Genomic DNA, 55404 nt, shown 5'->3' on the forward strand with positions numbered 1-55404 from the left:
TGCCGACGGCGAGGGCGGGCCAGAAGCCGATGTCGTCGTGGAGGACGGCGGTGAAGTACCCGCCGGCGAGGAGCAGCGAGGCGTGGGCGAAGTTGACGACCTCGGTGGCGCGGAAGATCACCACGAAACCGAGGGCGATGAGGGCGTAGATCGAGCCCAACGAGACGCCGTTGAGCAGGAGTTCGGCGAAGGTGGTCACTCGGCGGTCTCCTCTCCGAGATAGGCGCGGACGACCGCCGGGTCGTTCTGTACGTCGCCGGGGGCGCCGTCGGCGATCCGGCGGCCGAAGTCGAGGACGGTGACGGCGTCGGCGAGCCGCATCACCACTCCCATGTCGTGCTCGACGAGGACGATGGAGATCCCGAGGCTGTCCCGGACACCCGCGATGACGGCGGCGGTACGGCGCCGCTCGTCGGCGGTCATGCCGGCCACGGGTTCGTCGAGGAGGAGCAGCTGGGGCTCCATGCAGAGGGCACGCGCGAGTTCGGCGAGCTTCTGCTGCCCGTACGGAAGCGAGCCCGCGGGCTGCCGGAGCTGCTTCTCCAGGCCGACGAAGGCGGCGATCTCGCGGACGCGGGCCCGGTGGCGGGCGTCCTCGCGGGCGGCGGACGGCAGCCGGAGCCCGGCGGCGACGAAGCCGGTCCGGGTGAGCCGGTGCCGGCCGAGCATCAGGCTGTCCTCGACGGTGGCGCGGGGCGGCAGCGCGAGGTTCTGGAAGATCCGGGCGACGCCGAGCTCGGCGATCTTGTGCGGGGGCAGGGCGGTCAGCTCGTGCGTGCCGAAGCGGACGCTGCCGGAGGTCGCCCGGTAGACCCCGGAGAGCACGTTGAAGCAGGTGGACTTGCCGGCGCCGTTGGGGCCGATGACGGCGTGGACGGTGCCGGGGCGGACGGTGAAGGAGACGGCGTCGAGGGCGGTGAGCCCGGCGAAGCGGACGGTGAGGTCGCGGACTTCGAGGGCTTCGGGGCTCTTGGAGTTCTTGGAGCTCTCGGGGTGCTCGGCTGTGGGGGTCATCGCTTCGTGGCCTCCTGCCAGCGGGAGAGCACCGGGTGGACGGTGGCGGCGGTCGCCGCGTCGGCGGCGGCGTCCTCGTCCACGACGCCCAGGTAGCGACGGCGGACCTCGTCGGAGGCGGCGAGTTCGGCGGCCGGTCCCGAGAGGGTGACCTCGCCGACCTCCAGGACGTACGCCCGGGTGGCGAGCCGCAGCGCGAGCGCCGCGTTCTGTTCGACGAGGAGCACGGCGGTGCCCTGGGCGTTGATCTCGCGGATCGTGTCGGCGATCCGGGCGGCCATCAGCGGGGCGAGGCCGAGCGAGGGCTCGTCCAGGAGCAGCAGCTTCGGCGAGGCCATCAGGGCCCGGCCGACGGCGAGCATCTGCTGCTCGCCGCCGGAGAGGAGCCCGGCGCGCTGGTGGGCGCGCTCGGCGAGGACGGGAAAGAGCTCGTGGACCCGTTTCAGGGCCGTCGCCTTCGCCGCGCGGTCGCCGCTCGCGCCGAGCGCCCCGGCGCGCAGATTGTCCTCGACGGTCATCCGCGCGAAGACCTGTCGCCCTTCCGGCACCTGGGAGACCCCGGCGGCGACGACCCGGTCGGGGGCGAGCCCGCCGATCGGGCGGCCGCCGAAGGTCACGGTGCCGGAGGTGACGGCTCCGCCGTGGAACGACAGTGTGCGCGAGACGGCTCGCAGCAGCGTGGACTTGCCCGCTCCGTTGCCGCCGAGGACGGTGACGACTCCGCCCTCCGGCACGGTGAGCGACACCTGCCTCAGCGCACGTACCGGTCCGTATCCCGCCGACAGGTCCGCTACCTCGAGGGCGAGTGCGGTCCCTCCCATGGTTCCCCTTCCGTGGCCCGTTCAGTGGCGCTCACCCCAGCACCGCGGTGCCCGCCCGTCCACGTGCGGCGGCCGAAACGCTGCCGGTGACCAGCGGGCGCGGCGGTGGGTTGTGCACGCGCACAACACCGCGTGTCAGGGGCCTGTCGGGAAGGGGGCGGGGGTGGCATCCTCCGGGCATGGGACGGCGCAGACCGCGGACCGGCGACGACTGGAAGCTGCTGTCGGAGGCGTGCACGGCGCTTCTGGAGCGGCTGCCGGAGCTGGTGGACGAGCATCTGAGGGAGCTGCACGAGTACGAGCCGGCGTACGGCCGGATCGTGCCGTACGACCAGCACTGGCGTGAGGCCCAGGAGGCCCTGCGGATCGGGATCGAGATGATCTCGGCGCCGCGGGACTCGCCCCGGCGGGACCTGGAGCACGCGGACGAGCTGGGGCGGCGGCGGGCGGAGCAGGGCATGCCGCTGGAGCTGGTCGTGCACGCGTACCGGCATGCGGGGCAGCTGGTGTGGGATGCGCTGATCGAGGACGCGTCGGGGTTTCCGTCCCGGCTCGCCGCGCTGACGCAGTCGGCGACGATCATGTGGTCGGCGGTGGACGCGCAGGCGGACACGGCGTCGGAGGCGTACCGGGCGACGGAGCTGGAGCTGCGGCGGCGTACGGACGAGCAGCTCCAGGCGCTCCTCGACGCGCTGCTCCACGGGCAGCGCTCGCCCGAGGTCACGTCACGGGCTGCGGCGGGCCTGGACCTGCCGGAGCACGGGCGGTACGCGGTGGTGGTGCTGCGGCACGACCGCCGGGAGGTGCCGGAGCCGTTCCACCGGCGGCTTCAGGGGGCCGGGGTGCGGTTCCTGTGGCGGATGGGCGCGGACTGCGAGTTCGGGGTCGTGTCGCTGACGGAGGGCACGGGCCTGGACGCGCTGTCGGAGCTCCTGGAGGGGCGGTGCCCGGGTCCGGGCGGGATCAGCCCGGTGGTGACGGGGCTGGCCGAACTGGGCCGGGCGCGGCGGCTCGCGGAGCTGGCGCTGCGGACGAGTCCGCCGGAGTCGCGGCAGATCGTCCGCCTCGACCGCCGGATGGCGGGGGCGCTGGTGGTGGGGCAGCCGGAACTGGCGGGCCTGCTGGTGGCGGACGTCCTGGGGGCGCTGCTGGAGCTGGACCCGGCGGATCGGGCGATCCTGCTGGAGACGCTGGACGTCTGGCTGGACTGCGAGGGCTCTGCGGGGCGGGCGGCGTCCCGCCTGTACTGCCACCGGAACACGGTCTTCAACCGCCTGCGCCGCTTGGAGCAACTGACCGCGAGGTCCTTGTCCCGCCCCCGGGACCTGACGGAGATGACCCTGGCGCTGGACGCGTTCCGCTTGACGGGGGTGGGGGCGGGGTGAGGCGGCCGGGGCGCGGCGCCCCCACCCCACCCCTTCCCGAACCCCGTCCGGGGGCTGGTGGGGGTGGGCGAGGGGCTGCGCCCCGCGCCCACCACAGAGGGCCCCGCCCAGGGGCTACGCCAAGTAGTCGCGGGCGATGGTTGCCGCTACCTCTTCCAGCAAGGGGCCCGCGTTCGGGATGGACTTGGACGGGTCCGGTTCCAGGGCCGAGAGGGGGTAGGCGCGGCTGATGCCTGCCGTCGTCAGGGCGGTCTCCGTCAGGGCCAGGCGGCCGCAGACCGCTACGACCTCCTTGCCCGCCGCGCGGGCCGCCGCCGCGACGCCCGCCGGGGCCTTGCCGTGGAGGGTCTGTTCGTCCAGGGAGCCCTCGCCCGTGATGACGAGCGTGGCCCGGTCGAGGGCCGGGGCGAAGCCCAGGACGTCCAGCATCAGCTCGATGCCCGGGCGGAAGCTCGCGTTCAGGCCGACGAGCGCGCCGTACCCGATGCCGCCCGCGCCGCCCGCGCCCGGCGCGACCGCGCACTCGGACGCCTTGGGGCCGATGGCCTTCTCCAGGACCGTCACGAAGTGCGTGAGCGCCGCGTCGAGGGTCTGCACGTCCTCCGGGGTCGCGCCCTTCTGCGGGCCGTAGACCGCCGGCGCGCCCTTGGGGCCCGTCAGGGGGTTGTCCACGTCGCTCGCCAGGATCAGGTCCACCGAGGTGAAGCGCTCGTCCAGGCCCGACAGGTCCGCCGTCGCCAGGGACGACAGGGCCGCTCCGCCCGGGCCCACCGGCTCGCCCGCCTCGTCCAGGAAGACCGCGCCCAGCGCGGCCAGCATCCCGGCGCCGCCGTCCGTCGTCGCGCTGCCGCCGACGCCGAACACGATCGTCGTCGCGCCCGCGTCCAGCGCAGCGCGCAGCAGCTCGCCCGAGCCGTACGTCGTCGACGTCAAAGGAGCGAACACGCCCGTCGGCAGGAGCTGGAGGCCCGAGGCCTCCGCCATCTCCACGACCGCCGTCGTGCCGCGCAGCGCGAACGCCGCCGTCACCGGGTCGCCGACCGGCCCGGTCACCCGTACCTCACGGCGTTCGAAACCGGCCGCCACCGCGGCCGCGACCGTACCGTCGCCGCCGTCCGCCACCGGCAGGGTCTCCACTTCCAGCTCCGGGACGACCCGTCGCAGACCTGCTGTGACCCGCTCCGCGACCTGTACGGCCGTGAGCGAGCCCTTGAACTTGTCGGCCGCGACGAGTACGCGTGCGACCTCAGTTACTGCTCCGTCCGTCACCTTGCATCCCTTGCTTTCGAACGTGCAGTCGCGCCGTGGCCGACCCTATCCGCACCCCCAGACGGCGTGCCACCCCCTGATAAGGCGATATTCCGCACCATAGTGGGGCCATATGAGCTCGGAATCGGATCCGATCGATCAAAAGTTCCCCAGCCCCGGCCTCGCCGACGGTGGGGCCGGGGCTAGGGCCCTCGTTCGAATCAGCTTGTTCGGCGGGCGGGACAGGGGTGCATTCGGTAGACCGGATGTATGGCGTTCAAGGAGAGCGAACTCGGCGACCGCATCCTCGGTGGCTGGACGGGGCGGATCGCCGGGAACATGCTCGGCAAGCCCGTCGAGCGCGGCGATCTGTGGACGCCCGAGCTGATCGACCGGTACCTGCGCGTCACGGACGCCCTCCCGCTCACCGAGTACCTGCCCCCACCGCCGCCCGACGCCCTGGCCCAGGGGTTCGAGCTGCGGCCCGAGTGGCCGCAATGCGTGCGCGGGCGGATCCAGGAGAGCTGCCGGGACGACGACGTCGACTACTCGATCCTCGGCCTGCACCTCCTGGAGACCCGGGGGTTCGCCTTCACGACCGAGCAGCTGGGCGAGGTCTGGCTGCTGCGGCTGCCGTACCTCCAGACGTTCACCGCCGAGCGGACCGCCTACCGCAACCTCGCCAACGGGCTGAAGCCGCCGCTCACCGCCACGTACGACAATCCGCACCAGGAGTGGATCGGCGCGCTGATCCGGGCCGACGTGTACGGCTGGACCTCGCCCGGCGACCCCCGCCGCGCCGCCTCGCTCGCCCGCAGGGACGCGGTGCTGTCGCACACGGGGAACGGGGTGTACGGAGCGATGTGGGCGGCTGCCCTGATCGCCGCCGCCTTCACCGCGCCGGACGTCCGCACCGCCCTGGAGACGGCGCTCGAACGGATCCCGGCGAGCAGCCGCCTGGCGCGCACGGTCCGGCACGCGATGGCGCTGCACGAGTCGGGCGTGGAGTGGTCCGACGCCCTCGCCGAACTCGCGGAGCGGACGGCAGGCCTGGGCTGGATCCACACCGTGCCGAACGCGGCGGTCCTCACGGCCGGACTGCTGTACGGCGGCGGCGACTTCACCGCCACGATCGCCCTGACCGTACGGGGCGGCCTGGACACCGACTCGAACGGGGCCACAGCCGGTTCGGTGGCGGGGGTGATGTGCGGGGCGACGGCGATCCCGCCGCAGTGGTCGGAGCCGCTGCGGGACCGGGTGCGCAGCGCGGTGTTCGGCTTCGACCGGGTGCGGATCAGCGAGCTGGCCGAGCGGACGCTGCGGCTGGCTACGCTGACCGTATGACGACGAACGACTACGCCTTGTACATCGCCGGCCTGCCCCGCGTCCTCGCCGGAGCCGCCGCGCTCTTCCGGGACGGCGAGGGGCGCGTCCTGATCGTCGAGCCGAACTACCGCGAGGGGTGGACGCTGCCCGGCGGCACGATCGAGTCGGACGCGGGTGAGACGCCCCGTCAGGCGGCGCGCCGCGAGACGGCGGAGGAGATCGGCCTGGATCTGGAACTGGGGGCGCTGCTCGCGGTCGACTGGGTGCACGGCACGGAGCGGCCGCCGATCGTGGCGTACATCTACGACGGCGGGGTGCTGCCGGACGAGCGGTTCGCCGCGATCCGGCTCCAGGAGGAGGAGTTGCTCTCCTGGAAGCTGATCGACCCCTCCGAGGCGCTCGCCCATCTCCCCGGCTCGCTCGGCCGGCGGGTGGTCGCGGCCCTCGACGCCCTGGCGCGCGGCGGCGGCCCGGTGGAGCTGGAGAACGGCCACCCGGTCCGCTGAGCCCGGAGCCAGGGCCCTAGAGGACGTCCGGCGGTACGCAGAGGACGGGTACGTGGGACATGTGCAGCAGCTTGTGCGGGGTCGAGCCCAGGAGCGCGCCGCGCATCGGGCTCTCGCCCCAGCTGCCGACCACGATGACGCGTGCGGCGTGCCGGTTCGCCGCGTCGATCAGGGCCTCCGGCGGCTTCTTGTCGATCACCTCGACGACGGTCGGCACGCCCACCCGGTCGGCCTCCGTGACCGCGTGCCGCAGGCCGCTGCGGCCCGCCTCCCGGATGGCCGCCTGCTGGGACCGGTACTCCTCGCCCATGGGACCGGGGACCGCGGCGCCGTAGACCAGGACGAGCGTCTCGTCGAAGGCGCGCGCCACCTCGACGGCGATCCGCAACGCGCGGGCGGCGCCGGGGGATTCGTCGTATCCGAGCACGACCGACATCTCAGCTCTCCTCGCCGGAGCCCGAGCCCGAGCCGGAACCGGAACCGGAGCCCGAGCCGGAACCAGCGCCGTGGCCGTGGCCGTGCACCAGGTCCGGGTCGGCCACGCTCGGGCGCTCGCTCCAGAACGCCGGGGCCATGAAGCGTCGGACGATCATGATGACCACCCCGGTGAGGGCGATGCAGATGCCGATGACGAGCGGGGGCCCGAGGCCGAACCACGAGGTGCCGCTGTAGGAGTTGGCCGGGTCGGACATGTCCGAGACCGACTTCACGAGCAGCCAGGTCAGCAGTCCGGCGCCGACCAGCGGCCCGAGGCCGATCAGCAGGAAGTTGTGCACGCTCTCGAAGAGATGGCGGCGGTAGTACACGACGCAGGCCAGGCCCGTGAGCGCGTAGTAGAAGGAGATCAGCAGCGAGAGCGCGGTCAGCGAGTCGTAGAGGGCGTTGCTGCTGATCTGGTTCACCACGAGGTACCAGCCGATGGCGATGGCGGCGACCCACCAGGTGCTGACGTCAGGGGTACGGAAGCGTGGGCTGATGTGGCCGTAGTGCTCGGGCAGCGCCCGGCGGCGGGCCATGGACAGCGCGGTGCGCGAGGCCGGGATGATGGTGGTCTGGGTGGAGGCGATCGCCGAGGTGGAGACGGCGATCAGCAGGATCCAGTCCCAGCCACCCAGGACGTCCCCGGCGAGCTGGGCGAAGATGAACTCCTCCTCGTCCGCGTTCTCGGCGAGGAACGCGGGACCGGCGTAGGCGACGACCGCGAAGCCGACGGACACGTAGGTGACGAGCAGGATGACGGTCGACCAGAGGCCCGCCCGGCCGGGCGCGCTCGCGGAGTCCCTGACCTCTTCGGTGAGGTTGACCGCCGACTCCCAGCCCCAGTAGATGAAGACGCCCAGGAGCAGCCCGCCGGTCAGCGCGGCGCCGCCGGCGCCGAAGGGGTTGAGCCAGCTCCAGGAGGGTTCGGCCGATTCGTAGACGCTGGTGTCGGCGTAGACGGCGTAGAGCGCCACGGCCACGAAGATCAGCAGACAGGCGACCTGCGCCAGGATGAGGACGTTCTGCACCTTGGCCGACAGCTCGGTGCCGATGACGCACACGGCCGTCATCACGAGGATGAGGAGCACGGTGAGCAGTTGGCGTACGAAGGCGTTGTCCACCCAGCTGTCGAGTCCGAAGGCGAGCAGCGCGAAGCTCACGGCCACGTCGGCGAGCGAGCCGACGACCAGGACGCCGGTCATGGCGATGGCCCAGCCGCCGAGCCAGCCGGCCCAGGGGCCCATGGCGCGGGTGACCCACGAGAAGGTCGTGCCGCAGTCCTGGTCGACCTTGTTCAGGTAGTAGAACGCCGAGGCGATGAGCAGCATCGGCACGAAGGACGCGAACATCACGCCGGGCGCGTAGATCCCGACCAGGGCGACGACGGGGCCGATGACGGCCGCGAGGGAGTAGGCGGGCGAGGTGGAGTTGAGTCCGATGACGAGGGCGTCGACGAACCCGATGGCATTCGCCTTCAGACCCGCGGGGCGCCCTGCGGGCGCGGCGTCCTCGGGGGCGGTGTCTTCGGTGGCCATAGGTCCCTCCGCCCCGGTCGTACCCGGACAGAACAGGGAGACTGCTGCCTTCATCGTAAGGAGGGCCGGTCCGCCCCGCATGTGCGGGAGGCCGCCCGACGGTCACTGTTCGCGCATGCCCCAGGGCGCGCCGTACTCCGTGAGCAGGTCGAGGAAGGGGGCCGGGGGCAGCGCCTCGGGGCCGAGGACGCCCCGGCCGTGCCAGGCCCCGGTCGCGAGGAGTTCGAGGGCGGCGACCGGGTTGACGGCGGTCTGCCACACGACGGCCTGGCTGCCGTACTCGCGCATCGACCACTGGTTGTCGACCACGTGGTACAGGTACACCTCCCTGGGCCGGCCGTCCTTGGTGCCCTTCACCCAAGTGCCCGCGCAGGTCTTGCCGTGCATGCGGTCGCCGAGGGTCGCGGGGTCGGGCAGACAGGCGGCGACGACGTCGCGCGGGGAGACGGCGGCCTCACCGTCGGCGCCGTGCACGGTGACCGGGTCCGTGCGGTCGAGGCCCAGCTTGTGGAGGGTGCGCAGGACGCCGATGAACTCCTCGCCGAGGCCGTACTTGAAGGTGACGCGGCGGGCCTTCACCCATCGGGGGACGAGGAGCACCTCCTCGTGTTCGACGTTCACGCACTCCACGGGCCCGATGCCCTCGGGGAAGTCGAAGACCTCCGGCTCGCTGAAGGGCTCGGTGGTGAACCAGCCGCGCCCCTCCTCGTAGACGACGGGCGGGTTCAGGCACTCCTCGATGGTCGTCCAGATGCTGAAGGACGGGGCGAAGTCGTAGCCGTCGACGACCAGGTTCGCGCCGTCGCGGACGCCGATCTCCTCGATCTCGTCGAAGAGCGTGTCGGCGGCGTGCCGGGCGAAGACGTCCGCGAGGCCGGGTTCCACGCCCATGCCCACCAGGGCGAGCCGGTCCGCCGCCTCCCACTCGGCGGCCCGGTCGAACTGCGCGTCCCCCAGCTTCACTCCGCACTCCTCGTACGGACGCGTGGGGTGCGGCCGGGACAGGGACATCGCCATGTCGAGGTAGTGGGCGCGTTCGGCGAGCGCGGCCTCGAAGAGCGGCAGGACGAAGCGGGGATCGGTGGCGTTGAGGAGGACGTCGCAGCGGTGCTCGGCGAGGGCCGCCCGTACCGCGGCCGTGTCCGAGGCGTCGAGCCGGGCGGCGGTGAAGCGGCGCTCGTCCGCGCCGAGGGCGGCGACGGCGGCCTCGGCCCGCCTCGGGTCGTAGTCGGCGACGACGACGTGCTCGAAGAACGAACGGCGGGCCGCGATCCTGGTGATCGCCGTGCCCACGCCGCCCGCCCCGACCATGAGGACGCGCATGAGACCGCACTCCTTCGTCGACCGGTGCGGCACCGCTCCGTTCGCAGAAGGGAGCCGGGACCGCCTCCCTCCCGATGATGCCGTCTCGCCCCCGGTTCAGCGCGGGGTGTGCTCGCCTCCGTCGCGGGTGGCCGCGCGGAAGCGGGCGAGGCGGTCGGCGAGGTCCGGTGGCCAGAGGGCCTCGTCGGCGGCCGCGAGCTCCTCGGGGCTCCACCAGCGCCCGTACTGGATGCGGTCGGCCGCGTGCGCGGCGGTCAGGTCCCCGGCCGGTTCGCGGCGCGGCCCGTACGCCACGTAGACGTGCTCGTGCTGTCGTACGCGCACGCCGACGCGGGTGAAGTCGTGCTCCCAGGTGAACAGCAGCTCGCCCGGTTCGATCCCCTCCCAACCCGTCTCCTCCCGCAGCTCGCGCACCGCACCCTCCCGGGGGCTCTCCCCCGGTTCGAGCCCGCCGCCGGGCATCGCCCAGTGCACGCCGTCCGCGTCGTTGTCGTAGCGGAAGAGGAAGACGGCCCCGTGGGGGTCGAGGACGGCGATCCGGGCGGCGCGGCGCGGGGTGGGGCGTGGGGTGGGCATGGCGGGAACGTAGCAGCCGGTAATCCGTTCGCGGGAGGCGTTCGGACCGGCCTACGCTCGGCCCCATGACCATGGTCGCGATTCTCAGCGGAGCCGGTATCTCCACGGACTCCGGCATCCCCGACTACCGGGGCCCCGACGGGGTCTGGACCCGCGACCCGGAGGCCGAGAAGCTCGCCACGTACGAGCACTACATGGCCGACGCCGACGTCCGGCGCCGTGCGTGGCGGATGCGGCTCGACGGGCCGGTGCTGCGGGCCGAGCCGAACGCGGCGCATCGGGCGATCGCCGGGTTCGAGCGGACCGGGAACCCGGTGCGGGTGATCACGCAGAACGTGGACGGGCTGCATCAGATCGCCGGCCTTTCGGAGCGCAAGGTCCTCGAACTGCACGGCTCCGCACGGTCGGTGGTGTGCACGGCGTGCCACGCCCGCTCCTCGATGGAGGAGGCGCTCGACCGGGTGCGGGCCGGTGAGGACGATCCGAAGTGCTCGGTGTGCGGCGGGATCCTGAAGTCGGCGACGGTGATGTTCGGGCAGCGGCTCGATCCGGTCGTGCTGGGCAACGCGATGTCCATCGCCAAGGGCACCGAGGTGTTCATCGCGGTCGGTACGAGCCTCCAGGTGCAGCCTGCCGCCTCGCTCGCGGGGATCGCCGCCGAGCACGGGGCGCGGCTGATCATTGTGAACGCCCAGCCCACCCCGTACGACGAACTCGCGGACGAGATCGTGCGCGAGCCGATCGGCACGGCGCTGCCGGCGCTCCTGGAGCGGCTCCGCTGAGCGGGATCTAGAACAGCGCGTCCTCGGGCGCCGCGGCTCCCGACTCGAAGGCCAGCAGCCGCCGTTTGCGGTCTAGGCCGCCGCCGTAGCCGGTCAGGGAGCCGCTCGCGCCGACGACGCGGTGGCACGGTACGACGATGCTGACCGGGTTCTTGCCGTTGGCGAGGCCGACGGCGCGCGAGGCCCCGGGGTTGCCGAGCTCCTCGGCCAACTCGCCGTAGCTGCGGGTCTCGCCGTACGGGATCGCGCACAGCAGCTCCCAGACGCGGAGCTGGAACGGGGTGCCGATCAGCTTCAACGGCAGCTCGAAACGGTTGAGTTCACCGGCGAAGTACGCGTCGAGCTGGCGGACCGTCTCGCCGAAGGGGCGCGGGTCCGGTGCGCCGAAGGTCTCCTCGGCGGGGCGGTGGCGCTGGCCGGTCATGTGGATACGGCTCAGGACGCCGTCGACGGCGACCAGGGTCAGCGCGTCGTACGGGCTGTCGATGACGGTGTGGCGGACGTCGGTCATGGCTTCCTCAGGACGGGAGGTGGTTGATCGGGTGGCTGTCGGTGGCCCACAGGTACTGGACGGCGTACGCGCGCCAGGGGCGCCAGCGGGCGGCGCGGGTGGTGAGCGCGGCGGGTGTGGAGGGCAGCCCTAGGCCTTCGGCGGCGCGGCGGACGCCCAGGTCGCCGGGGAGGAAGGCGTCGGGGTCGCCGAGGGCTCGCATGGCGATGACCTCCGTGGTCCAGGGGCCGAAGCCGGGCAGGGCGTGGAGCCGGGCGCGTGCCTCGTCCCAGTCGGTGGCCGGGCCGAGGCTCAGGGAGCCCTCGGCGAGGGCCCCGACGAGGGTGAGGAGGGTCGTGCGGCGGCTGCGGGGCAGCGCGAGGGAGTCGGGGTCGAGGCCGGCGAGCGCCTCGGGGGTCGGGAAGAGGTGGGTGAGGCCGCCCTCGGGGTCCTCGACGGGGACGCCGTGCGCGGTGACGAGCCGGGCGGCGTGGGTGCGGGCGGCGGCCGTGGAGACCTGCTGGCCGAGCACGGCCCGTACGGCGAACTCGGCCGCGTCGACGGTCCTCGGCACGCGCCGCCCGGGCGCCCGCTCGACCAGCGGGGCGAGCAGCGGGTCCGTGCAGAGCTGTTCGTCGACGGCGACCGGGTCGGCGTCGAGGTCGAGCATCCAGCGGCAGCGGCTGATGGCGAGGGTCAGGTCGCGGGGGTCGGTGAGGGAGAGCCGGCAGGCGATGTGGTCGGCCCTGGGGGTGAGGGCGACGATGCCGTGGCCGTGGGGCAGGGTCAGGGTCCGCCGGTACGCGCCGTCCCGCCACTCCTCCACGCCGGGGACGGCGGTCGCGGCGAGGTGGCCGAAGAGGTTGGAGGGGTTGAGCGGGGCGCGGAACGGCAGCCGGAGCGCGATGACGCCCGGGGTGCTCGGTGTGTCGGGGGTGACGGGTGACCTGGCCGCTCGGGTGCGCAGCTCCCCGGGGGTGAGCGCGAAGACCTCGCGGACGGTGTCGTTGAAGGTCCTGATGGAGGCGAACCCGGCCGCGAAGGCGATCTCGGCCATCGGCATCGGTGTCGTCTCGATGAGCAGCCGCGCGGTCTGGGCGCGCTGGGCGCGGGCCAGGGCGAGCGGTCCCGCGCCGAGTTCGGCGAGGAGCTGGCGTTCGATCTGGCGGGTGGAGTAGCCGAGCCGGGCGGCGAGCCCGGGCACGCCCTCGCGGTCCACGATGCCGTCCTGGATCAGCCGCATGGCCCGGGCGACGGCGTCGGCGCGGACGTTCCACTCCGGGGAGCCGGGGCTGGTGTCGGGGCGGCAGCGCTTGCACGCCCGGAACCCGGCGCGCTGGCAGGACGCGGCGCTCGGGTGGAACACCATGTTCTCGGCCTTCGGCGGGACGACCGGGCAGCTGGGACGGCAGTAGATCCGGGTGGTCAGGACGGCCGTGAAGAACACGCCGTCGAAGCGGGCGTCCTTCGACCTGACGGCCCGTACGCAGCGCTCGGTGTCGGTGTACATGGCTCCATGGTCGAGGACCGCGGACGCGTCCGCTGGCGAGAAAACGACATGGACCTCGCCCGAGCGGGCACGCGCCGGACCTCTCGGCTCGCCTCGGGTCCCGCCCGGTGGCCCGGTCCGCCTCGATATCCGACCGTGAGGGGAGCAGCATGGAAGCAGTGGATCCCCGAGGCCGCCGGCGGGCCGAGGAACCGAGGAAGTGGACGGGTGACTGCAGAAACCCTGACGACAGCCGAATCACCGAGAAGCACCCCATGAGCGGACGGCTTGGCCACCGGCCCAGGGGGCTGGGGCTGCGCAGTGTCGCGGGGCAGGTGTTCGCGCTCCAGGCGGTCATCGTCGTGGTGCTGGTCACCGTGGGCGCGCTCGCCCTGATCTTCCAGGCCAGGTACAACACGGAGACCGACGCGCGCAATCGCTCCCTCGCCGCGGCGGAGGCCTTCGCGCACGCCCCCGGGCTCCTCGAGGCCCTGCGGGCGCCCGACCCGAGCGCCGAGCTCCAGCCGCGGGCCGAGAGCGCCAGGACGGCCGCGGGGCTCGACTTCCTCGCCGTGATGACCCCGGACGGGATCCGCTACACCGACTCCCGGCCCGAGCTGATCGGGCAACGCACCACCGGTGACATCGCGCGGGCCCGTGGGGGCGAGTCGTTCACGGAGATCTTCCACGGTGAGCCGTCGGACGCGGTCCGGGCCATCGTGCCGGTGCGCACCGACGACGGTGACATCGTGGGCCTGGTCAGCACCGGCATCGAGGTCGAGAACGTCGGCAACGTCGTCGAGGGCCAGCTGCCGCTGCTGCTCGGTACGGCCGCGGGCGCGCTGCTGCTCGCGGTGGGCGGCGCGGCGCTGGTGAGCCGGCGGCTGCGCCGGCAGACCCACGGGCTCGGGCCGGTCGAGATGACCCGGATCAACGAGCACCACGAGGCCGTCCTGCACGCCGTGCGCGAGGGCGTGCTCATCATCGACGCGGACCGGCGGCTGCTGCTCGCCAACGACGAGGCCCGGCGGCTGCTCGACCTGGGGCCCGAGGCCGAGCAGCGGCACGTCACGGAGCTGGGTCTCGATCCCCGTACCGCCGCGCTGCTCTCCGCCGACCGGGTCGTCAACGACGAGGTGCACCTCGCGGGCGACCGGCTGATCGCCGTCAACGTACGCCCCACCAAGCCGTACCGGGGGCGCCCCACCGGCACCGTGATGACGCTGCGGGACTCGACCGAGCTCGCCAGCCTCTCCGGCCGCGCCGAGGTCGCCAGGGGGCGGCTGCAGCTGCTGTACGAGGCGGGGGTGCGGATCGGCACCACCCTGGACGTGGTGCGGACCGCCGAGGAGCTGTCGGAGGTGGCGGTGCCGCGCTTCGCCGACTTCGTCACGGTGGAGCTGCCGGAATCGGTGCTGCGGGGCGAGGAGCCGTCGCGGGCGCTCAGCGAGATGCGGCGGACCGCGCTGCGGGGCATCCGCGAGGAGCATCCGTTCCAGCCGGTGGGCGACCGGATCCGGTGCGTCGTGCCGACCACCCCGATGGCGCAGGCGCTCGACAGCGGTCACGCCGTCCTGGTGGCCGATCTGTCCCAGGCGGACGGCTGGCGTGCCCAGGACCCCGAGGGCGCCCAGGGGGCCCTCGACTACGGGCTGCACTCGCTCGTCGCGGTGCCCGTGGTCGCCCGGGGCGTGGTCCTGGGCATGGCGAACTTCTGGCGCTCGGAGACCGAGGAGCCGTTCGGGGAGGAGGACCTGAACTTCGCCGAGGAGCTGACGGCGCGCGCCGCGGTCTCCATCGACAACGCCCGCCGCTTCACCCGCGAGCACGAGATGGCGGTGACCCTCCAGCGCAGCCTGCTCCCCCGGATCCTGCCCGACCTGTCGGCCGTGGACGTGGCGTTCCGGTATCTGCCCGCCAAGGCGGGCGTGGGCGGCGACTGGTTCGACGTGATCCCGCTGCCGGGTGCCCGGGTGGCGCTCGTCGTCGGCGACGTGGTCGGGCACGGGCTGCACGCGGCGGCCACCATGGGCCGGCTGCGGACGGCGGTCCTCAACTTCTCCACCCTGGACCTGCCGCCGGACGAGCTCCTGGGCCACCTCGACGAGCTGATCGACCGGATCGACCGGGGCCCGGCGGAAGGCGGCCCGGAGGGCGGAACGACGGCCGACGGCGGTGCGGGGGCCGCCCAGGGCGGCGAGGGGCAGGAGCGGATCACCGGCGCCACCTGCCTGTACATCATCTACGACCCCGCCGACGGCCGCTGCACCATGGCCCGGGCCGGGCACCCCGGGCCCGCGCTCGTCCATCAGGACGGCCTGGTCGAGTACCCCGAGCTGCCCGCGGGGCTTCCGCTCGGGGTAGGCGGGATGCCGTTCGAGACGACCGAGCTGTTCCTGCCCGAGGGCTCGCGTCTGGTGCTGTTCACCGACGGCCTCCTGGAGGACCGCGACCGGGACTTCGACACCGGTCTCGCGCTGCTGCGCGACGCCCTGGGCACCACGGGCCGCAGCCCCGAGCAGGCCTGCGCCGACGTCCTGACGAAGGTGCTCGTGCCCGCGCCCGACGACGACATCGCGCTGCTCGTCGCCGACACCCGCCGCCTCGAACCCGAGCGGATCGCGGAGTGGGACGTTCCGCCGGACCCGGCGGAGGTCTCCCGGATCCGGGGCGCGGGCGCGGCGCAGCTCTCCGCCTGGGGCCTGGACGAGGTCGCGTTCACGGCCGAGCTCATCCTCAGCGAACTGATCACCAACGCCATCCGGTACGGCGCCGAGCCCATCCGGGTCCGGCTGCTCCGCGACCGCCGGCTGATCTGCGAGATCTCCGACGGCAGCAGTACGGCCCCGCACCTGCGGTACGCGGCGACCACCGACGAGGGCGGCCGCGGGCTCTTCCTCGTGGCGCAGTTCGCCGAGCGGTGGGGCACCCGCTACACCGACCGGGGCAAGGTCATCTGGGCCGAACTGCCCCTGACCACCGCCGACTCGGAGCTGCCGCCGCTGCCGGTGCCCGACCTGGACGCCCTGGAGGACCTCGCCTGGTGAGCCGGGGCCCGGCCCCTGCGGGCGGCCGTCACCTCAAAGAGACGTACGGGCCAGCAGCACCGCCACGTCGTCCGGGGGCGCGCAGGGCAGGAGCTGGTCGAGGATGGCGTCGCAGACCTGGCTGAGCGGCCGTTCGAGGTCGACCAGTGCCTCGGCGAGCCGGTCCATGCCCTCGTCGAGGTCGCGGTCCCTGGCCTCGATGAGGCCGTCGGTGTACAGCACCAGGAGGCTGCCCGGGGGCAGCAGCACCTCCTCGGTGGCGAAGTCCTGGCCGCCGGTGCCGAGCGGGGTGCCGGGCGGCCCCTCCAGGAAGGTGATCAACCCGTCGGCGGTGGCCACGGCCGGTGGCGGGTGCCCGGCGCGGGCGAGGACGACGCTGCCGGTGGCCGCGTCGTGGACGGCGTACACGCAGGTCGCCATCTCGTCCTCGCCCAGGTCGGCGACGACGGCGTCGAGGGAGCGGAGCAGCTCCGCGGGGGGCACGCCGTGCCGGGCGAGGGTCCGTACGGCCGTACGGAGCTGGCCCATGACGGCCGCCGCGTGGATGCCGTGGCCCATGACGTCGCCGATGACGAGCCCGGTCCTGCCCTCGGGCAGGGCGATGACGTCGAACCAGTCGCCGCCGACGTCGTGGTCGCTCGCGGGCAGGTAGCGGCCGGTCAGCTCCAGGCCTTCGGCCTTGGGCAGGACGTTGCTGGTGAGGCTGCGCTGGAGGGTGAGGGCGGCCTCGCGCTGGGTGGTGTACAGGCGGGCGTTGTCGATGTTCAGGGCGGCGCGGGCGACGAGTTCGTCGATGAGGACGAAGTCCTGTTCGTCGAAGGTCTCGCGGTCGTAGAGCCGGGTCACGGAGACGGTACCGAGCACCTTGCCGCGGGCGACGAGCGGGACGATGCGGGCGCAGCCGATGCTGGCCTCGAAGTAGGCGCGCAGGGGTTCGGTGCGCGGGTCGGGGAAGAGCGCGGGCAGGTCGGAGTGGTAGAGGTTCATCGGCCGGGCGTCGGTGATGACCTGCTCGTACACCGTGCCCAGCGGGATCTGGAAGGTCTGTCCGGGGACGAGCACCGCGGTGGGGGCGGTCGGGTCGGGGAAGACGGCGGCGAGGCGGCGCAGCAGTCCGTGGGTGGAGGCGCCCGCGTCGTCGGGTTCGAGGACGGATTCGAGCAGCTGGACGTCGGCGGAGTCGGCGAGCTGCGGGACGAGGAGGTGGACGATCTCCTCGGCGGTCTGGCGCAGGTCGAGGGTGGTGCCGATCCGGGTGCCGGCCTCGGCGAGCAGGGCGAAGCGCCGGTTGGCCCGTTCGGCCTCGACGAGCGCCCGCTGGCCCTCGGTGATGTCGATGAGGGAGGCGATCAGGCCGAGCCGGCGGCCCGAGCCGTCGACCAGCGGGGCGTAGGAGCAGGACCAGGTGCGGTCGTGGTCGGGGTCGGCCGGGGTCCGGCCGGTGCGGCGTACGTCGACGACGGCCCGGCCGCTCTCCAGGACCTGCCGCATGGTGGCTTCCAGGGCGACGGCGTTGACGCCGGGCACGACCTCGGTGAGCCGTTTCCCGAGGTGTTCGGCGGGCGGGAGGCCGTTCATCCGCGCCAGGGCGTCGTTGACGCGGATGAACTTCAGGTCGGTGCCGAGGGTGGCGAGGCCGATCGGCGACTGGGTGAAGAGGCTCTGGAGCGCGGCGAGCGAGTCCCGCATGCGCAGGACCTCGGAGGTCTCGACCGCGATGAGCATGGCCCCGGGCCGCCCCTGGGGGTCGACCTCGGGGACGATCCACATCTCCATGGTCACTTCGTGACCGTCCCGGTGCCGCACGGGCAGGGTGCCGACGACCGTCTCGCCGGAATGGACGCGCCGGGTCAGCTGGTCGGCGAGTTGCCGGTTGGCGTCGGGCACCAGAATGGGTGCGGCGGGGCGGCCGATCACGTCCTCGGGGCGGTATCCGAGCAGGTCCTGGGCGGCCAGCGACCACTCGACGACGCGCCCGTCCTCGTCCTCCCGCCAGAGGGCGATCGGGAGGACTTCCCGCAGGACACCGGCGTAACCGATGGCCGCCGGCGGTCGCTCCGGCATCTGGCTCGCCGACTCAGTAGTGTCCAACGGTTCGACCTAACCCCGGGGGGTGCTCTCCTACCCGATCACCCTATCCGAGCCCTTGTCACGGAGCCCTGCGGTACGGCTCCAGCGGGTGGCGGGGGCGGCGACCGGGAAGCGGGGGCCGCCCGGGGAAGCGGGGCCGCGGGGGCCGCTGGGGCAGTGGGGGCCGCTGGGGCAGTGGGGGCCGCCCGGGGAAGCGGGGCCGCCGGGGGTTCCGCCGTCACCGACCCGCCGGTAACTTGGCGCCGCCCACTCCCCACCGTCCTGGCAGGTACGAGATGCAGAGCTTGTTACGCACAGCCCGAGGCGCCCTGCTCGTGGGCGCCCTGCTGGTCCCGGCCGTCGTGCCGGGCGCCGCCGCGGCGCAGCCCGGCCCCTCCTCCGTGACCACCTCCGCGGCGCCCGTCGCGGCCGCCGTCGAGTGGACGCCGCCGCTGTCCACGCGCGGCCGGTACATCGTCGACGCCGACGGCGACCGCTTCCGGCTGCGCTCCGCCAACTGGGACGGCGCCCAGGGCTCGTGGAACGGCTCGGGCGACATCGCCGACCCCGCCAACCACCACGCCGGGCAGAACGCGAACGGCATCCCGATCGGCCTGGACCGCACCCCGCTGCCCACGCTCCTCGCCGACTTCCGCGCCCTCGGCCTGAACAGCATCCGGCTGCCGTTCTCCAACGAGATGCTGCGCGCCACGGCGCCCGTGCCGGACTCGGCCGTCGCCGCCAACCCGGGGCTGCGCGGCAAGAACCCGCTCCAGGTCTTCGACGCCGTCGTCACCGCCCTCACCGACGGCGGGTTCGCCGTCGTCCTCAACAACCACACCGTGACGACCCGTTGGTGCTGCGCCGTGGACGGCAACGAGCGCTGGAACAGCAGCGGTCAGTCCACCGCCCAGTGGGCCGACGACTGGGTCTTCATGGCCAAGCGCTACCGCGCCAACCCGCGCGTGGTCGGCGCCGACCTGTACAACGAGGTCCGCCGGGACATCTGGGACGACCCCAACTGGGGCCTCGGCGACAACCACGACTGGCACGCGGCCGCGCAGGAGGCGGGCGACCGCATTCTGGCCGAGGCCAACCCGGACCTGCTCATCGTGGTCGAGGGCATCAACTGGCAGGGCATCCCGGTGGACGGCCTCCCTCACGGCCGCCCGACCCTCACCCCGGTCCGTACCCTCTCGCACACCCTGGTGGTGTCCAACAAGCTCGTCTATTCGGCGCACTTCTACGGCTACACCGGCCCGAACCACAGCGGCGCCACCGGCATGGGCGAGACCACCGACCCTCGCTACCAGGACCTCACCCGCGAGCAGCTCCGCCAGGTCGTCCACGACCAGGCGCTCTACGTCTCCGCCGAGACCGGCACGCACTTCACCGCCCCGGTCTGGGTCAGCGAGTTCGGCATCGGCGCCGACGAGCGCGTCGACAAGCCGCGCGCCTGGTTCGGCAACCTGACCGAGCTGCTGCGGGACGCCGACGTGGACTTCGCGTACTGGCCGCTGGTCGGCTGGAACAACGGCTCGGGCGGCGGGGACAGTTGGGCGCTGCTGCGGTACGACTCCGAGGGCCGGCGGACCGGCGTCCTGGACGCGGGCGACTGGCGCACCCCCGCCTGGAACGGCCTGGCCTCCACGCCGGGGCACACCGGGGCCGTTCCCGTCTCCACCGCCTGGTACCAGCTGACGACCGACCACCGCGACCACAACGCCTCCCTGCGGGTGCGGGCCGGAGGCGACTGGGACAGCGGCGCCCGAAAGGCCGTCTGCCCCGACGGTTCGCGGCTCGCCGGGCTCAGCCACACCGGGGGCCGGGGCCTCTGCGTGAGCTCGGGGCTGCGGGCCGCCTCCGGCGGGCACACGGTCGTCCGCGACGAGTCGCACGTCCCTGCGGGCGGCGACTGGGCCTCGGGCTACACCAAGTACCAGTGCCCGTCAGGGCAGTTCCTCATCGGGTACAGCCTGCGGGGCACCCGTGTCTCCGCCGCGCTGTGCGCCCCCGCGGGCACGGCGCTCCCGGCGGCCGCGGGCCGCACGCTGTGGTTCGACCGCGGCGACAACCGCCCGGCCGGCGCGCCCGGCAGGGAGTACGCGCAGGGCCACTACAAGGGGCAGTGCGCGCCCGGCGAGTACGCGGCCGGGATCGCGTTCACCACGCGGTTCGGGTCCCGGCCGTCGCCGGCTGCCCTGCTGTGCCGCCCGGCGGCGTAGCCGGGGAGTCCAGCGTGGCGGCGACGGCCTGCGCCAGGAACGGGATCCGGTGCGCGCAGACGCCCGCGATGTTGATGCGTCCTGCGTTCGTCCCGTAGACGCCGGACTGTCCGCGCATCCGGCGCATCTGCTCCGGCGTCAGAGGCAGCATGGAGAACATGCCCTTCTGGCGCCGGAGCGAGGCCGCCACGTCCGGGCAGCCGAGGGCCTCCAGGTGCGCGACGAGGTCGGCCCGGTTGGCGGCGATCCGGCCGCGCATGGCGTCGAGTTCGGCCCGCCAGGTGGCCCGGAGCCCGGCGTCCTCCAGAACGGTGGCGACGACGGCCGCGCCGTGGTCGGGCGGCATCGAGTACAGGACGCGGGCGGCGTTCTGCAGGGCCGTCTCGACGTGCCGCAGCGTCTGCCGTGACGGGCCGAGGACGATGGCGCAGCCGGTGCGGTCGCTGTAGAGGCCGAAGTTCTTGGAGCAGCTGACGGCGATCAGGACCTCGGGCAGCCGGTCGGCCAGCATCCGGGTGGCCCACAGATCGGCGTCGAGGCCGTCGCCGAGCCCGTGGTACGCGAGGTCGACGAAGGGGACCCAGCCGTTCGCCTCGGCGAGCCCGGCCAGCGCCTCCCAGGTCTCCGCGGCGGGGTCGGTTCCGGTGGGGTTGTGGCAGCAGCCCTGGAGCAGGACCACGTCGCCCCGGCGCGCGGCGCGCAGATCCTCCAGCATGACGTCGTCGCCACCGCCGTATGCGTACGTACGGACCGTGAGGCCTGCGCCTTCGAGGATGGGGCGGTGGTTGACGTACGCGGGGTCGCTGATCCACACCGTGGTGCCGGGGCGAGTCTGGCGGACGAGATCGGCGAGCAGGCGCAGGGCCCCGGTGCCGGCCACGGTCTGGACGGCCGTCGCGCGGGCGGTCCTGGCGTCGGTGCCGAGGACCATGGAGAGCATGGCCCGGTTGAAGGCGGTGTTGCCGGACAGGCCCCGGTACTCCTTGGAGACGGCCCGGTCGGCCAGGCGTATCTCGGCCTCCTTGACGGCGGCCATGACCGGGGTGGCCCCGGTGTGGTCGCGGTAGACGCCGAGGACGAGGTCGAGGCGCTCGGGGCGCGGGTCGGCGGCGAACTCGGCCGACAGGTCCCACAGCGGGTCCACGGGCGGGGCGGAGAGCAGCTCAAGCATGGGCGGCGACCTTGGTTCGGGGGCGCCGGTTGGCGAGCGCGACGCCGAGGGTGATGAGGGGGACGCCGACGAGGACGGACAGGGTCGGCGACTCGTCGAGGAGGGGTACGGCGAGCAGGACGACGGCGACCGGGCTGAGGGAGCCGACGACCGAGCTGCGTTCGGGGCCGAGGCGGCGGATGGCGAACGCGTACAGCAGTCCGGCGCACAGCCCGACGCCCAGGCCCTGGACGACGAGGAAGAGGGCGATGTCACCGGCGGCGGCGTGGGCGATCCCGGTGGGCAGGACGCCGGTGAGCGCGAGGAGGGCGACGACGGCGAAGGACGGCAGGCAGAGCAGGCCGATGGAGCCGACCGGGTCGAGGTCGACCTCGCGCAGGCCCACGGTGTAGAGGGCCCAGAGGCCGCTGGCGAGCAGCAACGTTCCGGCACCGAGCAGGACGTCCGCGTCCAGGGCGGCCGTGTACCGCCAGACCAGGGCGGCGACTCCGGCGACGATCAGGGCGAGACCCGCCGCCTGCGTACCGCGCGGGACGCTCTTGCCGCCCGCGACCATGAGCGCGGAGACGAAGAGCGGGACCATGCCGGGGACGATCGCGCCGACGAAGGCGGCCGAGGTCAGCGAGCCGCCGTACATGGCGGCGAGGAAGAAGGGGACGCCCGCCCCGCAGACGATCTTGGCGGCGGTCGCGGGGCGTACCGCGACGAGCTGCCGTCGGCGCCGCCAGAGGGCCGGGGCCAGGACCACGAGCGGCACGCCGAAGCGGAGCAGGGCCGCGTCGGCGGGCAGGAGGGTGGAGGCGCCGAGCGCGCGGGCGCTCAGCGCGAAGGCGGCCCAGATGGCGACGGTGAGGAGGAGGGCGACGAGGCCGATGGCCTGCGGCGAGAGCGTGATGCCGGTCCGGGTGGCGCGGCGCGCCTCACCCAGCGGCGGTGCTCCCGCCGTCCGTATACCCCCCATCGAAGGAGCCTCCCGCTCGAATCCACTGCTTTCGAGCAACGGTAGGGCTTGGGGCGGGGCAGCCGATTGCCAGTTCTGCCCTCCAGACCTAGCGTGAGGGCAGAATCTGCCAAGGATCGGCCGAGATCGGTCGTGGAGCGGCCGGGGACCCGTCGGGATGCGTCGGGATGCGTCGGGAAACCGTCGAAGAGTGGTCGAGGACGTGCGAAGGAGTGGACGACGTGGACGCCGTGGATTTCCAGATCATCCGCGAGTTGCAGGCGGACGGCCGCCTCTCCAACCAGGACCTCGCCGACCGGATCCGGCTCTCCCCGTCACCCTGCCTGCGCCGGGTGCGGCGCCTGGAGGAGGCGGGCCTGATCCGCGGCTACACGGCGGTGGTGGACCAGGTCACCTTCGGCCTGCCGATCACCGTCTTCGTACGGATCCGGCTCGAGCGTCACACGCGCGAGATCGTCGACGTCTTCGAGGACCACGTCGGCCGGATCGAGCACATCCAGGACTGCTATCTGATGGCGGGCAGCAGCGACTATCTGCTCCGGGTCGTGATCGAGAACCTGGAGGCGTACGAGTCCCTGGTGCGCCACCGGATCCACGCCATCCCGGGCATCGCCTCGATCGAGTCCAGCTTCGCCTACGGCAGCGTGAAGCAGTCCAAGATCTACCCGCGCCCGGCCTGAGACCCTGAGGCCTCGGGCGGGCGCGGGGGACGTTCTCAAGGGCCTGTCAGAGGCCGAACTCCTGCGGGGACACGCCGAGCGCCGCGCACGCCTCGCGCAGAACCTGCTCCTCGGCCGGGGCGACGTAGCCGTCCGCGCCGGCGACGACGAAGCCGGTCTGCACGACCGCCTTCGCCTCCACGGGCTTCTTCGCCGCCTTGGCGATCTCCTGCAGCGCCTCGGCCTTGCCCTGCTGGAAGTTGTACGTCAGCTGGTCGACGTGCTTGTTGAACCGCTGCCGCAGCTGGTCCGGCGGGAAGTTCTTCAGGACGTCGTTCTGCAGGATCAGCGACTCCACGTGCTGGCGCTCGGCCGGGTCGACGGACCCGTCGGCCGCCGCGACCAGCGCGCACATGGCCATGCTGGCGTCCCGGTACGCGCCGCTCTTGAGCTCCGTCTTGAGGGAGGCGAGCTGGGTCTTGAGGACGCCCACGAGCTGCGCCTTCGACCCCCCGCCCGCTCCCGGACCAGGCCGCGCCGTGCCGCCGGCGCCGGAACCGCGTGCTCCCTGCGCCTGCTGCTGCAGCCCCTTGGCCTGGTCCTTGATCCGGTCCCACATCGCCATCCGTGCCACCTCGCGTACGCGTTCGCTCCTCCGCGCGAGTACCGCGCGGTCCCCCTGAGAACTCCGGCGCACGCCCGCGAGTTCCCCGCCCGGGCGTGACGCGCGGAGTGGGACGGAAGGGAACGGTCACTTCGGCATCAGGACGGTGTCGACGATGTGGACGTTGGCGTTCCGGGTCGGGACGTCGCCGCAGACGATCTTGGCGGTGTCGTTGACGACGAAGGCGTCGCCGGAGCCGTCGGTCGTCACGGTGCCGCCCTGGAGCGTCTTGAACGAGCCGTCGGAAAGGTCGCCCTTGTCGACCTTCTCGCCCACGACGTGGTAGGTGAGGATCTTGGTGAGCTGCTCCTTGTCGGCGAGGACCTTGTCCAGGTCGGCCTTCGGGATCTTGGCGAAGGCGTCGTTCGTCGGCGCGAAGACGGTGATGTCCTCGGCGTTGTTCAGGGTGTCGACGAGTCCGGCGGCCTTGACGGCCGAGACGAGCGTGGACAGCTCCGGGTTGTTCGACGCGGCGGTCGCCACCGGGTCGTCGGCCATGCCGTCGAGGCTGCCCTCGCCCTGGGCCGGTACCGCGGCACAGCCCGGACCGAACGGCCCGTCCGTCTCCGCGGCGACGGCCTGCGGGGCGAGTACGCCCAGCAGCACCGGGAGTGAGAAGGCGGCCGCGGCGGCTGCCGCGCGGCCCCTGAGGTGGGTGGGGCGTGTGGGATGGGTGGGATGCGAGGTGTTCATGGTCTTCCTCCTGCCGGTCCCCCGGAAGGTATTCGGCGCGACACCCCCTGTCGGATGAGCCTCCGTCGAGGCACCTTCCGGCACGCGCATCGCTTGTGCGTCGGACGGTCGTAGAGTGGACGCATGGGTGAGCCGGTGACCGGTATGACGACGGGGGCCGTGGCGCGACGCCTCGGGGTCTCCCCCACCACGCTGCGGTCCTGGGACCAGCGGTACGGCATCGGCCCGGCGGCGCACGAGGACGGCCGCCACCGGCGCTGGTCGCCGACGGACGTCGCCGTGCTCGAGGCGATGTGCCGGCTCACCACGTCCGGCGTGCCCCCCGCCGAGGCCGCCCGCCTGGCCCTGACGGGCGCCGGGACCGGGACCGGCATAGCGCCCGACGCCGAAGCAGGGCTCCGGAACGAGCCGCCCACGCCCGCCGCCGGGTCCGGCGACGAGCCGCCGGCCACCCCCGTCCATCAGGTGTTCCGGGGGCTTGCCCGGGCCGCGGTACGACTCGACAGCCCGGCCCTGGACACGCTGCTGCGCGACCTGCTGGCCGCGCACGGACTCGTCACCTCCTGGGAGGAGGTCATGGGGCCCACGCTGCACGCCGTCGGCCGCAAGTGGGAGTCGTCGGGCGACCGGTACGTCGAGGTCGAGCACCTGCTCTCCTGGCACATCTCCACGGCCCTGCGCCGCATGTCCGACACCGTCGACGCCCGCCGTGGCGACTTCCCACCGGTCCTGCTCGCCTGCGTTCCCGGCGAACAACACACCCTCCCCCTGGAGGCCCTGACGGCAGGTCTGGCCGAACAGTCCCTGCCTACCCGGATGTTCGGCGCCTCCGTGCCCGCCGAAGCTCTCGACTCGGCCGTCCGGCGGCTCGGCCCCACGGCCGTCGTCCTCTGGTCCCAGTCCCGCTCCACCGCCGCCCACGCCCTGGCCCGGCACGTCGCCGACACCTCGTTCGGCGTCCGAGGCGCCCGCACCCACCCCTTGGTGCTCCTCGCCGGTCCCGGCTGGGCCGGCAGGACGCCGGCTCCGGGCATGCTCCGCCCCGCCGGCCTGCGCGAGGCGCTCGGCCTCCTCACTCAGCGGTACGCGAGCCTGCCTCAGCTCTGATCCGGGCGGAGCATCAGCTCTGATCCAGGCGGAGGCGGAGCCTCTGGAGGCCGCGGCGGGCGTGGCTCTTGACCGTGCCCAGGGGCATCCCGGTGCGGTGCGCGATCTGTGTCTGCGTCAGGCCGCCGAAGAACGCGAGGGTCAGGACGTCCCGTTGGACGCTCGGGAGCCTGGCGAGTTCGCCGGTGACCACGATCCGGTCGAGCAGCTGGTCGGCCCCGTCGACCGGTGCGCGGTGCGGGGCGAGCGCGGCGCCCGCGGCGGCGACGAGAGCGGTCCTGCGGGTCCGGGCCGAGAGGGCGTCGGCGATCTTCCGCCGGGCGATGCCGACCAGCCAGGCCGGGACGGGCCCGCGCTCGGGACGGTAGCCGTGGCGCCCCCGCCAGGCGGCGAGGAAGACCTGCTGCGTGATGTCCTCCGCCTCGCGCGCGTCGCCGACCGTCCGCTGGGCGAGCGCGTGGACGAGGCCGCCCCAGCGCCGGTACGCCAGGGCCAGGCACTCCTCGTCGCCCCGGGCGAGCCCGGCGCCGATCTCCGCGTCCGTCGGCTGCGCCGTGAGGGCTGTGAGGGCTGTGGTCATGACGATCCTCCTCCGCTTCCGGCCCCCTCAGGTTCCGGCGAACGGAAGCGGCGACGCAAAACGCATCGCTTGTGCGTCGTTTTGCGCTCCTTGGACCGGTCGGGCGTCGTCGGCCGTCCTCAGTCGAGCTCGCGGGCGCGGCGGAACCGCGCCAGGCCGTCCGCGAGCCCCACGACGGGCTCCGGATAGTCGCCCGACGCCCTCTCGTGCGGGCCGAGTTTCCACGGTTCGTGGATCGACGGGGCATCCAGGTCGGCGAGTTCGGGGACCCAGCGGCGGACGTAGGCGCCGTCGGGGTCGTACTTCCTCGCCTGGAGAACGGGGTTGAGGACCCGGTTGGGCCGGGTGTCCGTGCCGGTGCCCGCGACCCACTGCCAGTTGAGCTGGTTGTTCGCGACATCGCCGTCGACGAGGAGCCCGAGGAAATGGCGGGCGCCGAGCCGCCAGTCGAGGTAGAGCGTCTTGGTGAGGAAGGAGGCAGCGAGCAGCCGGCCGCGGTTGTGCATCCAGCCCTCGTACGCGAGTTGGCGCATGGCCGCGTCGACCAGGGGGTAGCCCGTCCGGCCCTCCTGCCAGGCGCGGAGATCCGCCTCGGCCCCCTTGCCGTGGCGCCAGCGGTCGTGCCGCGGCCGGTAGTCCTCCGTGGCGGTCTCCGGGCGGGCGTTCAGGACCTGGTGGTGGAAGTCCCGCCAGCACACCTGCCGTACGAACGCCTCCGCGCCCGCGCCTCCCGCGGCCCTGGCCTTGTGCACCACCTCGGCCGCGGAGAGGGCGCCGAAGTGCAGGTACGGGGAGAGCCGGGAGGTCGCGTCCCCGGCGAGGTCGTCGTGCCGGTCCTGGTACCCGTCGACCTGCCGGGCCATCCACGCCGTCAGCCGCTCGCGCCCCGCGCGTTCGCCGCCGACGGCAAGGCCCTCGGACACGGACGGGACGTCGGCCCGCGAGGGCACCGCCTCCGACCGCACACCGGCGGGCACCCGAACCGTCCTGGGCGCGGGAGCCGGGGAGCGCAGCGGCACGCCCGACCAGCGCCGGTAGTACGGCGTGAACAGGGCGTAGTGGTCCGCTCCGCCCGCCGGGGTGACCTCCCCCGCGGGCAGCACGGTGATCACGCCGTCGTGGACGTACAGCCGACGCCCGTCGGACTCCAGGGCGCGGCGCAGCCGCCGCTCCCGCTCGCGGGCGAAGGCGCTGTACCCCGCCGCCATGTGCACCTCGTCCGCGTCGACCTCCCGGACCAGGGCGCGGACCTCGGCCACCGTGTCGCCGTGCCGGACGACGAGCCGGCCGCCGCGGGCGCGCAGCCCGGCGTCGAGGTCGGTGAGGCAGTCGGCGAGGAAGGCCAGCCGGTTGGGCGCGGCGAAGCCTGCCCGGTCCACGGCGGGGTCCCGTACGAACAACGGCACCACCTCGGGCGCCGTTTCCAGGGCGGCCCGCAGGGGTGGGTGGTCGTGGAGGCGGAGGTCGGAGGTGAACAGGACGACCGAGGGGTTCATGGCACCGTTCCTGGCTGTTGTCGCGCGTGCACTGCGCTTCTTCTTCGCCCCGGGCCCCCACACGGATGCGCCGACGGCTAAAGCCGCCGCTCGACGGCCTCCTCGACAGCTTTCCGACCACCCTCCCCAGTGCCTTCCGCAGTGCTTTCCTCGGCCGTACGGGCGATCCTGCGGGCCATGCCGCCGAAGACGACCGCGTGGAAGGGGGCGACGCTCCACCAGTAGAGCTGCCCGGAGAGACCGCGCGGGTGGAAGAGGGCGCGCTGCCGGTACCGGGACCGGCCGTCGCCGTCGCGCTCCGCGTACATCTCCAGCCAGGCCTTGCCAGGAAGCCGCATCTCCGCCCGGAGCCTGAGCATGCTCCCCCGCTCGATCTCCTCCACGCGCCAGAAGTCCAGGGCGTCGCCGACGCGCAGCCGGGCGGCGTCGCGGCGTCCTCGGCGCAGGCCGGCCCCGCCGAGGACGCGGTCGAGCCACCCGCGTACGGCCCAGGCGAGCGGGAACGAGTACCAGCCGTTCTGCCCGCCGATCCCCTCGATGACCCGCCAGAGGGCCTCGGGGTCGGCCTCGACGTCCCGTTCCCGTTCGTCGGTGTACAGGCTGCCGCCCGCCCAGTCGGGGTCCGTGGGCAGCGGGTCGCTGGGGGCGCCGGGCAGCGAGGCCGAGGACCAGCGGGTGACGACCTGGGCGTCGCGTACGCGCTGGAGGGCGAGGGCGAGGGCCCGGTCGAAGGACAGGGGCGCGCCCGGCGGGTCGGGCACGTGGCGGGCGATGTCGTGCTCGGCGCACACGACCTCGTACCGGAGGGACTCGGCGAGGGGCCGGGCGAGCGCGGCGGGTACGGGCGTGACCAGGCCGATCCAGTGGCTGGACAGACCCGGGGTGAGCATGGGCACCGGCAGGATCAGCCGTCGGGGCAGCCGGGCGACCTGGGCGTACCGCTCCATCATTTCCCGGTACGTGAGGACGTCGGGCCCGCCGATGTCGAAGGTCCGGTTGACGTCGGCGGGCATGCGGGCGCTGCCGACGAGGTAGCGCAGGACGTCGCGGACGGCGATGGGCTGGACCCGGGTGCTGACCCAGCTGGGGGTGACCATGACGGGGAGGCGTTCGGTGAGGTAGCGGAGCATCTCGAAGGAGGCGGAGCCGGAACCCACCACGACGGCGGCCCGCAGGACGGTCGTCGGCACCCCGGACGCGAGCAGGATCCGGCCGACCTCGGCGCGGGAGCGCAGGTGCGTGGAGAGTTCGTCGTCCGGGATCCCGACGGGGGTGAGGCCGCCGAGGTACACGATGCGGCGGATCCCGGCGGCCCGGGCCTCCTCGGCGAAGGTACGGGCGGCGAGGCGGTCCGTCTCCTCGAAGTCCCGCCCGGAGCTCATCGAGTGCACGAGGTAGTACGCGACCTCCACGTCGCGCAAGGCGGGCCGCAGACTGTCCGCGTCCCTGACGTCGCCCCGGACCACCTCGACGCGGTCCGCCCACGGGTGGTCGCGGAGATGGGCGGGCGTGCGGGCCAGACAGCGGACGTCGTACCCGGCGTCGAGCAACTCGGGCACGAGCCGCCCGCCGATGTACCCACCCGGGCCGGTGACCAGGCACTTCATGAACGACCGCCTCTTTCCCTCAGCTCCGGACGAGGACGACACACGATGTTCCGCACACGGTGTTCTGCCTCGGCGGCCCTACCGGATGCGGACCTGGGTCGCGAACGTCCGGTACGCCTCCTCGTCGAAGAGGACGAACCTGACCTCCTCGACGGCGGTCTTCGTGCTCCGTACCGTCTCGATCGCGATGCGGGCGCCGTCGTCCATGGGCCAGCCGTAGATGCCCGTCGAGATGGCGGGGAAGGCGACGGTACGGGCGCCCAGTTCGTCCGCCACGCGGAGCGACTCGCGGTAGCAGGAGGCGAGCTGGTCCGAGCGGTCCTCGTCGCGGGACCAGACCGGGCCGACCGTGTGGATCACCCAGCGCGCGTCGAGCCGGCCGGCCGTCGTGGCGACGGCCTGGCCGGTGGGGAGGCCCTTGCCGTAGTGGCCGGCGCGCAGCGCGCGGCATTCCGCCAGGATCTCGGGGCCGCCCCTGCGGTGGATCGCGCCGTCGACGCCGCCTCCGCCGAGGAGGGAGGAGTTCGCGGCGTTGACGACGGCGTCGGCGTCCTGGTCCGTGATGTCGCCGAAGACGAGGACGAGGCCCGGATGTGTGGTCATACGGTCATCATCTCCCGGTCGTCGCCCGCGATCGCGGTCATTTCCCTGTCGTCGCCCGGCCTCGCCCGTCTCGCCCCGTCATCGCCGCGTCATCGCCCCGTCGCCCGGAGCCTGCGCCAGACCGCCTTCGCCGCGTTGTGCCCGGACATGCCGTGCACGCCCGGGCCCGGCGGGGTCGCGGAGGAGCAGAGGAACACGGCCGGGTGCGGGGTCGCGTACGGGAAGAGGGAGAGCTTGGGGCGCAACAGCAGTTGGAGTCCGCGCGCCGCGCCGCAGGCGATGTCGCCGCCCACGTAGTTGACGTTGCGGGCGGCCAGTTCCGCCGGGCCCGCCGTGGCGCGGGCCAGGACGCGGTCGCGGAAGCCGGGCGCGAAACGCTCGATCTGGCGCTCGATGGCGTCCGTGAGGTCGCCGTCCCAGCCGTTGGGCACATGGCCGTACGCCCAGAAGACGTGCTTGCCCTCGGGGGCGCGGCCGGGGTCGACGAGGCTGGGCTGGGCGGTGATGAGGAACGGTGTCCGGGGGGCCGTGCCGGAGGAGGCCTGGCGCAGGGCGGTGCCGATCTCCCCGCTGGTGGGCCCGATCTGGACGGTGCCGGCCTGGCGGGCCTCCTCGGCCGTCCAGGGCACGGGGCCGTCGAGCGCGTAGTCGATCTTGAAGGCGGCGGCGCCGTACCGGTAGTGGTCGTAGTAGCCGCCGAAGCCGGCGATCCGGGCGAGGGCGGTGGGTGAGGTGTCGAAGACGTACGCGCGGGCCGGCGGAAGGTCGTCGAGCCGCTTGACCTCGTAGTCGGTGTGGACCGCGCCGCCCAGGTCCTTCAGGTACGCGGCGAGGGCGTCCGAGATCGACTGGGAGCCGCCCCGGGGCAGCGGCCAGCCGCCCTCGTGCGCGGCGAGCGCGAAGACGAGGCCGACCGCCGAGGTGGCGAACCCGTCGAGCGGGGCGATGACATGGCCGACGAGGCCGGAGAACAGGGCGCGCGCCTTCTCGTCCTGGAAGCGGCGGGTGAGCCAGGTCGACGGGCGCAGCCCGTCGAGGCCGAACCGGGCCAGCGTGACCGGGTCCCGGGGCAGCGCGGTGAGCGGCAGGGACATGAAGTCCCGTGTCAGGGTGTCCCACTTGCCGAGGTACGGGGCGACCAGGCGGCGGTACGTGCCGGCGTCGCGCGGCCCGAAGGAGGCGGCGGTCTCGGCGACGGAGCGGGAGAGGACGGCGGCGGTGCCGTCGTCCCACGGGTGTGCCATGGGCAGCCGGGGCTGCAGCCATTCAAGTCCGTACCGGTCGAGCGGCATCGTCTTGAAGACGGGCGAGCCGATCCCGAGCGGGTGCACGGCGGAGCAGGGGTCGTGGCGGAAGCCGGGGAGGGTCAGCTCCTCGGTTCTGGCGCCACCCCCGACGGTGGGTTTAGCTTCGAACACGGCGACGGAGAAGCCCCGTCGGGCGAGTTCCACGGCGGCGGTCAGTCCGTTGGGCCCCGCCCCCACGACGACAGCATCGAGCATCGACGGCACCTTGGACTCCTTCGTCAGTCAGCCGATGGCCAAGACTCCCAGGATATTCCGGCGCGTCGGCGCGCTTCACCGACCCCTGAGCAGTGTCCGGATCCGCTCGGCGGTGGCCTGGTCGCGCGCCGCGGTGAACGGCAGCGCGTTGCCTCCGGTGATACGGAACGGCTCGCCCGCGACGGTCGTGTCCGCGCCGCCCGCCTCGGCCACCAGGAGCAGTCCTGCCGCGTGGTCCCAGGCGTACTCCCAGGAGAAGGCGGTGGCGTCGAGGAGGCCCCGGGCCACGGCCAGGTATTCGAGTCCGGCGGAGCCGCAGGGACGCGGCCGTACGCCCTCGACGTTCAGGCGGAGCAGGGCGGCCTTCTCGCTGTCGGTGGTGTAGTCGGGGTGGGAGGAGGCGACTTCGAGGTCGGCCCCGGGGGTCGGCGAACCGGACCGTATCGGCGCGCCGTTGAGCGTCGCGCCGCGTCCGCGGACGGCGATCGCCATCTCGTCGAGCGCGGGGGCGTACGTCCAGGAGGCGAGGAGTTCGCCGCGGACCGCGAGGGCGACGAGGGTGCAGAATCCGGCCTCGCCGCGCACGAACTGGCGGGTGCCGTCGACGGGGTCCACGATCCACACGGGGGCGTCGCCCTGGATCGCTTCGTACACCGTCGGGTCGGCGTGGACGGCCTCCTCGCCGACGACCACGGAGCCGGGAAGGAGGGCCGTGAGGGAGGCGGTGAGGTGCTCCTCGGCGGCCCGGTCGGCGACCGTCACGAGGTCGTGCGGCCCGTTCTTCTCGTCGATCTCGTGGGCGGCGAGCTGCCGGAAGCGGGGCATGATCTCGGCGGCGGCGGCCTTGCGGACCGCCTCTTCCACCTCGGTCGTGCCACCGGCGAGGACGTGCTCGAGGAACTCTTCGGTCATGCGTCCAGTCACTGCAGTCATGCCTCCAGCTAAGCACGGCGGTCTGACACCCGAAGCGTCGCCTTCGTAACCCTCCGTTCACCCACGGAGTGTGCTTTGGACCGGTTCACCCCTTAGTGGCCTCACACACGGCGGGCGAGCGGTCCGCGGGGCAGGCCGCGTCCCGCGCCAGCAGGCACTCCTCCAGGAATCCCAGCGCCCGCAGGTGGTAGGTGCGGGCGGCCCAGCCGAGGCTGATGTTGTGTCCGGCGTTCGGCTGGAGCTCCACGGTCACCTTCGCCGCGGACAGGGGTGCTCTGAGCGCCGCGACGGCCTCGTCGTCGAAGCGCCACCACTGTTCCTGCTCGGCGAAGGTGAACCTGACCGGGACCGTGACCCGGGCGGCGATGTCCGGGTACAGGCGGGGCCACAGGGGGCCCTCCTGCGCCTCCATGACGGGCACCGGCGACACCAGCGCGCGGCCGAGCCGGAACGCGTCGGGCGGATAGAACCGCAGGGGGCCCCAGTGCCGGCGCCAGTCGCCGTGGCCGTCCAGGCCGGGCAGCCGGTGGGTGTCCACGGCCAGGGTGGTGCCGAGCCCGGAGATGTCCAGGCCCACGAGCGGGCGGGTGGAGTCGGCCGCGGCGGCCAGGGCGAGCTTGCCGCCGTTGGAGTGCGCCACCAGGAAGAAGCCGGCACCGGTGGCGTGGGTGGAGGCGAAGTCGGTGAGCGCGGCGTGCAGGGTCGCCGCCTGCCGGCGGACCGTCTGCCCTTCGGGCAGGTACGGGGCGGACGCCCGGTACCCGGGCCGGTCCACCGCCAGGACGGAGTAGCCGAGCCGGGCGCCCAGTTCGAGCAGGGAGAGGCCGGGCGTGGCCCGGCTGTCGAAGTAGCCGGCGCTCATGCCGCCGCCGTGGATGGCCACCACCACCGCGCGCGGTGGGCCGGCCGGCTCGGCGAGCAGGGCGGACAGCGGAACGCCCGCGGCGTCGAGCGTGATACTGCGGATCTCCGGGGCGCCGGCCCCGGCCGCTGCCTCCGGCGCCCCCGAGCACGGGGCGGCAGGGCGGAGCCCCCGCACCTGGTCCGGTGCGTCGTCAGCGGTGGATTGCATGGTTTCTCCCTCGGACCGAGCGGTTACTCGACGTGGCCAGTCAAGCGGCCCGACCGGGCGGTCCGCCCTCTTCCCGGGCATGAGTGAGCCGTGTCCACCCGGTTCCCACCCCGGCCCGGAGGCTGGGGGTGGGACCGGACGGACACGGCTTGGGTCTGTCGTCGGGCCTCAGGGGCCGTTCAGACGGTCTTGACGCCCTTGTCGTCGGCCTCCTCGTCCGCGTCCACCTCGACGGCGGCCGTGTCCCGCAGCTCGACCTCCTTGACCAGGCAGGAGACGACGACCGCGACGAGGGCGAGCCCGGTCGCGAGGAGGAACACGCTGCCGGTGCCGTCGGCGGCGGCCTCCTGGTAGACGCGCTGGACGTTCTCGGGCAGTTCGGCGAGCTTGGCCGGGTCGATCTGCGGCTTGCCCTCGCCGGCGTGCGCGCCCCCGGCGAGGCCGCTGAGGGCGTCGCCGATCGTGGTGGCGAAGACGGCGCCCATGACGGAGATGCCGACCGAGCCGCCGATCGTACGGGACAGGGTGGCGGTCGACGCGGCGACGCCCAGGTCCTTGGCCTCGACGCTCTGGATGGAGACGAGGATCGCCGTCTGCATCATGCAGGCCGTGCCGCAGCCCACCAGGACCATGGCGGTGCCGGAGTAGAACGACGAGGTGTCGGCGGTCATGCGGGCGAGCATCAGCATGCCCGCGGCGGACAGCGCACCGCCCGCGACCATGACCGCCTTGTAGCGTCCGGTGGCCGTGATGAGGCGTCCCACCGTCATGTTGGTGGCCATCATGGCGATGAAGGTCGGCAGCAGGAGCAGACCGGCGTTGCTCGCCGAGGCGCCCCCGGCGACCTGGAGGAACAGCGGCAGGAAGGTCATCAGGGCGAACATCAGGGCGCCCACGAGCAGACCGTTGATCTGGACGAGGGAGAAGTTCGCGTTGCGGAACAGGCCGAGCGGCAGCACGGGCTCCTGCGCCCGGCGTTCGACCAGCACGAAGAGGACCGCGGCGACCGCGCCCGCGCCGATCAGACCGAGGATCACGAGCGAGGCCCAGGAGTGCTCGGTGCCGCCCCAGGCGCTGACGAGGACGACCGCGCTGATGGCCACGGCGAGCAGCACGACGCCCGGGTAGTCGATGCGGGCCTCGGAGCGGTGCTTGGGCAGCTTCAGGACGGAGCTGACCATGAAGAGGGCGAGCAGCCCGAGGGGGACGTTGATGTAGAAGCACCAGCGCCAGCCCAGGGTGTCGGTCACCAGGCCGCCCACGAGCGGCCCCGCGGCCATCGTCACGCCCATCGCGGCGGCGACCAGGCCTTGGTAGCGGCCCTGCTCACGGGGCGGTACCACGGTGCTGATGATGGCCAGCGCCCCGACCATCAGACCGCCCGCGCCCAGCCCTTGCACACCGCGGAAGGCGATCAGCTGCCCCATGGACTGGGAGAGCCCCGCCAGTACGGAGCCGATGAGGAACACCACGATCGAGACGAGGTAGACGCCCTTGCGCCCGTACATGTCGCCCAGCTTGCCCCAGACGGGCGTGGAGACGGCGCTGGCGAGCGCGTACGCGGTGACGACCCAGCTCAGCTGGCCGAGGCCGCCCAACTCCCCCACGATGGTGGCCATCGCCGTGCCGAGGACGAGGTTGTCCAGCGTCGCCAGCATCATGGCTATCAGCACGGAGCCGACGATGACGTAGAGCTTGCGGATCTGCGCCTTGCTCAAGCGGGTGTCGGTCGGGGCTGCTTCTTCGGACATGCTTCACCTCTGGTGGGGTCACGCGGGCTGTTGCTGATGTTTCGTCAGTCGACGTTGTCGGGCCGGGGGGCGCGGTCGTGGTGGTCCCATGTCAGGGACTCGAGATCCGCCACGAGGTCGTGGGGGGCGGGGGCCTTCAGGTACTCCTCGTGCAACTGCCGGGTGCCCTCGCGGAATCGGGGCTCCTCCAGGAGCCGCGCGAGGCGCTCCCGGAGGGCGTCCGCGCTGAACATCGCGGGGTCGATGGTCTCTCCGGCGCCGCGTTCGCGCAGGTGGCGGGCGTTGGTGGGCTCTTCCCAGAAGGGCATGGGCACGATGAGCTGAAGGACCTGGTGGGCGACGGCGGCGTTGAAGGTCCCGGTGCCGCCGTGGTGGATGACCGCCGTGCAGGTCGGCAGGAGCAGGTCCAGGGGGACGTAGTCGATGAGCCGTACGTTGTCCGGCAGGGCGACATCGGCGGGCCACTGTCCGGGCTCGAGGGTGACGAGCAGTTCGATGTCCAGGGCGGACAGTTCGGTCACCGCGTCCGTCAGGGAGACGCCCGTCTCCGCGAAGAGCTGCCGGCCGCGGCCGCCCACGCCGAGGGTCAGGCAGACCCGGGGCCTGGAGGGGCGCTCGTCCAGCCAGGGCGGCGGCGTCGCGGCCCCGTGGTAGGGCAGTTGGCGCATCGGCAGGGTCGGTAGGCCGGTGGTCAGCCGCAGTCCGTCGAGGCCCGGGTCGATCGTCCACTGGCCCAGCAGCAGTTCGTCGTCGTAGGCGAGTCCGTACTTCTCGAGCAGGGGCTCCATGAGCCTGGCGAGGATCTCGTCGGGGCCGTCGTGGCCGGCCTGCTCCCGGGCCCTGGCGCGCAGCCACGCGACGTTGTCCTGGCCCCACAGGCACCGCACGTGGGCGGCGCCGACGAGGCGGGCCGCGAGGGCGGCGGGAACGCAGAAGGGGTCCCAGACGACCAGGTCGGGCTGCCAGGACCGGCAGACCGCGACGAGGTCGTCCAGGGCGTGACCGAAGACGGAGAGGCTGCGGACGGTGCGCAGCCAGGTGGTCTCCCAGTCGTCCGCGTTCTCGGTGTCGAGGGTGAGTCCCGCGTCGAGCTCCTCCAGGAGGCTCGGGTCCTTGCTGAGCTCGACGACGTGCCGCAGCGGTTCGACATCGCCGACGGGCACGGTGCTCAGCCCGGCGGCGCCGACCGTCTCCGCGATGCCGGCGTGGGTGGCGACGCGCACCTCGTGCCCTGCGGCCCGCAGGGCCCAGGCCAGCGGGACGACCGGGTGGACGTGCGCCGTCGCCGGGAATATCACGAACAGGACTCTCACTGACGCCTCCGCGGGGTTGTGGCAGAAAGCCGGCGGCCGAACCAGGGAACAACTTGAACTCGGGTTGAAGTCAACGGCCGGCGGACCTGCGGATCGCGTCCAGCAGGTGCGCCTGCCGCAAGGACGTGTCGTCCGGTGTCGCGCCGGAGCGGACGGCCCGGGCGAACGCCGCGACCGTCGCCGCGACCTGGTCCTCGGCGGGCAGTCGCAGCGTCCGGGTGTCGGTTCCCCGGCTGAGCCGTACTTCGGGGTGGTGATCGGCGGGCGGGGTGAACACCCGGTCGACGCTGAGCGTGCCTTCACTGCCCCAGAACGCGTAGCCGGAGCGGTAGGCGTGGTCGAGACCGAAGGCCAGTTGGACCGCGACGCCCTCGGGTGTGCTGAGGAGCGCCGTGCCCGCGGTGTCCACCTCCTGGCCGGGGCCCCGGGTGAGGACGGCGCCCCGGACGGTCAGCGCGTCGCCCAGCAGGTGCTGGGCCGCGCGGACCGGGTAGACGCCGGTGTCCCAGAGGGCGCCGCCGCCGAGGTCGGCGCGGTAGCGGATGTCGCCGTCGGCCAGCCGGGGTACGGCGAAGGCGGCGCTGAACCCCCGCAGCTCGCCGATGGCACCGTCGGCGAGGAGCTTCCGTACCGCGTCGTGCTGTCCGTGGTGGACGAACATGACGTTCTCGGTCAGGTACAGGCCCGACCGTCGGGCCAGGGTGAGCAGGCGCTCGGTGGCGGCCGGGTCGGTGGTCAGCGGCTTCTCGGCGAGGACGTGCCGGCCGGCCCGCAGGGCCGCCTCCGTCCACCGTTCGTGCAGCGCCGCGGGCAGCGGAACGTACACGGCGTCGATGTCGTCGCGGTCCAGGAGCTCCTGGTAGCCGCGGACGGGGCGGGCGCCGTACGGCGCGGCCGTCTCGCGCGCCCTGTCCCCGTCGCGGCTGGCGACCGCGGCGAGCTCGACCCCCTCCGTCGCGGCGATCGCGGGGAGCATGCGGCGCCGGGCGATGTCCGCGCAGCCCAGGACCCCGATGCGCAGGACTCCGGTCATCCGCGGCCCGCCGTCGCGTTGAGGCAGGCGAGGAGGGTGCGGGCCTGCACGTTGACGTAGTGGCCGTGCCGGACGAGGGAGGTGAGCTGCCCCGGTGTGACCCAGCGGTAGCCGGGCGGCGGGTCGAGCGGCACCCGGGGATCGTCGTCGGCGTCCACGAGGAGGTAGCGGCTCTCGGCGTTGAGGAACCGGCCGCCTTCCTCGGAGTGCGTGGCCTCGTAGCGGATGCGCCACGCGGGGGTGTCGAGCACCAGGTCGAGGAAGGGCGGGCGCTGGTCGCCCGGCAGGTGGGTGAGGTTGTCGGGGGTGTACTGGACGGTGGGGCCGAGTTCGATCGTGTCGAGGAAGCCGCCCTCGACCCGGGCGTGGGCGAGGACGTGCCGTACGCCCCCGATGTCACGGGTCAGGAAGGCCGTGACGCCGAGGCCGCGGGGCTCGAACAGGGGCTGGGTCCAGCCGGACACCTCCCGGCTGCCGGCCCGCACGTCGAGGGCGATGACGCGGAAGTAGCGGCCGTCCTCGTGGTCGATGGACGACGGGCCGCGGTGCCACCCGTGCACCTCGGCGAGCGGGATGCGTTCGGCGTGGACGTCGTGGCGGGCCCGCTCGGCGGTGAACCAGGACAGCAGGTCGGTGTCGCTGTGCAGGGCCCCGGGCTCGTCGTGCGGGAGCGGCGCGCAGGCCAGGACCGTACGCGAGTCCATGTTGATCACGTTGTCCCGGTGCAGGAGTTCGCCGATCTGACCGAGGGTCAGCCAGCAGAAGTCGTCGTCGAGGGGCACGTCCTCGTCCGTCTCGACGATCATGTTGCGGTTGCTCTTGTGGAAGAACCACGAACCGTGCTCCGACTGCAGGACGTCGGCGATGACGCGGCCCCGGTCCGGCCGGACGAAGTGGTCGATGTACTTCACGTCGGCGCCCTTGTGCACCTTGGTGTAGTTGCTCCGGGTGGCCTGGACCGTGGGCGAGAGCTGCAGCAGGTTGCGGTTGCCGGGCTCCATCTTGGCCTGCATCAGGAAGTGCAGGACTCCGTCGAACTCCTTGACGAGGAGGCCGAGGATGCCCACCTCCGGCTGCTTGATGATGGGCTGGCGCCACTCGGGGTAGGGCTCCTCGCCCGTGCGTACGTGCAGCCCCTCGACGGTGAAGAAGCGTCCGCTGCGGTGTCCGAGGTTGCCGGTGGTCTCATCGAACGCCCAGCCGTCCAGGTCGGCGAAGGGGATGCGGTCGACCCGGAACTTGTGGGCGCGGCGGCGGCCGTCCAGCCAGTCGGCGAAGTCCTCGGTGCGCAGCCGGGCGCCTGCCGTGGTGGCGGCGGACCGGGCGATCCGTGCGGCCACGCCGGCGTCCTCGCGGGCGTTCAGGACGGGGCTGGGAAGCGTCATGCTCATGCGCGGGCCCCCACGAACTCCTTGACCGAGGAGATGACGTAGTCGAGCATCTCGTCGGTCAGCCCCGGATAGACGCCCACCCAGAAGGTGTGCTCGGTGATGATGTCGCTGTTGGTGAGGTCGCCGACGACGCGGTGCGGCTGGTCGATGTAGGCGGGGTGCCGGGTGAGGTTGCCCGCGAAGAGCCGGCGGGTGCCTATCTTCCGGTTCTCCAGGAAGTCGACGAGCTCGGAGCGGTGGAAGGGCGCCTGCGGGTCGACCGTGATGACGAAGCCGAACCAGCTGGGGTCGCTGCCCGGGGTCGGCTCGGGGAGCACCAGGTGCGGCACGCCGTCGAGCCCCTCGCGCAGGCGGCGCCAGTTGCGGCGGCGGGCCTCGATGAAGCCGTCGAGCTTGGTGAGCTGCGTCAGGCCCAGGGCCGCCTGCAGGTCGGTGGCCTTCAGGTTGTACCCGACGTGGGAGAAGATGTACTTGTGGTCGTAGCCCTGGGGCAGGGTGCCCATCTGGTAGTCGAACCGCTTGAAGCACGTGTTGTTCTTGCCCGGTTCGCACCAGCAGTCGCGTCCCCAGTCGCGCAGTGACTCCACGACCCGCGCCAGCTTCAGGTCGCTGGTGACGACGATGCCGCCCTCGCCCATGGTGAGGTGGTGCGCGGGGTAGAAGCTGACGGTGGTCAGGTCGCCGAAGGTGCCGGTACGCCGGCCCTGGTAGGTGGAGCCGACCGCGTCGCAGTTGTCCTCGACGAGGAACAGGTCGTGCTCCTGGGCGAGCTGGGCGATCTCGGCCACCTCGAAGGGGTTGCCGAGCGCGTGCGCGATCATGATGGCCCTGGTCTTGGGCCCGATGGCCCGGGCGACCCGTTCGGCCGTCGTGTTGTACGTGCCGAGCTCCACGTCGACGAAGACGGGCACCAGGCCGTTCTGGACGATGGGGTTGACCGTGGTCGGGAAGCCGGCGGCCACCGTGATCACCTCGTCGCCGCGGCGCAGCCGGCGCTCCCCGAGGGTGTGGGAGGTCAGCGCGGTGAGGGCGAGCAGGTTGGCGGAGGAGCCGGAGTTGGTGAGGTGGGCCTTGCGGCGGCCGAGGAGCTTGGCGAAGGCCGACTCGAACTTCTTGGAGGCCGGTCCGGCCGCGATCCTCAGGTCGAGGGCGGCCTCGACGAGGGCGGCCCGGTCGTCCTCGTCGAGCACGGCGCCGGAGGGCCAGATCTCGGTGACGCCGGGCACGAAGCCGCCGGTCGGCTGGACGTCGTGGTGGTACTTGCGGGTGGCGTCCAGGACCTCAGACTTGTACTGGCTCATGCTCAGGCTCCTTCGGCGTCGGCGGGGCGGTGCTTGACCGCCTTCCACCAGTTGGGGTTGTCCCGGTACCAGGCGACGGTGTCGGCCAGGCCGTCCTCGAAGGAGATGGCCGGGGCGTAGCCCAGTTCCTCGCGGATCTTGGTCTCGTCGAGGGCGTAGCGCAGGTCGTGGCCCTTGCGGTCCGGCACCCGGCGCACCATCGACGGCTCGGCGTCCAGCAGGGTGAGGAGACGCTCGGTGATCTGCAGGTTGGTCTGCTCGTTGCCGCCGCCGACGTTGTAGATCTCGCCGGCCCGGCCGCCGGTGAGGACGAGCTGGATGGCCCGGCAGTGGTCGTCGACGTGCAGCCACTCGCGGATGTTGCGTCCGTCGCCGTAGAGCGGGACCTGCTCGCCCTCCAGGAGGTTGGTGACGAACAGCGGGATCAGCTTCTCGGGGTGCTGGTACGGGCCGTAGTTGTTGGAGCAGCGGGTGATGGAGACGTTCAGGCCGTGGGTGCGCCAGTAGGAGCGGGCGATCAGGTCGGACGAGGCCTTGGACGCCGCGTAGGGCGAGTTGGGCAGCAGCGGCCACTCCTCGGTCCAGGCGCCCTCGGGGATCGAGCCGTACACCTCGTCGGTGGAGACGTGCACGACGCGCTCCACGCCGGTGGCGAGGCAGGCGTCGAGCACCGACTGGGTGCCGCCGACGTTGGTACGGATGAATTCGGCCGCCGCGTGCAGCGAGCGGTCGACGTGGGACTCGGCGGCGAAGTGGACGACGGCGTCGTGGCCCGGCAGGACCTCGCGCAGCAGTCCCGCGTCGCAGATGTCGCCCTCGACGAAGGTGAGACGGGGGTGGGACTCGGGGAGGTTGGCCCGGTTGCCCGCGTAGGTGAGCCGGTCGAGGACCGTGACCTCGGCGTCCTCGAAGCCGGGGTGGTCCCCGTCGAGCATCGTGCGTGTGTAGTGCGAGCCGATGAATCCGGCCCCGCCTGTGACCAGTACCTTCATGCTGCCACCTCGATTCGGGTGTGGTCGCCCACCACCATCCGGTGGTAGGTGCCGACGTCGTCGCCGCCTGTGTCGACGGTCGCGTTCCGGCCGATGATCGATCCCTGGATGCCGGGAACCTTGGAGATCGTGGCGCCGTCGAGGACGATGGAGTCGCGGATGCGGGTGTCGCGCAGGGTGCAGTCCTTGCCGATGGCGGTGTCCGGGCCGATGTAGGAGTCCTCTATGACGCAGCCCGCGCCGACGACGGCCGGTCCCTCGATGCGGGAGCGCACGACGCGCGCGCCGGCCTCGATGCGTACCTGACCGATCAGTTCGCTGGCCTCGTCGGCCTCGCCGAGAAGGGCAGGGCGCAGGCTGGCGAGCAGGTGGCGGTTGCACTCCAGCACGTCGTCGGCGCGGCCGGTGTCCTTCCAGTAGCCCTGGTACTCGCTGGCCTTGATCTCGGCTCCGTCCTCCAGGAGCCACTGGATGGCGTCGGTGATCTCCAGCTCCCCGCGGGCGCTGGGCGTGATGGACGCGACGGCCCGGTGGATGTCGGGCGTGAAGAAGTACACGCCGATCAGGGCGAGGTCGCTCTTGGGCTCCCGCGGCTTCTCCACCAGGCGTACGACCCGGCCCTCGCTGTCCAGTTCGGCCACGCCGAAGGCCCTCGGGTCCTCCACCTTGTGCACCACGATCTGGGCCGCGGGCCGGCCGGTACGGAACTCCTCGGCGATGGACGCCGTGCCCTCGGGCAGCATGTTGTCGCCCAGGTACATGACGAAGTCGTCGTCGCCGAGGAAGGGCTCGGCAAGGGCGACGCAGTGGGCGAGGCCCAGCGGCGCGTCCTGCGGGATGTAGGTGACCCGCACACCGAGCCGGCTGCCGTCGCCGATCGCCTCCGCGATCTCCGAGGCCCAGGCACTGTTGACGATGACGCCGATGTCGGTGACGCCCAAGTTCCTGATGTCGTCGAGCACATGCTCGAGGACGGGCTTGTTGGCGATCGGGATGAGCTGTTTGGGCATGGAGTAGCTGAACGGCCGCAATCGCGTGCCGGATCCGCCTGACAACACCAGTGCCTTCATGGACTAGTTCTCCTCACCATGTCTGGAAAGAAATGCGCGTGGCCGCCTCATCGGGCGGCCACGGGGCGGCAAAGGGGTGCGTGTCTGTCATTCGGTTACCGTGAAGTCATGACCTCCGTTTCCTGGAAAGCGCAAGAACTCACTGTCGGTGAATTGGCCGAGCGCAGCGGGGTCGCCACCTCGGCGCTGCGCTACTACGAGCGGCACGGGCTGATCATCAGCCGGAGGACGACGGGAAATCAGCGCCGCTACAGCCGCGACACGCTCCGGCGGGTCGCCTTCATCCGGGCCTCGCAGCGGGTCGGTATCTCGCTCGAGACCATTCGCGAAGTGCTGGGGCTGCTGCCCGACAACCGGACGCCCACCGAAGAGGACTGGGCGATGGTGTCCCACTGCTGGCACAAGGATCTCAACACGCGCATCAGGCAGTTGGAGGAGCTGCGGGACGAGCTCAGCAACTGCATCGGCTGCGGCTGTCTGTCGCTGAAGCGGTGCGCGCTGGCCAACCCCGAGGACGTGTACGGCCGGAACGCGACGGGGCCGGCCCGGCTCACGTCCTGACGACGCGGAGGCGGGAACCGGCCGGGTGTCGTACCCGGCCGGTTCCCGCCTCCAACGCGCTTGTGGATGAACGTACTTCTGAAGGAACGTGCCTGTGAGGGAACGTGCCTCTGATGGAGCGCGCTTCTGAAGAAGCGCGCTTCTCGGCGATCAGCCCGGGTAGGGGCGGGCGCCGCGGCCCTCGCGCAGCACGGTGGCCCACCAGTCGAGCTGGGCCAGCATCCGCTTGGCGGCGGAGGCGCACTCGCCCTCGTCGGTGGCCTCGCCCTGCTCGTCGAAGAGCTCCCAGGCGTTGTGGAAGCTCATCGCGTCGCGCACGGTGACCGAGTGCAGTTCGGCGATGACCTGCCGCAGGTGCTCGGCGGCCCGGATGCCGCCGCCCTGGCCGCCGTAGGAGACGAGGCCGAAGGCCTTGGCGCCCCACTCGGCCCGGAACCAGTCCAGGACGTTCTTCAGGGCGGCGGGGAAGCTGTGGTTGTACTCGGGGGTGACCAGGACGAACGCGTCGGCCTCGGCCAGACGTCCGGAGATCTCCGCCTGGACGGCGGCCGTCGCGGCGTCCGGCTGACCGCCGAAGTCCGGCATCACCATCGGCAGGGAGTGCTCGGCAAGGTCCACGACGTCGACCTCGAACCGGCCGAACTGGCGCGCCTCCTCGGCGAACCACTTGGCCACGGGCAGGCCGAAGCGTCCCTCGCGGACGCTTCCGACGACGATGACAAGGCGCAGCGGCTTTTCCGACATCTCAATCTCCTTGAGCGTTTCTGAACTGTCTCTCGGCAACACGTAGAGCTTCGTAGTTGAACGTGGGTTTAAGTCAAGCGCTGGTCCGGACTCCTTCGTGAGAGCGTGGAAATCCGGTCCGGTGGCGCGCGGTCAGCGCCTCCAGGACCGGGACGGTGTCCCGCGGACTGGGGATGGCCAGCACCTCCTCGTGGAGTGCCGCGGCCCCGTCCCGGAAGCCGGGGTCCGCCAGGAGCCGGGTGAGCGCCTGCCGCACCGCCCCTGGCGTCAGCTCCGCCGGGCCGAGGGCGAGGCCGGCGCCGCGGTCGGCCACGTAGCGGGCCAGCGCCGGCTCGTCCCACTTGGGTACGGGGACGATCAGCTGAGGTACCCGGTGCGCCGCCGCCGCGGCGTAGGTGCCCGCTCCGCCGTGGTGGATGATCGCCGAGCAGGTCGGCAGCAGCAGATCGAGCGGTACGTAGTCGACGGCCCGGACGTTGGCCGGCAGGCTGCCCGCCGTGGCGAGCTCCGCCGCGGTGAGGGTCGCGACGATGTCGACGTCCAGGTCGCCGACTTCGGCGAGCAGATCGGCCACGGACACCTCGCCGTTCCCGGTGCCCGGGCCCCGCAGCCGTCCGGTCACCCCCAGCGACAGACACACCCGGGGGCGCTCGGGCGCCTCGCGCAGCCAGGCGGGGAGCGCGGCGGCCCCGTTGTACGGGATGCGGCGGACGGGCACGCGCGGGTGGTCCACCGGCAGCTGCATCGGCGTCGGCGTGAGGTCGATGCTCCACTGCCCCAGGAGGAACTCCTCCTCGTAGGTGTGGCCGTAGCGCTCCAGCATCGGCTCCAGCCAGGCCGTCAGCGGGTCGGCCTCGGCGGGCGCGCCCGGCGCGGTTCCGCGTCGCGGCTCCCGCAGGGACTGCGCTCGGATCCAGCCCACGTGGTCCCGGCCCCACAGGAAGCGGGCGTGTGCGGCGCCGGCCTCGCGGGCGGCGATCGCCGCCGGGAAGCACAGGGTGTCCCAGACGACCAGGTCGGGGCGGAACGAGCGGGCGTGGTCGACGAGGAGGTCGACGTAGGGGCGATGGCCGGCCGGGAGGCCTTCGACCGGGTAGGTCATGGCGAACTGGGTGGCCATGCAGTGGCGGTTCCACTTCCAGCCGGCGGCGCCGTCGGGGGTCGTCCCGTCGTTCGGCCCGACGTTCGTCCCCTCGATCGTCTCGTCGTACGTCTCGTCCACGGCCAGGGCGTGCGGGCTGAGTTCGGGCGTGCGGCCTGCCTTGCGGGCGGCGACGAGCGGGGCCAGGTCCGCCCGGTCCCCCAGCGCCGTGGCGGGCAGGCCCGCGGATCTGATCAGCTCCGCCACGTCGTCGTCCGTCATGCCGAACTGGCTGACCACCTCGACCTCGTGGCCGGCGCCCTGCAGCGCCCAGGCCAGCGGGACGATGTCGTAGAAGTGGGCTCTCAGCGGAAACGCCACGAGCATGACGCGCATCGGGAGTACTCCTTGTGCGGGGGCGGGGTGTCAGGTGCGGGCCGGCCGTGCGGCCAGCCGTTCCAGGACCGGAACGACGTCGCCGGGTGCGGGCGTCGTGAGCGACTCCTCGTGGAGCACGGCGGCGCCGCGGCGGAAGCTCTCCTCGCCGAGCAGGCGCCGCAGGTCCTCGCGGAACGTGTCGGTGGAGAACTCGGAGCTCGGCCGGTGGATTCCGGCGCCCTGCCGGTGGACGTGGCGGGCGGTCGCCAGCTCGGCCCAGAACGGCAGCGGGACGACCAGCTGGGGAACCTCGTGCGCCACGGCCGTGGCGAACGTCCCGCCGCCGCCGTGGTGGACGACCGCGGCGCACGTCGGCAGCAGCCGGTCGAGCGGGACGTAGCCGGTCGTCCGCACATGGGGCGGGATGTCGGTCAGCTCGGCCACCTGGCCGTCGTCGAGGGTGGCGACGAGCTCGATGTCCAGGTCCGCGACCGCGTCCAGGAGCGCGGGCAGCGTGACCCCGGTCTCCCGGAAGAACTGCCGTCCGCGGCCGCCGAGTCCCAGGGTGAAGCAGACCCTGGGTTTGGCCGGCCGGTCGGCCAACCAGGCGGGGTGGTGGCCGACGCCGTTGTAGGGCACCCGGCGTACGGGGATGCGGCGCACGTCGGTCGGCAGGGCCATGCCCGGCGGCATCAGGTCGAGGGTGAACCGGCCCAGCAGGAACTCCTCGCGGAACTCCAGGCCGTACGGCGCGAGCAGCGGCTTCATGAGCGCGGCCAGCGGGTCGTCCGCGTCCTGGGCGGCGAGGGACCGCTGCCGGAGCCATCCGATGTTGTCCTGGCCCCACAGGTAGCGGACGTGGGTGGCGCCGACGAGGTGCGCGGCGATCGCCCCCGGCAGGCAGAAGGTGTCCCAGACGACCAGGTCGGGACGCCAGCCGCGGGCGAAGGCGACCAGGTCGTCGAGGACGGCAGGGTAGAGGGACAGCACGTTGCACACGTGCCGCCACTTCTCCCGCCAGTCGCCGGGATCCTCGGTGTCCAGGGCGAGGTTGGCGGTGAGCTGGTCGAGCCGTTCGGGGTGGCGGCTCAGCTCGACCACGGGCCGCAGGTCGTCCGGCGCGCCGACGGGTACGGCGGTGAGCCCGGTGGACGTGACGGTGCCGACCATGTCCGGGTGCATGGCGACGCGGACCTCGTGGCCCGCGCTCTGCAGCGCGCGGGCCAGCGGGACGACGGGATGGAGGTGGGCTGCCGACGGGAAGACGGCGAAGAGGACGCGCAAGGGTCTCTCCTGTACATGGGGTGCGGGGCGGGGTCAGACCAGCCGGGCCAGGTCTGCCGCCACGTCGGTGGGCGAGGGCATCCGCGCCATGAGCCGAGCGAGTTCCCGGGCGCTGTCGCGCGGGGTGTCGTCGGTCAGCAGGGTCTTCAGCGCGGTGGCAAGGAGCTCCGGGTCGTCCTGGTCGACGGCCGTGTCGAGGCTGATGGCAGCGCCGGCCGCGGCCAGCTGGTCGCCGTGGGCGAACTGGTCGGCCAGCTGCGGCAGGACCAGCTGCGGCAGGCCGAAGGACGTGGCGGTCATCGCGGTGCCGGAGCCGCCGTGGTGGACCACCGCGGCGCAGTGGCGCAGCAGCAGGTTCAGCGGGGTCGGCTCGATCATGCGGACCTGCGAGGGCACCGGCCCGATCTCGTCCCGGTAGCGTTCCTCGACGGTCACCAGCGCCTCGGTGTCCGCGAGCCCGTCGAAGGCGTGCAGGATGCGCCGTACGTGCGGGACTCCGTTGAGTTCCAGGGTCCGTACGCCGAGGGACACCACGACGCGCCGCAGGCCGTCCCGCGGCGCCCGGTCGAGGCCGGGCGGGAGCGTTCCCCCGCCGTTGTACGGCACGTAGCGGATGGGCGTTCCCGGTTCGGCGCCGGGGAGTTGCAGTCCTGGCGGGCACGGGTCGAGCAGCACGGTCGGGGCCGGGAGGCCGTCGAGGCCGAGTCGCTCGCAGCGGTCCTGGAGCGCGGGGCGGGCCGCGGCGCGCAGCGGGCCCGACAGGGGGTCGACACCCCACCGGTACTGCACCACCGGAACGCCCAGCACCCCGCCGAGGATCAGCGCGTTGCACTCGATCGTGTCGGAGACGACGACGTCCGGGCGGAAGGCGCGGGCGAGTTCCAGGTAGTGGGGCAGCACGCTGTCGCTGTGGTCCGCCCAGACGTCCGGGAACCGGGTCACGGGTTCCGGGCGGCCGAACGCGTCGATGGCGCGCTCCCCGTCCTTGAGCGCGCCGCGCATCCGCTCGCTCACCCGGAACCAGTCCCCCACGCTCACGCCGCCCAGGCCCGCGGAGCGGACGGCGGTCATGATGTCCGGCTGGCCGGCCACGAGGACGTCGTGGCCTGCGGCGCGCAGCGCCCAGCCCAGTGGGACCAGCGGCATGAAGTGGGTCGGTACGGGCGTGGTGACGATCAGGGCACGCATCAGGTCTCCTCGGACGACGGGGCCGCGGTCCGGGCGGCGGCGAGCTGGTGGTCGACGAAGCTGTCCAGGACCCGCCGGTAGTACGTGGGGCCGAAGCCCATCCCGGCCACCTCGGGGACGAGGGCCCGGAGCTTCTCGGTGGAGATGATGTGGTGCGCGTCGACGTCCTGGTACTCCCGCTCGACGGACAGGCCGAGCCGCGCTTCGAGGTGGTCGACGATGCGTTCCACCGGCACGGCCTCTCCCGAGGCCACGTTGACGGTCTCGCCGCGCAGACCCTGGCCGAGCAGCCGGTCGATGATCTCGACGACGTCGTCGACGTGGATGAGGTCGCGGACGGCGCCGCGGTGCACCCGTACGCTGCCGGTCCGCATCTGCTGGACCAGCAGCGGCAGCAGCTGGTGCGGGGGCTGGTCGGCTCCGACGAGATGTCCGAGGCGGAGGATCAGGTGGTCGGCGCCGGAGTCGCGCAGCCGCTCCTCCAGGGCGAGTTTGTGCGCTCCGTACGGCGTGCAGGGGGTCACGGGGCCGTCCTCGCGGCCGGGGCCGCGGACCTTGCCGTAGACGCCGGTCGAGGCGGTGGAGAAGAAGAGCAGCCGGCGCCCCGTCGCGCGGCAGTCGGCCGCCACGTCGCTCAGCAGCCGCTCCTCGCGGTCGAAGTCGGCCCGCGCGGTGCCTCCCGCCCAGGAGACCCCGGCCGCGAGGACCACGGTGTCCGGGTGCCGGGCGGAGAGCGCCCGCAGGTTCCGGGCGAGGAATCCGTTACCCACGATGTGCATGCGCGTGTTCCTCCAGAACGGCCACCAGTGCGGCGGGGGTCGGGGCTTCCTCCATCTCGGCGCGCAGCCTCGCGGCCACCGCCCGTGCGGAGGTGTTCTTCAGCAGCTCGGTGGCGGCACCGCGGATCGCCGCCGGTGTCGCGGTCGCGTTGTGCAGCGCGCGGGCTCCGCCGGCGAGCGCCAGGCGTTCGCCGATGAGCTCCTGGTCCAGGGCGTTGGGCAGGGCCAGTTGGACCACGCCCGCGGCGAGGGCCGTCATGACGCTGCCGGCGCCACCGTGGTGGACCACCAGGTCGCAGTCGGCCAGCAGCAGCCGCAGCGGCAGGTGCGCGACCGCCCGCATGTGGGGCGGCAGCGGGCCGAGGGTGTCGAGGTCCTCGGCGGTGACCGCGAGGACCACGTCGGCGTCGAGGTCGGCGAGCGCCTCGACCACCCGGGGCACCGCGAACGAGGCGGGCCCGAACATCCTGGTGACCGAGGTGCCCCAGACCACGCCCACCCGGGGCCGGTCGGGCCTGTCCCGCAGCCAGGGCGGCATGGCGCCGGGCCCGTTGTACGGCACGTGCCGCACCGGCAGCCGGGCGGCCCGCCGCAGCGGCGGGGCGAGGCTGCGCGGCGAGGGGTCGATCACGAGGTCGTAGACGTCGGCGCCCATCGTGCCGGCGCCGTGGCGTTCGAAGAGGCCGTAGACGTCCAGGGGGACGAAGCCCACGCCGTCCGGCGCTCCCGGGACCTGGTCGTCGGGGCCCGTGGGACCCCACAGGTGGAGCGCGGTGGGGATGCCCAGCGCGCGGCCGACGAGCGGTCCTTCGATGCTGACCAGGTCGTGCAGGATCAGGTGCGGTCGCCACCAGCGGGCGAAGGAGACCGCGGCGTCGGCGCTGCGCGTGGCCATGCCGAGCAGCAGCTCCCAGTTCTCCTCCATCCAGGCCGCCGCGTCGAAGTCGTCCAGGGACGCCATCGGCGCGCCGGTCACGGGGTGCGGCGGGGGCTCCGGGAAGGGCCAGCGGCCCGCGCGGGCCTGGGAGTGGTTGTGCGTACGGGCCTTGACGGCCTGGTCGACCGCTTCGAGCACCGGGACCGGTGTGAGCCCGGCGCGTGTCACGGCCCGCTCCTGGTCCGGCGTGCACACGACGCGGACCTCGTGGCCGGCCGCCTGGAGCGCCCAGCACTGCGCCACCATGGCCAGCCAGTGCGTGGTCCAGTTGGAGACGGTGAGCATCACCCGCATCGGTCCGGCCCTTCTCTCTGCGCGGCGTCGCGCCGCAGGTCGGTCAACTGGTCGTGGAGCGAGGTGTCGAGGTCACGGCGGGGCCGCCAGCCGAGCAGCCGCGCGGCGAGCGAGATGTCCACCTGCTGCCACTCGGCCCGGGAGGGGCCGGGCGCCGCGTCGGGCTCGTCCTCCGTCACGGGGACGGGGACACCGCTGAGGGCGACCATCCGGGCGACGGCTTCGCGCACCGGAGCGGCGCGGCCGCCGCCGATGTTGACGACCCGGCCGGTGGCGACGCCGTGCGGGGCGCGCGCCGCCGCCAGCGCGGCCTCGGCGGCGTCCCGTACGTCGATGAAGTCCCGCCCGGCGCGCAGCGAGGCGAACCGCAGCGCCTCGGGTGGTTCGCCGCCCGCGTACCGCTCGGCGGCGTCGACGAGGTGGTGGGCCACCGAGCCCAGCAGGCTGGCGCGTGGTGCGCCGGGGCCGCAGGCGTTGGTGATGCGCAGCACCGTGGCGTCCAGGCCGTCGGCGGCGCCGCGCAGGACCCGGTGGGTGCCGAGCAGTTTCGTCCTGCCGTACGCGGTGACGGGCATGGCGGTACGGTCCTCGGTCGCGGCCGTGCCCGCCGGGATCGCCCCGTACTCGTGGACGGTGCCGATCTGGATGAGCCGGGGGCGGCGCGGCAGCGCGGTCATCACGTCCACGAGGTCGCCGACCCAGCGGGAGTTGGCCTCGCTCATCTGGGCCGGTGTCCCGCTCCAGGCCTTGCCGTAGGTGTTGACGACGACGTCGGCGTCGTCGAGCAGCCGGGCCAGTTCGGTTCTGCCGCCGCCGGCCAGGTCGTGGTCGACCGGGGTGATGCGCCCGGCCGGTGCCGGTACGGGGCCGCTGCTCGCGGTTCGGGAGACCTGGAGCACCCGCGCGCCGGCGTCGGCCAGGGTCCGGCAGACGTGCAGGCCGAGGAAGCCCGTGCCGCCCAGCACGACGACGTTCATCAGCGGGCCGGTCCGTGTGTCGGGAGCCCGGGTCGGTGCCGGGCGGTGAGCCGCTCCAGGATCGGCACGGTCGCGGCGGGGCTGGGCGTGTCGAGCCACTCCTGGTGGAGGCGGTCGGCGCCTTCGCGGAAGCCGGGTTCGGTCAGCAGGCGCAGCAGGCTGTCGCGGAGCACCTCGGGGGTGATCTCCGGGTCGGTGAGGACGAGTCCGGCTCCCGTCTCGGCGACGTACTGCCCGGTCTCCGCGCGGTCCGCACCGCCGACCGCGGGGATGATCAGCTGCGGGACCCGGTGGGCGGTGGCCGCCGCGAGCGTGCCCGCGCCGCCGTGGTGGACGACGGCGGAGCAGGTCGGCAGGAGCGAGGTCAGCGGTACGTAGTCGAGGACGCGGACGTTGTCGGGCACCGTGCCGACGGAGGCCAGCTGGCCGGCGTCCAGGGTGGCGACCAGTTCGATGTCGAGGTCGGCGGTCATGTCGAAGAACTCCGCCACGGGGTGTTCGTCGCCGCCGGCGAAGAAGTCGCGCCGGCTCACGCCGAGGGTGAGGCACACCCGGGGGCGCTCGGGGCGGAGTTCGTGCAGCCAGCCGGGCAGGGGGCCGTCGTCGTTGTACGGGACCCGGCGCAGCGGACGGGAGTCGACGCGTACCGGGAGGCGGGTGCGCGGGGGCTTGAGGTCGAGGGTCCACTGGCCGACGAGCAGGTCCTCGCCGAAGGGGATGCCGTACCGGTCGAGGGTGGGCCGCGCCATGGCGGCCATCCGGTCCGTGGTCATCCGCTCGGTGAAGCGCTGCCGTGCCCATCCGAAGTGGTCGAAGGCGTGCAGGATCCTGGCGTGGGCCGCTCCGCAGGCGCGGGCCGCCACCGCGGCGGGGAAGCACAGCGGGTCCCAGACGACGAGGTCCGGTCGCCAGGCGGTCGCGAAGCCGACGAGTTCGTCGGTGAAGGATCCGGCCTCCGGTGCCCGGCCGGGGTGGTACAGGCCGAAGGTCTCCAGCATGAAGTGACGTATCGCGGTGCGGAAGTTGGCCTCGTCGGGACCGAGCTCCAGCTCGTCGGTGATGAGGTCGAGGACCGCCGCCCGGTCCGCCGGGACCTCGGTGGTGAGGAAGTTCCTCTCCCCCAGCGACACCGCGGTCAGTCCGGCCGCGGTGACGGTGTCGGCGACGTCGGGGTGGCTGGCCACGACGACCTCGTGGCCGGCGGCGCGCAGGGCCCACGCCAGGGGTACGACGGGATAGACATGCGCCGCCGCCGGAACTATGGCGAACAGAACGCGCATCGGTGTTCCTCCTTCGGCTGTGCCGGTGGTCACGGCGACGGCACCGCGGCGGCGGCCGCGGCGAGGGCTTCGTCCCAGGTGACGAGCAGCCCGGACGCCGCGGCCTGGGCCACGGTCGGGGCTCCCGCGTCCTTCTCCGACAGCAGCGGCGGCCCGTCCGCGTCCCAGGGCAGCGCCAGGTCGGGGTCGAAGGGGTTGATGTCGACCTGGGTGCCCGGGACGTGCGCGCTGGACAGGACGTAACAGATGCAGGCGTCGTCGGTGAGGGTGAGGAAGCCGTGCCCGACGCCTTCGGGGACGAGCACGGAGAGCCCTGAATCGGCGTCCAGGACGTTCGTGTCGTACACCCCGAAGGTCGGGGATCCGATGCGCAGGTCGACGATGATGTCGCGCAGGGCGCCGCGGACGCAGGTGACGAACTTGGCCTGGCCCGGCGGGACGGTGACGCTGTGGATGCCGCGCAGGGTGTTGCGTCGTGAGACGGAGTAGTTGATCTGCCGCGGGGCGAAGGGGCGGCCGGTGGCCTGCTCCAGAAGGTCGGTGCGCAGGCCCTCGTAGAAGTTGCCGCGCGGGTCGGTGATCAGGTCCGGGGCGACTCGGTAGGCTCCCGGCACCTTGGTCTCGGTGATCCGCACGGCTCAGCGTCCGGCATCGGCGGAGCGCCGCCGGACGGAGGTGCGCAGTGCCGCCGCCACCGTGTCGACGTCCGTGTCGTCCATGCCCTGGTGCAGCGGCAGGAGCAGGGTGCTCTCGGAGCAGAGGTCGGTGCCGGGCAGGTCCTCGCCGCCCGCGCGGTAGGCGGGCACCTTGTGCAGCGGGGGGTAGCGCAGGGTCGTGTACACGCCCTGGTCGAGGAGGTCCGCGGCGACCTGGTCGCGGATCGCGGGGTCCAGCTGCACCCAGTAGAAGTAGTACGTCGACTCGTGGCCCTCGGGCAGCGGCGGGGGCGTCACGACGCCTTCGGCGTCGGCGAGGAGCCGGTCGTAGCTCTCCGCGATGGCGCGGCGTCGGGCGACGAAGCCGGCGAGCCGGCCCAGCTGTACGGAGCCGATGGCGGCGGTGACGTCGTTGCCGATCACGCGGCGACCGTAGTTCCGCACGTTCAGCTCCCACCAGCGGTGGGAGACCTTCGCGGCGCTGAACCCGCTGGACTGCTCGAGTCCGTGGTACGCCAACTGCCGTGCCTTGCGGGCGAGTTCGGGGTCCTTGACGTACAGCATGCCGCCGTCGCCGGTGACGAGCACCTTCATCGAGTCGAAGCTCCACATGGCGATGTCGCCGAAGGTCCCGCAGGCCTGGCCGCCGGCCCGGGAGGCGACGGCGCAGGCGGCGTCCTCGATGAGGGTGATGCCGCGTTCGCGGCAGAGGTCGGCGATGGCCGCGATGTCGCCGGGGTAGCCGCCGTAGTGCAGGATCAGCACGGCCTTGGTGCGCGGGGTGAGGGCGCGTTCGATGTGGGCCGCCGTCGGGTTCAGGGTGCGCTCGTCGACGTCGCAGAACACCGGCCGGGCGCCGCTGGCGGCGACGGCGTTGGCGGCGGCCACGAAGCTCATCGAGGGCATCACCACGTCGTCGCCCGCGGTCAGTTCCAGGAGCTCGACGGAGAGAAAGAGTCCGGCGGTCGCCGAATTGATGAACAGCGTCTGCTCGGGAGCCACACCGAGATGGCCGGCGAACTCCTCCTCGAATTTCTTGGTGCGCGGCCCGTGGCCCAGCCAGTTGTCGGCGAACACCTGGGATATCGCGGCGAGTTCCTCATCGCCGAGGCTGGGCTGGAATACGTTGATCACGAGTCCTCCGGACATCGAGCCTGGTCATCGTTGCGGGCATCGCCTCGCACGACGGGAAGCGGGCGCGGGTGCAGGAATCTGCACGACGGGAACGGGTGTCGGTGAACACACAACACCGGACGCTAGAAGAAATACTCTTCGCACGGTCGCGGTGAATCAATGCGGTTCACCGGGAATTGACGTTCAGTGGGGCGTCTTCTGACCATCGGCCCGGCGCAGTACCGAGGCGACCAGGGCGGCGGTGAGCAGGACCACTCCGATGGACACCAGGGCGGTGGTGTGGAAGGCGTCGACGAAGGCGGAACGGGTGACGTCCAGGAGGTCCGCACTCCACGCCTGGTCCGGTTCCCGGTGCGCGGCGTCCACCGCGCCTCCCAGGGTGTCGCGCGCTGCCGACGCGGCGGCGTCCGGGGTGCCGGCGGGCACGGTGTCGGCGACCCCGAGACGGTACGCGGCGTTGAAGACGCTGCCGAGGATCGCCAGGCCGAAGGCGCCGCCGAGTTCCGTGCTGGTCTCCTGGATCGCGGACACCTCTCCGGCCCGCTCGGGCGGACCCGAGCCGACGAGGATGTCCGCGCTCAGCACGCCGGGGGCGGCCAGCCCGAAGGCGAAGACGCAGGTGCCCGTCAGCACCGTGCCGAGGGAGTCGGGCCCCTCGACCTGGGTGATGACGACGAAGCCGATCGCCGCGACGACGAAGGAGACGCTCATCAGGACGGCCGGCCGGAACGTCCGCACGAGCCGTTGGACGAGCATGACGGCGGCGATCGACGCGAGGGTGCTGGGGATCATCCACAGGCCGGCCTTCAGGGGCGACAGGCCGAGCACGAGCTGGAGGTACTGGGCGACGAGGAAGTTGCTGCCCATCATGACCAGGGAGCAGACGGTCATGGCCGTCAGCGCGGTGGCGAAGGTGCGGTTGCGGAACAGGCCGATGTCCAGGAGCGGTTCGGCCAGGCGCTTCTGGCGTCGTACGAAGGTCACGCTGAGCACGATCCCGGCCACCAGGGCGGCGGAGGCCGCGGCGGTGAAGCCGTGCGAGGCGACGGTCTTGACGGCGTAGACCACGCCGAGGACGGCGAGCAGTGACAACAGCGCGCTGGCCAGGTCGAGTTTTCCGGCGTTCTCGTTGCGGTACTCGGGCAGGACGATCGGGCCGACGACCATCAGGAGCGCCATCACGGGCAGGGCGAGCAGGAACACCGAACCCCACCAGAACCATTCGAGCAGCACGCCGCCGACGGGCGGGCCGAGCATGGCTCCGACCATGAAGCTGGTGATCCACACGCCGATCGCCACCGAGCGCTGACGGTCGTCGAGGAACATGTTGCGGATCAGCGACAGCGTCGACGGCATCAGCGTGGAGGCGGCGACGCCGAGCAGCGCACGGGTCGCGACCAGCATGCCGGGACCGGTGGACAGGGCGGCGAGCACCGAGGCCGCGGCGAAGGCGACGGCACCGATCAGGAGCAGCCGGCGACGGCCCACGCGGTCGCCGAGCGTTCCCATGGTGATGAGGAATCCGGCGAGCGTGAACCCGTAGATGTCGGTGATCCACAGCAGTTCGGGGGCGCTGGGCCGCAGCTCGCTGCTGATGGTGGGGATGGCCAGGTGCAGCACGGTGAGGTCCATGGACAGCAGCACCGTGGGCAGTGCCAGGACCACCAGGCCGATCCATTCGCGTCGGCCGGCGCGGGGCGGGGCCGTGATGCTCATGAACGTGTTCTCGCTTTCGGGGCGTGGGGCGTCAGGGCGTCGGGCCGCGCAGGGCGGCCGGGTCGGGTGGGAGGTCCCGTGCCGTCGGGGCGGTGACCTCGACGACGGTGTACTGGCCTTGTCCGACGAGGCTCGTACCGTCCCGTGCGCTCTTCATCCAGTCGACGACGACGTACCGT

50 protein-coding genes (2 of these 50 cut by a window edge) are annotated in these 55404 nt (G+C 72.8%); 9 read left to right on the plus strand and 41 right to left on the minus strand.

Going from position 1 to position 55404, the window contains the following annotated elements:
• The 3 genes in view from ACWCO8_RS01035 to ACWCO8_RS01045 are tightly spaced (each overlapping or abutting the next) and all read right to left on the minus strand, a layout consistent with a single transcriptional unit that may run on beyond the window.
• A protein-coding gene (locus ACWCO8_RS01035) for a branched-chain amino acid ABC transporter permease (protein WP_362002379.1) crosses the window boundary here: on the minus strand, window positions 1-199 show its 5' end (the start). It extends 692 nt beyond the left edge of the window; only the first 199 of its 891 coding nucleotides appear in the window; the start codon lies at window positions 197-199; its stop codon lies beyond the left edge, outside the window.
• Window positions 196-1014: an ABC transporter ATP-binding protein gene (locus tag ACWCO8_RS01040; protein ID WP_451030310.1), complete on the minus strand. Its 819-nt coding sequence runs from the start codon at window positions 1012-1014 to the stop codon at window positions 196-198. The genes ACWCO8_RS01035 and ACWCO8_RS01040 overlap by 4 nt, the downstream gene beginning before the upstream one ends.
• Entirely contained in the window at window positions 1011-1835 is an 825-nt protein-coding gene (locus tag ACWCO8_RS01045) for an ABC transporter ATP-binding protein (protein ID WP_362002376.1), read from the minus strand. The genes ACWCO8_RS01040 and ACWCO8_RS01045 overlap by 4 nt, the downstream gene beginning before the upstream one ends.
• 179 nt (window positions 1836-2014) lie before the next feature.
• Between ACWCO8_RS01045 and ACWCO8_RS01050 the strand changes: the two genes are divergently transcribed.
• Window positions 2015-3220: a PucR family transcriptional regulator gene (locus tag ACWCO8_RS01050; RefSeq protein ID WP_451030311.1), complete on the plus strand. Its 1206-nt coding sequence runs from the start codon at window positions 2015-2017 to the stop codon at window positions 3218-3220.
• A gap of 114 nt (window positions 3221-3334) precedes the next feature.
• On the opposite strand, the gene ACWCO8_RS01055 is transcribed toward ACWCO8_RS01050, so the two are convergent.
• A complete protein-coding gene (locus tag ACWCO8_RS01055) occupies window positions 3335-4489 on the minus strand; it encodes a glycerate kinase (protein ID WP_451030312.1) in 1155 nt (384 codons plus the stop codon).
• 249 nt (window positions 4490-4738) lie between these two features.
• Between ACWCO8_RS01055 and ACWCO8_RS01060 the strand changes: the two genes are divergently transcribed.
• Both ACWCO8_RS01060 and ACWCO8_RS01065 read left to right on the plus strand, forming a co-directional pair.
• Complete coding sequence (locus ACWCO8_RS01060; RefSeq protein WP_451030313.1) at window positions 4739-5812, plus strand: ADP-ribosylglycohydrolase family protein; 1074 nt, start codon at window positions 4739-4741, stop codon at window positions 5810-5812.
• Entirely contained in the window at window positions 5809-6300 is a 492-nt protein-coding gene (locus tag ACWCO8_RS01065; RefSeq protein WP_451030314.1) for an NUDIX domain-containing protein, read from the plus strand. Before ACWCO8_RS01060 ends, ACWCO8_RS01065 begins: the two co-directional genes overlap by 4 nt.
• 16 nt (window positions 6301-6316) lie before the next feature.
• On the opposite strand, the gene ACWCO8_RS01070 is transcribed toward ACWCO8_RS01065, so the two are convergent.
• The 4 genes from ACWCO8_RS01070 to ACWCO8_RS01085 all read right to left on the minus strand — a co-directional run bounded on the left by ACWCO8_RS01070 (window position 6317) and on the right by ACWCO8_RS01085 (window position 10214).
• Complete coding sequence (locus tag ACWCO8_RS01070; protein ID WP_451030315.1) at window positions 6317-6736, minus strand: universal stress protein; 420 nt, start codon at window positions 6734-6736, stop codon at window positions 6317-6319.
• A gap of 1 nt (window position 6737) precedes the next feature.
• Window positions 6738-8315 carry an APC family permease gene (locus tag ACWCO8_RS01075; RefSeq protein ID WP_451030316.1) on the minus strand — a complete coding sequence of 526 codons (1578 nt, stop codon included), beginning with the start codon at window positions 8313-8315 and terminating at the stop codon, window positions 6738-6740.
• A gap of 102 nt (window positions 8316-8417) precedes the next feature.
• Window positions 8418-9638 (minus strand): saccharopine dehydrogenase family protein, encoded by a 1221-nt coding sequence (locus ACWCO8_RS01080; protein WP_451030317.1) that lies wholly within the window; start codon window positions 9636-9638, stop codon window positions 8418-8420.
• Window positions 9639-9734: 96 nt separating this feature from the next.
• Complete coding sequence (locus ACWCO8_RS01085; protein ID WP_362002361.1) at window positions 9735-10214, minus strand: NUDIX hydrolase; 480 nt, start codon at window positions 10212-10214, stop codon at window positions 9735-9737.
• A 65-nt stretch (window positions 10215-10279) separates the two neighbouring features.
• On the opposite strand from ACWCO8_RS01085, the gene ACWCO8_RS01090 reads away from it, so the two are divergent.
• Window positions 10280-10996 (plus strand): SIR2 family NAD-dependent protein deacylase, encoded by a 717-nt coding sequence (locus ACWCO8_RS01090; protein WP_451030318.1) that lies wholly within the window; start codon window positions 10280-10282, stop codon window positions 10994-10996.
• Between the two features lie 7 nt (window positions 10997-11003).
• Here the strand turns inward: ACWCO8_RS01090 and ACWCO8_RS01095 are convergent, their stop codons facing one another.
• Both ACWCO8_RS01095 and ACWCO8_RS01100 read right to left on the minus strand, forming a co-directional pair.
• Window positions 11004-11507 carry a methylated-DNA--[protein]-cysteine S-methyltransferase gene (locus tag ACWCO8_RS01095; RefSeq protein ID WP_451030319.1) on the minus strand — a complete coding sequence of 168 codons (504 nt, stop codon included), beginning with the start codon at window positions 11505-11507 and terminating at the stop codon, window positions 11004-11006.
• A gap of 7 nt (window positions 11508-11514) precedes the next feature.
• Entirely contained in the window at window positions 11515-12996 is a 1482-nt protein-coding gene (locus tag ACWCO8_RS01100) for an AlkA N-terminal domain-containing protein (protein WP_451030320.1), read from the minus strand.
• 254 nt (window positions 12997-13250) lie between these two features.
• Here ACWCO8_RS01100 and ACWCO8_RS01105 point away from each other — a divergent pair, with 254 nt between their 5' ends.
• Window positions 13251-16022 carry a SpoIIE family protein phosphatase gene (locus ACWCO8_RS01105; RefSeq protein ID WP_451030321.1) on the plus strand — a complete coding sequence of 924 codons (2772 nt, stop codon included), beginning with the start codon at window positions 13251-13253 and terminating at the stop codon, window positions 16020-16022.
• A gap of 33 nt (window positions 16023-16055) precedes the next feature.
• Here the strand turns inward: ACWCO8_RS01105 and ACWCO8_RS01110 are convergent, their stop codons facing one another.
• Entirely contained in the window at window positions 16056-18086 is a 2031-nt protein-coding gene (locus tag ACWCO8_RS01110) for a SpoIIE family protein phosphatase (RefSeq protein WP_451030875.1), read from the minus strand.
• 302 nt (window positions 18087-18388) lie between these two features.
• Here ACWCO8_RS01110 and ACWCO8_RS01115 point away from each other — a divergent pair, with 302 nt between their 5' ends.
• Entirely contained in the window at window positions 18389-20317 is a 1929-nt protein-coding gene (locus ACWCO8_RS01115; protein ID WP_451030322.1) for a cellulase family glycosylhydrolase, read from the plus strand.
• Here the strand turns inward: ACWCO8_RS01115 and ACWCO8_RS01120 are convergent.
• A complete protein-coding gene (locus tag ACWCO8_RS01120) occupies window positions 20256-21488 on the minus strand; it encodes an amino acid aminotransferase (protein WP_451030323.1) in 1233 nt (410 codons plus the stop codon). The two genes, ACWCO8_RS01115 and ACWCO8_RS01120, sit on opposite strands and share 62 nt — an antisense overlap.
• On the minus strand, window positions 21481-22449 hold the full coding sequence (locus tag ACWCO8_RS01125; protein WP_451030324.1) for a DMT family transporter: 969 nt from the start codon (window positions 22447-22449) through the stop codon (window positions 21481-21483). The genes ACWCO8_RS01120 and ACWCO8_RS01125 overlap by 8 nt, the downstream gene beginning before the upstream one ends.
• 221 nt (window positions 22450-22670) lie before the next feature.
• Between ACWCO8_RS01125 and ACWCO8_RS01130 the strand changes: the two genes are divergently transcribed.
• On the plus strand, window positions 22671-23129 hold the full coding sequence (locus ACWCO8_RS01130; RefSeq protein WP_362002346.1) for an Lrp/AsnC family transcriptional regulator: 459 nt from the start codon (window positions 22671-22673) through the stop codon (window positions 23127-23129).
• 46 nt (window positions 23130-23175) lie between these two features.
• On the opposite strand, the gene ACWCO8_RS01135 is transcribed toward ACWCO8_RS01130, so the two are convergent.
• Together ACWCO8_RS01135 and ACWCO8_RS01140 are read right to left on the minus strand one after the other, a co-directional pair.
• A complete protein-coding gene (locus ACWCO8_RS01135) occupies window positions 23176-23733 on the minus strand; it encodes a tellurite resistance TerB family protein (RefSeq protein WP_451030325.1) in 558 nt (185 codons plus the stop codon).
• 126 nt (window positions 23734-23859) lie between these two features.
• Window positions 23860-24465 (minus strand): fasciclin domain-containing protein, encoded by a 606-nt coding sequence (locus ACWCO8_RS01140; protein WP_451030326.1) that lies wholly within the window; start codon window positions 24463-24465, stop codon window positions 23860-23862.
• A gap of 123 nt (window positions 24466-24588) precedes the next feature.
• On the opposite strand from ACWCO8_RS01140, the gene ACWCO8_RS01145 reads away from it, so the two are divergent.
• Window positions 24589-25572 carry a MerR family transcriptional regulator gene (locus ACWCO8_RS01145; RefSeq protein ID WP_451030327.1) on the plus strand — a complete coding sequence of 328 codons (984 nt, stop codon included), beginning with the start codon at window positions 24589-24591 and terminating at the stop codon, window positions 25570-25572.
• Window positions 25573-25585: 13 nt separating this feature from the next.
• On the opposite strand, the gene ACWCO8_RS01150 is transcribed toward ACWCO8_RS01145, so the two are convergent.
• From ACWCO8_RS01150 to ACWCO8_RS01215, 14 genes are all read right to left on the minus strand, one after another.
• Window positions 25586-26152 (minus strand): sigma-70 family RNA polymerase sigma factor, encoded by a 567-nt coding sequence (locus tag ACWCO8_RS01150; protein WP_451030328.1) that lies wholly within the window; start codon window positions 26150-26152, stop codon window positions 25586-25588.
• A 119-nt stretch (window positions 26153-26271) separates the two neighbouring features.
• On the minus strand, window positions 26272-27648 hold the full coding sequence (locus ACWCO8_RS01155; RefSeq protein ID WP_451030329.1) for a cryptochrome/photolyase family protein: 1377 nt from the start codon (window positions 27646-27648) through the stop codon (window positions 26272-26274).
• A gap of 77 nt (window positions 27649-27725) precedes the next feature.
• Entirely contained in the window at window positions 27726-29255 is a 1530-nt protein-coding gene (locus ACWCO8_RS01160; protein ID WP_451030330.1) for an SDR family oxidoreductase, read from the minus strand.
• Window positions 29256-29333: 78 nt separating this feature from the next.
• A complete protein-coding gene (locus ACWCO8_RS01165; RefSeq protein ID WP_451030331.1) occupies window positions 29334-29858 on the minus strand; it encodes an O-acetyl-ADP-ribose deacetylase in 525 nt (174 codons plus the stop codon).
• An 89-nt stretch (window positions 29859-29947) separates the two neighbouring features.
• Window positions 29948-31360, minus strand: a complete 1413-nt coding sequence (locus tag ACWCO8_RS01170; RefSeq protein WP_451030332.1) for a phytoene desaturase family protein — start codon at window positions 31358-31360, stop codon at window positions 29948-29950.
• Between the two features lie 75 nt (window positions 31361-31435).
• Window positions 31436-32272 (minus strand): inositol monophosphatase family protein, encoded by an 837-nt coding sequence (locus tag ACWCO8_RS01175; RefSeq protein ID WP_451030333.1) that lies wholly within the window; start codon window positions 32270-32272, stop codon window positions 31436-31438.
• Between the two features lie 106 nt (window positions 32273-32378).
• The gene (locus ACWCO8_RS01180; RefSeq protein ID WP_451030334.1) at window positions 32379-33365 is read right to left on the minus strand and encodes an alpha/beta hydrolase; all 987 of its coding nucleotides are present in this window, start codon (window positions 33363-33365) and stop codon (window positions 32379-32381) included.
• Window positions 33366-33544: 179 nt separating this feature from the next.
• Window positions 33545-35116, minus strand: coding sequence for an MDR family MFS transporter (locus tag ACWCO8_RS01185; protein ID WP_451030335.1), 1572 nt, complete (start codon window positions 35114-35116; stop codon window positions 33545-33547).
• A 44-nt stretch (window positions 35117-35160) separates the two neighbouring features.
• Window positions 35161-36414, minus strand: coding sequence for a nucleotide disphospho-sugar-binding domain-containing protein (locus tag ACWCO8_RS01190; protein WP_451030336.1), 1254 nt, complete (start codon window positions 36412-36414; stop codon window positions 35161-35163).
• Window positions 36415-36499: 85 nt separating this feature from the next.
• Window positions 36500-37462, minus strand: coding sequence for a Gfo/Idh/MocA family protein (locus tag ACWCO8_RS01195; RefSeq protein WP_451030337.1), 963 nt, complete (start codon window positions 37460-37462; stop codon window positions 36500-36502).
• Window positions 37459-38853 (minus strand): NDP-hexose 2,3-dehydratase family protein, encoded by a 1395-nt coding sequence (locus ACWCO8_RS01200; protein ID WP_451030338.1) that lies wholly within the window; start codon window positions 38851-38853, stop codon window positions 37459-37461. The genes ACWCO8_RS01195 and ACWCO8_RS01200 overlap by 4 nt, the downstream gene beginning before the upstream one ends.
• Window positions 38850-40154, minus strand: a complete 1305-nt coding sequence (rfbH, locus tag ACWCO8_RS01205) for a lipopolysaccharide biosynthesis protein RfbH (RefSeq protein ID WP_362017335.1) — start codon at window positions 40152-40154, stop codon at window positions 38850-38852. The genes ACWCO8_RS01200 and rfbH overlap by 4 nt, the downstream gene beginning before the upstream one ends.
• 2 nt (window positions 40155-40156) lie before the next feature.
• Window positions 40157-41146: a dTDP-glucose 4,6-dehydratase gene (gene rfbB / locus ACWCO8_RS01210; RefSeq protein WP_362017337.1), complete on the minus strand. Its 990-nt coding sequence runs from the start codon at window positions 41144-41146 to the stop codon at window positions 40157-40159.
• Complete coding sequence (locus ACWCO8_RS01215; RefSeq protein ID WP_451030339.1) at window positions 41143-42216, minus strand: glucose-1-phosphate thymidylyltransferase; 1074 nt, start codon at window positions 42214-42216, stop codon at window positions 41143-41145. The genes rfbB and ACWCO8_RS01215 overlap by 4 nt, the downstream gene beginning before the upstream one ends.
• A gap of 108 nt (window positions 42217-42324) precedes the next feature.
• On the opposite strand from ACWCO8_RS01215, the gene soxR reads away from it, so the two are divergent.
• A complete protein-coding gene (gene soxR / locus ACWCO8_RS01220; RefSeq protein WP_362017341.1) occupies window positions 42325-42777 on the plus strand; it encodes a redox-sensitive transcriptional activator SoxR in 453 nt (150 codons plus the stop codon).
• Between the two features lie 150 nt (window positions 42778-42927).
• On the opposite strand, the gene ACWCO8_RS01225 is transcribed toward soxR, so the two are convergent.
• The 12 genes from ACWCO8_RS01225 to ACWCO8_RS01280 all read right to left on the minus strand — a co-directional run.
• On the minus strand, window positions 42928-43521 hold the full coding sequence (locus ACWCO8_RS01225; RefSeq protein ID WP_451030340.1) for an NADPH-dependent FMN reductase: 594 nt from the start codon (window positions 43519-43521) through the stop codon (window positions 42928-42930).
• 73 nt (window positions 43522-43594) lie between these two features.
• Window positions 43595-44998: a nucleotide disphospho-sugar-binding domain-containing protein gene (locus tag ACWCO8_RS01230; protein ID WP_451030341.1), complete on the minus strand. Its 1404-nt coding sequence runs from the start codon at window positions 44996-44998 to the stop codon at window positions 43595-43597.
• A 30-nt stretch (window positions 44999-45028) separates the two neighbouring features.
• Window positions 45029-46264 (minus strand): nucleotide disphospho-sugar-binding domain-containing protein, encoded by a 1236-nt coding sequence (locus ACWCO8_RS01235; RefSeq protein WP_451030342.1) that lies wholly within the window; start codon window positions 46262-46264, stop codon window positions 45029-45031.
• 33 nt (window positions 46265-46297) lie between these two features.
• Window positions 46298-47452, minus strand: a complete 1155-nt coding sequence (locus ACWCO8_RS01240; RefSeq protein ID WP_451030343.1) for a nucleotide disphospho-sugar-binding domain-containing protein — start codon at window positions 47450-47452, stop codon at window positions 46298-46300.
• A complete protein-coding gene (locus ACWCO8_RS01245) occupies window positions 47452-48231 on the minus strand; it encodes an NAD-dependent epimerase/dehydratase family protein (RefSeq protein ID WP_451030344.1) in 780 nt (259 codons plus the stop codon). Before ACWCO8_RS01245 ends, ACWCO8_RS01240 begins: the two co-directional genes overlap by 1 nt.
• Window positions 48215-49462, minus strand: coding sequence for a nucleotide disphospho-sugar-binding domain-containing protein (locus ACWCO8_RS01250; RefSeq protein WP_451030345.1), 1248 nt, complete (start codon window positions 49460-49462; stop codon window positions 48215-48217). Before ACWCO8_RS01250 ends, ACWCO8_RS01245 begins: the two co-directional genes overlap by 17 nt.
• The gene (locus ACWCO8_RS01255) at window positions 49453-50439 is read right to left on the minus strand and encodes an NAD-dependent epimerase/dehydratase family protein (RefSeq protein WP_451030346.1); all 987 of its coding nucleotides are present in this window, start codon (window positions 50437-50439) and stop codon (window positions 49453-49455) included. Before ACWCO8_RS01255 ends, ACWCO8_RS01250 begins: the two co-directional genes overlap by 10 nt.
• Window positions 50439-51719: a nucleotide disphospho-sugar-binding domain-containing protein gene (locus tag ACWCO8_RS01260; protein ID WP_451030347.1), complete on the minus strand. Its 1281-nt coding sequence runs from the start codon at window positions 51717-51719 to the stop codon at window positions 50439-50441. The genes ACWCO8_RS01255 and ACWCO8_RS01260 overlap by 1 nt, the downstream gene beginning before the upstream one ends.
• 29 nt (window positions 51720-51748) lie before the next feature.
• Window positions 51749-52354 carry a dTDP-4-dehydrorhamnose 3,5-epimerase family protein gene (locus ACWCO8_RS01265; RefSeq protein ID WP_362017359.1) on the minus strand — a complete coding sequence of 202 codons (606 nt, stop codon included), beginning with the start codon at window positions 52352-52354 and terminating at the stop codon, window positions 51749-51751.
• Window positions 52355-52357: 3 nt separating this feature from the next.
• Window positions 52358-53509, minus strand: coding sequence for a DegT/DnrJ/EryC1/StrS family aminotransferase (locus ACWCO8_RS01270; RefSeq protein WP_451030348.1), 1152 nt, complete (start codon window positions 53507-53509; stop codon window positions 52358-52360).
• Window positions 53510-53692: 183 nt separating this feature from the next.
• Window positions 53693-55225 (minus strand): MFS transporter, encoded by a 1533-nt coding sequence (locus tag ACWCO8_RS01275; protein ID WP_451030349.1) that lies wholly within the window; start codon window positions 55223-55225, stop codon window positions 53693-53695.
• Window positions 55226-55256: 31 nt separating this feature from the next.
• Window positions 55257-55404, minus strand: the 3' portion of a protein-coding gene (locus tag ACWCO8_RS01280; protein WP_451030350.1) for a hypothetical protein. It continues 848 nt past the right edge of the window; only the last 148 of its 996 coding nucleotides appear in the window; the start codon falls outside the window, past its right edge; the stop codon is at window positions 55257-55259.

It is taken from the genome of Streptomyces sp. NPDC001927 (assembly GCF_053594455.1).

Bases quoted from the DNA above. Each gene is read 5' to 3' on its own strand.
- ACWCO8_RS01040 (WP_451030310.1), bottom strand. From the start codon at position 1,014: ATGACCCCCACAGCCGAGCACCCCGAGAGCTCCAAGAACTCCAAGAGC.
- ACWCO8_RS01045 (WP_362002376.1), bottom strand. From the start codon at position 1,835: ATGGGAGGGACCGCACTCGCCCTCGAGGTAGCGGACCTGTCGGCGGGA.
- ACWCO8_RS01050 (WP_451030311.1), top strand. From the start codon at position 2,015: ATGGGACGGCGCAGACCGCGGACCGGCGACGACTGGAAGCTGCTGTCG.
- ACWCO8_RS01060 (WP_451030313.1), top strand. From the start codon at position 4,739: ATGGCGTTCAAGGAGAGCGAACTCGGCGACCGCATCCTCGGTGGCTGG.
- ACWCO8_RS01065 (WP_451030314.1), top strand. From the start codon at position 5,809: ATGACGACGAACGACTACGCCTTGTACATCGCCGGCCTGCCCCGCGTC.
- ACWCO8_RS01070 (WP_451030315.1), bottom strand. From the start codon at position 6,736: ATGTCGGTCGTGCTCGGATACGACGAATCCCCCGGCGCCGCCCGCGCG.
- ACWCO8_RS01075 (WP_451030316.1), bottom strand. From the start codon at position 8,315: ATGGCCACCGAAGACACCGCCCCCGAGGACGCCGCGCCCGCAGGGCGC.
- ACWCO8_RS01080 (WP_451030317.1), bottom strand. From the start codon at position 9,638: ATGCGCGTCCTCATGGTCGGGGCGGGCGGCGTGGGCACGGCGATCACC.
- ACWCO8_RS01085 (WP_362002361.1), bottom strand. From the start codon at position 10,214: ATGCCCACCCCACGCCCCACCCCGCGCCGCGCCGCCCGGATCGCCGTC.
- ACWCO8_RS01090 (WP_451030318.1), top strand. From the start codon at position 10,280: ATGACCATGGTCGCGATTCTCAGCGGAGCCGGTATCTCCACGGACTCC.
- ACWCO8_RS01095 (WP_451030319.1), bottom strand. From the start codon at position 11,507: ATGACCGACGTCCGCCACACCGTCATCGACAGCCCGTACGACGCGCTG.
- ACWCO8_RS01100 (WP_451030320.1), bottom strand. From the start codon at position 12,996: ATGTACACCGACACCGAGCGCTGCGTACGGGCCGTCAGGTCGAAGGAC.
- ACWCO8_RS01105 (WP_451030321.1), top strand. From the start codon at position 13,251: ATGAGCGGACGGCTTGGCCACCGGCCCAGGGGGCTGGGGCTGCGCAGT.
- ACWCO8_RS01110 (WP_451030875.1), bottom strand. From the start codon at position 18,086: ATGCCGGAGCGACCGCCGGCGGCCATCGGTTACGCCGGTGTCCTGCGG.
- ACWCO8_RS01115 (WP_451030322.1), top strand. From the start codon at position 18,389: ATGCAGAGCTTGTTACGCACAGCCCGAGGCGCCCTGCTCGTGGGCGCC.
- ACWCO8_RS01120 (WP_451030323.1), bottom strand. From the start codon at position 21,488: ATGCTTGAGCTGCTCTCCGCCCCGCCCGTGGACCCGCTGTGGGACCTG.
- ACWCO8_RS01125 (WP_451030324.1), bottom strand. From the start codon at position 22,449: ATGGGGGGTATACGGACGGCGGGAGCACCGCCGCTGGGTGAGGCGCGC.
- ACWCO8_RS01135 (WP_451030325.1), bottom strand. From the start codon at position 23,733: ATGGCGATGTGGGACCGGATCAAGGACCAGGCCAAGGGGCTGCAGCAG.
- ACWCO8_RS01140 (WP_451030326.1), bottom strand. From the start codon at position 24,465: ATGAACACCTCGCATCCCACCCATCCCACACGCCCCACCCACCTCAGG.
- ACWCO8_RS01145 (WP_451030327.1), top strand. From the start codon at position 24,589: ATGGGTGAGCCGGTGACCGGTATGACGACGGGGGCCGTGGCGCGACGC.
- ACWCO8_RS01150 (WP_451030328.1), bottom strand. From the start codon at position 26,152: ATGACCACAGCCCTCACAGCCCTCACGGCGCAGCCGACGGACGCGGAG.
- ACWCO8_RS01155 (WP_451030329.1), bottom strand. From the start codon at position 27,648: ATGAACCCCTCGGTCGTCCTGTTCACCTCCGACCTCCGCCTCCACGAC.
- ACWCO8_RS01160 (WP_451030330.1), bottom strand. From the start codon at position 29,255: ATGAAGTGCCTGGTCACCGGCCCGGGTGGGTACATCGGCGGGCGGCTC.
- ACWCO8_RS01165 (WP_451030331.1), bottom strand. From the start codon at position 29,858: ATGACCACACATCCGGGCCTCGTCCTCGTCTTCGGCGACATCACGGAC.
- ACWCO8_RS01170 (WP_451030332.1), bottom strand. From the start codon at position 31,360: ATGCTCGATGCTGTCGTCGTGGGGGCGGGGCCCAACGGACTGACCGCC.
- ACWCO8_RS01175 (WP_451030333.1), bottom strand. From the start codon at position 32,272: ATGACCGAAGAGTTCCTCGAGCACGTCCTCGCCGGTGGCACGACCGAG.
- ACWCO8_RS01180 (WP_451030334.1), bottom strand. From the start codon at position 33,365: ATGCAATCCACCGCTGACGACGCACCGGACCAGGTGCGGGGGCTCCGC.
- ACWCO8_RS01185 (WP_451030335.1), bottom strand. From the start codon at position 35,116: ATGTCCGAAGAAGCAGCCCCGACCGACACCCGCTTGAGCAAGGCGCAG.
- ACWCO8_RS01195 (WP_451030337.1), bottom strand. From the start codon at position 37,462: ATGACCGGAGTCCTGCGCATCGGGGTCCTGGGCTGCGCGGACATCGCC.
- ACWCO8_RS01200 (WP_451030338.1), bottom strand. From the start codon at position 38,853: ATGAGCATGACGCTTCCCAGCCCCGTCCTGAACGCCCGCGAGGACGCC.
- rfbH (WP_362017335.1), bottom strand. From the start codon at position 40,154: ATGAGCCAGTACAAGTCTGAGGTCCTGGACGCCACCCGCAAGTACCAC.
- rfbB (WP_362017337.1), bottom strand. From the start codon at position 41,146: ATGAAGGTACTGGTCACAGGCGGGGCCGGATTCATCGGCTCGCACTAC.
- ACWCO8_RS01215 (WP_451030339.1), bottom strand. From the start codon at position 42,216: ATGAAGGCACTGGTGTTGTCAGGCGGATCCGGCACGCGATTGCGGCCG.
- soxR (WP_362017341.1), top strand. From the start codon at position 42,325: ATGACCTCCGTTTCCTGGAAAGCGCAAGAACTCACTGTCGGTGAATTG.
- ACWCO8_RS01225 (WP_451030340.1), bottom strand. From the start codon at position 43,521: ATGTCGGAAAAGCCGCTGCGCCTTGTCATCGTCGTCGGAAGCGTCCGC.
- ACWCO8_RS01230 (WP_451030341.1), bottom strand. From the start codon at position 44,998: ATGCGCGTCATGCTCGTGGCGTTTCCGCTGAGAGCCCACTTCTACGAC.
- ACWCO8_RS01240 (WP_451030343.1), bottom strand. From the start codon at position 47,452: ATGCGTGCCCTGATCGTCACCACGCCCGTACCGACCCACTTCATGCCG.
- ACWCO8_RS01245 (WP_451030344.1), bottom strand. From the start codon at position 48,231: ATGCACATCGTGGGTAACGGATTCCTCGCCCGGAACCTGCGGGCGCTC.
- ACWCO8_RS01250 (WP_451030345.1), bottom strand. From the start codon at position 49,462: ATGCGGGTGATGCTCACCGTCTCCAACTGGACCACGCACTGGCTGGCC.
- ACWCO8_RS01255 (WP_451030346.1), bottom strand. From the start codon at position 50,439: ATGAACGTCGTCGTGCTGGGCGGCACGGGCTTCCTCGGCCTGCACGTC.
- ACWCO8_RS01260 (WP_451030347.1), bottom strand. From the start codon at position 51,719: ATGCGCGTTCTGTTCGCCATAGTTCCGGCGGCGGCGCATGTCTATCCC.
- ACWCO8_RS01275 (WP_451030349.1), bottom strand. From the start codon at position 55,225: ATGAGCATCACGGCCCCGCCCCGCGCCGGCCGACGCGAATGGATCGGC.